43 protein-coding genes and 1 riboswitch are annotated in these 42,110 nt (G+C 76.7%); of the genes, 19 read left to right on the forward strand and 24 right to left on the reverse strand.

Annotated elements, in window-relative coordinates:
• Nucleotides 1–482: hypothetical protein (locus tag ACFU5J_RS19415; protein ID WP_430579812.1), on the reverse strand; the 482-nt coding region annotated here is incomplete at its 3' end.
• Nucleotides 483–541: 59 nt separating this feature from the next.
• Between ACFU5J_RS19415 and ACFU5J_RS19420 the strand changes: the two genes are divergently transcribed.
• The 5 genes from ACFU5J_RS19420 (at nt 542) to ACFU5J_RS19440 (ending at nt 5,232) form a co-directional block, all read left to right on the forward strand.
• Nucleotides 542–2,017, forward strand: coding sequence for an MFS transporter (locus tag ACFU5J_RS19420; protein ID WP_430575617.1), 1,476 nt, complete (start codon nt 542–544; stop codon nt 2,015–2,017).
• Between the two features lie 77 nt (nt 2,018–2,094).
• Nucleotides 2,095–3,837: an FAD-dependent oxidoreductase gene (locus ACFU5J_RS19425; RefSeq protein WP_430579813.1), complete on the forward strand. Its 1,743-nt coding sequence runs from the start codon at nt 2,095–2,097 to the stop codon at nt 3,835–3,837.
• 49 nt (nt 3,838–3,886) lie between these two features.
• Complete coding sequence (locus ACFU5J_RS19430; protein WP_430575619.1) at nt 3,887–4,159, forward strand: metal-sensitive transcriptional regulator; 273 nt, start codon at nt 3,887–3,889, stop codon at nt 4,157–4,159.
• A 46-nt stretch (nt 4,160–4,205) separates the two neighbouring features.
• Entirely contained in the window at nt 4,206–4,385 is a 180-nt protein-coding gene (locus tag ACFU5J_RS19435) for a hypothetical protein (protein WP_430575620.1), read from the forward strand.
• A 118-nt stretch (nt 4,386–4,503) separates the two neighbouring features.
• Nucleotides 4,504–5,232 (forward strand): NIPSNAP family protein, encoded by a 729-nt coding sequence (locus tag ACFU5J_RS19440; RefSeq protein ID WP_430579814.1) that lies wholly within the window; start codon nt 4,504–4,506, stop codon nt 5,230–5,232.
• 3 nt (nt 5,233–5,235) lie between these two features.
• Here the strand turns inward: ACFU5J_RS19440 and ACFU5J_RS19445 are convergent, their stop codons facing one another.
• Complete coding sequence (locus ACFU5J_RS19445) at nt 5,236–6,402, reverse strand: epoxide hydrolase family protein (RefSeq protein WP_430579815.1); 1,167 nt, start codon at nt 6,400–6,402, stop codon at nt 5,236–5,238.
• 138 nt (nt 6,403–6,540) lie between these two features.
• Here ACFU5J_RS19445 and ACFU5J_RS19450 point away from each other — a divergent pair, with 138 nt between their 5' ends.
• Together ACFU5J_RS19450 and ACFU5J_RS19455 are read left to right on the forward strand one after the other, a co-directional pair.
• Entirely contained in the window at nt 6,541–6,954 is a 414-nt protein-coding gene (locus ACFU5J_RS19450; RefSeq protein ID WP_430575623.1) for a YciI family protein, read from the forward strand.
• Nucleotides 6,951–8,129, forward strand: coding sequence for an RNA polymerase sigma factor (locus ACFU5J_RS19455; protein ID WP_430579816.1), 1,179 nt, complete (start codon nt 6,951–6,953; stop codon nt 8,127–8,129). The genes ACFU5J_RS19450 and ACFU5J_RS19455 overlap by 4 nt, the downstream gene beginning before the upstream one ends.
• 3 nt (nt 8,130–8,132) lie before the next feature.
• On the opposite strand, the gene ACFU5J_RS19460 is transcribed toward ACFU5J_RS19455, so the two are convergent.
• The 3 genes from ACFU5J_RS19460 to ACFU5J_RS19470 form a co-directional block, all read right to left on the reverse strand.
• A complete protein-coding gene (locus tag ACFU5J_RS19460; protein ID WP_430575625.1) occupies nt 8,133–8,732 on the reverse strand; it encodes a class I SAM-dependent methyltransferase in 600 nt (199 codons plus the stop codon).
• A gap of 81 nt (nt 8,733–8,813) precedes the next feature.
• On the reverse strand, nt 8,814–9,254 hold the full coding sequence (locus ACFU5J_RS19465) for a hypothetical protein (RefSeq protein WP_430575626.1): 441 nt from the start codon (nt 9,252–9,254) through the stop codon (nt 8,814–8,816).
• A gap of 86 nt (nt 9,255–9,340) precedes the next feature.
• Nucleotides 9,341–10,276 (reverse strand): D-isomer specific 2-hydroxyacid dehydrogenase family protein, encoded by a 936-nt coding sequence (locus ACFU5J_RS19470; protein ID WP_430579817.1) that lies wholly within the window; start codon nt 10,274–10,276, stop codon nt 9,341–9,343.
• A 70-nt stretch (nt 10,277–10,346) separates the two neighbouring features.
• Here ACFU5J_RS19470 and ACFU5J_RS19475 point away from each other — a divergent pair, with 70 nt between their 5' ends.
• Complete coding sequence (locus ACFU5J_RS19475; protein ID WP_430579818.1) at nt 10,347–12,134, forward strand: ABC transporter ATP-binding protein; 1,788 nt, start codon at nt 10,347–10,349, stop codon at nt 12,132–12,134.
• Nucleotides 12,135–12,184: 50 nt separating this feature from the next.
• Here ACFU5J_RS19475 and ACFU5J_RS19480 read toward each other — a convergent pair whose 3' ends face one another.
• The gene (locus ACFU5J_RS19480; RefSeq protein ID WP_430579819.1) at nt 12,185–13,045 is read right to left on the reverse strand and encodes an LLM class F420-dependent oxidoreductase; all 861 of its coding nucleotides are present in this window, start codon (nt 13,043–13,045) and stop codon (nt 12,185–12,187) included.
• Between the two features lie 26 nt (nt 13,046–13,071).
• Between ACFU5J_RS19480 and ACFU5J_RS19485 the strand changes: the two genes are divergently transcribed.
• Nucleotides 13,072–14,064, forward strand: coding sequence for a LacI family DNA-binding transcriptional regulator (locus ACFU5J_RS19485; protein ID WP_430579820.1), 993 nt, complete (start codon nt 13,072–13,074; stop codon nt 14,062–14,064).
• A gap of 23 nt (nt 14,065–14,087) precedes the next feature.
• Here ACFU5J_RS19485 and ACFU5J_RS19490 read toward each other — a convergent pair whose 3' ends face one another.
• Both ACFU5J_RS19490 and ACFU5J_RS19495 read right to left on the reverse strand, forming a co-directional pair.
• Nucleotides 14,088–14,249 carry a hypothetical protein gene (locus ACFU5J_RS19490; protein WP_430575631.1) on the reverse strand — a complete coding sequence of 54 codons (162 nt, stop codon included), beginning with the start codon at nt 14,247–14,249 and terminating at the stop codon, nt 14,088–14,090.
• Between the two features lie 13 nt (nt 14,250–14,262).
• Nucleotides 14,263–15,003: a class E sortase gene (locus ACFU5J_RS19495; protein WP_430579821.1), complete on the reverse strand. Its 741-nt coding sequence runs from the start codon at nt 15,001–15,003 to the stop codon at nt 14,263–14,265.
• 143 nt (nt 15,004–15,146) lie between these two features.
• Between ACFU5J_RS19495 and ACFU5J_RS19500 the strand changes: the two genes are divergently transcribed.
• Complete coding sequence (locus ACFU5J_RS19500; protein WP_430575633.1) at nt 15,147–15,827, forward strand: class I SAM-dependent methyltransferase; 681 nt, start codon at nt 15,147–15,149, stop codon at nt 15,825–15,827.
• Here the strand turns inward: ACFU5J_RS19500 and ACFU5J_RS19505 are convergent.
• The 5 genes from ACFU5J_RS19505 to ACFU5J_RS19525 all read right to left on the reverse strand — a co-directional run bounded on the left by ACFU5J_RS19505 (nt 15,817) and on the right by ACFU5J_RS19525 (nt 19,803).
• A complete protein-coding gene (locus tag ACFU5J_RS19505) occupies nt 15,817–16,095 on the reverse strand; it encodes an acylphosphatase (RefSeq protein WP_430575634.1) in 279 nt (92 codons plus the stop codon). The two genes, ACFU5J_RS19500 and ACFU5J_RS19505, sit on opposite strands and share 11 nt — an antisense overlap.
• A gap of 15 nt (nt 16,096–16,110) precedes the next feature.
• The gene (locus ACFU5J_RS19510; RefSeq protein WP_430579822.1) at nt 16,111–17,553 is read right to left on the reverse strand and encodes a hypothetical protein; all 1,443 of its coding nucleotides are present in this window, start codon (nt 17,551–17,553) and stop codon (nt 16,111–16,113) included.
• Between the two features lie 129 nt (nt 17,554–17,682).
• The gene (locus ACFU5J_RS19515) at nt 17,683–18,309 is read right to left on the reverse strand and encodes a copper resistance protein CopC (RefSeq protein ID WP_430579823.1); all 627 of its coding nucleotides are present in this window, start codon (nt 18,307–18,309) and stop codon (nt 17,683–17,685) included.
• Nucleotides 18,306–19,082 (reverse strand): YcnI family protein, encoded by a 777-nt coding sequence (locus tag ACFU5J_RS19520; RefSeq protein ID WP_430579824.1) that lies wholly within the window; start codon nt 19,080–19,082, stop codon nt 18,306–18,308. Before ACFU5J_RS19520 ends, ACFU5J_RS19515 begins: the two co-directional genes overlap by 4 nt.
• 76 nt (nt 19,083–19,158) lie before the next feature.
• The gene (locus ACFU5J_RS19525) at nt 19,159–19,803 is read right to left on the reverse strand and encodes a hypothetical protein (protein ID WP_430575638.1); all 645 of its coding nucleotides are present in this window, start codon (nt 19,801–19,803) and stop codon (nt 19,159–19,161) included.
• 78 nt (nt 19,804–19,881) lie between these two features.
• Nucleotides 19,882–19,997, forward strand: a riboswitch (TPP riboswitch).
• Here ACFU5J_RS19525 and ACFU5J_RS19530 point away from each other — a divergent pair.
• The 3 genes from ACFU5J_RS19530 (at nt 19,988) to ACFU5J_RS19540 (ending at nt 25,720) form a co-directional block, all read left to right on the forward strand.
• Entirely contained in the window at nt 19,988–21,640 is a 1,653-nt protein-coding gene (locus ACFU5J_RS19530; protein WP_430579825.1) for a bifunctional hydroxymethylpyrimidine kinase/phosphomethylpyrimidine kinase, read from the forward strand. (Overlaps the previous riboswitch by 10 nt.)
• Nucleotides 21,641–22,001: 361 nt before the next feature.
• Nucleotides 22,002–23,867: an ABC transporter ATP-binding protein gene (locus tag ACFU5J_RS19535; protein WP_430579826.1), complete on the forward strand. Its 1,866-nt coding sequence runs from the start codon at nt 22,002–22,004 to the stop codon at nt 23,865–23,867.
• Nucleotides 23,864–25,720 carry an ABC transporter ATP-binding protein gene (locus tag ACFU5J_RS19540; RefSeq protein WP_430579827.1) on the forward strand — a complete coding sequence of 619 codons (1,857 nt, stop codon included), beginning with the start codon at nt 23,864–23,866 and terminating at the stop codon, nt 25,718–25,720. The genes ACFU5J_RS19535 and ACFU5J_RS19540 overlap by 4 nt, the downstream gene beginning before the upstream one ends.
• Before the next feature lie 106 nt (nt 25,721–25,826).
• On the opposite strand, the gene ACFU5J_RS19545 is transcribed toward ACFU5J_RS19540, so the two are convergent.
• Nucleotides 25,827–27,314, reverse strand: coding sequence for a lipase maturation factor family protein (locus ACFU5J_RS19545; protein ID WP_430579842.1), 1,488 nt, complete (start codon nt 27,312–27,314; stop codon nt 25,827–25,829).
• Between the two features lie 57 nt (nt 27,315–27,371).
• Nucleotides 27,372–28,316, reverse strand: a complete 945-nt coding sequence (locus ACFU5J_RS19550) for a LysR family transcriptional regulator (RefSeq protein ID WP_430579828.1) — start codon at nt 28,314–28,316, stop codon at nt 27,372–27,374.
• A gap of 95 nt (nt 28,317–28,411) precedes the next feature.
• On the opposite strand from ACFU5J_RS19550, the gene ACFU5J_RS19555 reads away from it, so the two are divergent.
• The 3 genes from ACFU5J_RS19555 (at nt 28,412) to ACFU5J_RS19565 (ending at nt 31,618) form a co-directional block, all read left to right on the forward strand.
• Nucleotides 28,412–29,428 carry a threonine/serine dehydratase gene (locus tag ACFU5J_RS19555; protein ID WP_430579829.1) on the forward strand — a complete coding sequence of 339 codons (1,017 nt, stop codon included), beginning with the start codon at nt 28,412–28,414 and terminating at the stop codon, nt 29,426–29,428.
• A gap of 95 nt (nt 29,429–29,523) precedes the next feature.
• Complete coding sequence (locus tag ACFU5J_RS19560; RefSeq protein ID WP_430579830.1) at nt 29,524–30,144, forward strand: L-threonylcarbamoyladenylate synthase; 621 nt, start codon at nt 29,524–29,526, stop codon at nt 30,142–30,144.
• Nucleotides 30,145–30,202: 58 nt separating this feature from the next.
• The gene (locus ACFU5J_RS19565) at nt 30,203–31,618 is read left to right on the forward strand and encodes a UTP--glucose-1-phosphate uridylyltransferase (RefSeq protein ID WP_430579831.1); all 1,416 of its coding nucleotides are present in this window, start codon (nt 30,203–30,205) and stop codon (nt 31,616–31,618) included.
• A gap of 15 nt (nt 31,619–31,633) precedes the next feature.
• Here the strand turns inward: ACFU5J_RS19565 and ACFU5J_RS19570 are convergent, their stop codons facing one another.
• On the reverse strand, nt 31,634–32,314 hold the full coding sequence (locus ACFU5J_RS19570; protein ID WP_430579832.1) for an IMPACT family protein: 681 nt from the start codon (nt 32,312–32,314) through the stop codon (nt 31,634–31,636).
• Nucleotides 32,315–32,390: 76 nt separating this feature from the next.
• Here ACFU5J_RS19570 and ACFU5J_RS19575 point away from each other — a divergent pair, with 76 nt between their 5' ends.
• The gene (locus tag ACFU5J_RS19575; protein ID WP_430579833.1) at nt 32,391–33,119 is read left to right on the forward strand and encodes a hypothetical protein; all 729 of its coding nucleotides are present in this window, start codon (nt 32,391–32,393) and stop codon (nt 33,117–33,119) included.
• A 92-nt stretch (nt 33,120–33,211) separates the two neighbouring features.
• Here ACFU5J_RS19575 and ACFU5J_RS19580 read toward each other — a convergent pair whose 3' ends face one another.
• The 8 genes from ACFU5J_RS19580 to ACFU5J_RS19615 form a co-directional block, all read right to left on the reverse strand.
• Nucleotides 33,212–33,910: a GNAT family N-acetyltransferase gene (locus ACFU5J_RS19580; protein ID WP_430579834.1), complete on the reverse strand. Its 699-nt coding sequence runs from the start codon at nt 33,908–33,910 to the stop codon at nt 33,212–33,214.
• 120 nt (nt 33,911–34,030) lie between these two features.
• A complete protein-coding gene (locus ACFU5J_RS19585) occupies nt 34,031–34,540 on the reverse strand; it encodes a Dps family protein (protein WP_430575649.1) in 510 nt (169 codons plus the stop codon).
• Nucleotides 34,541–34,580: 40 nt separating this feature from the next.
• Nucleotides 34,581–35,165, reverse strand: a complete 585-nt coding sequence (locus ACFU5J_RS19590) for a hypothetical protein (RefSeq protein WP_430579835.1) — start codon at nt 35,163–35,165, stop codon at nt 34,581–34,583.
• Nucleotides 35,162–36,481, reverse strand: coding sequence for a DUF58 domain-containing protein (locus ACFU5J_RS19595; protein ID WP_430579836.1), 1,320 nt, complete (start codon nt 36,479–36,481; stop codon nt 35,162–35,164). The genes ACFU5J_RS19590 and ACFU5J_RS19595 overlap by 4 nt, the downstream gene beginning before the upstream one ends.
• The gene (locus tag ACFU5J_RS19600) at nt 36,478–37,479 is read right to left on the reverse strand and encodes an AAA family ATPase (RefSeq protein WP_430575652.1); all 1,002 of its coding nucleotides are present in this window, start codon (nt 37,477–37,479) and stop codon (nt 36,478–36,480) included. Before ACFU5J_RS19600 ends, ACFU5J_RS19595 begins: the two co-directional genes overlap by 4 nt.
• The gene (locus ACFU5J_RS19605; protein ID WP_430579837.1) at nt 37,476–38,024 is read right to left on the reverse strand and encodes a hypothetical protein; all 549 of its coding nucleotides are present in this window, start codon (nt 38,022–38,024) and stop codon (nt 37,476–37,478) included. Before ACFU5J_RS19605 ends, ACFU5J_RS19600 begins: the two co-directional genes overlap by 4 nt.
• On the reverse strand, nt 38,021–38,779 hold the full coding sequence (locus tag ACFU5J_RS19610) for a DUF4129 domain-containing protein (RefSeq protein ID WP_430579838.1): 759 nt from the start codon (nt 38,777–38,779) through the stop codon (nt 38,021–38,023). The genes ACFU5J_RS19605 and ACFU5J_RS19610 overlap by 4 nt, the downstream gene beginning before the upstream one ends.
• A gap of 108 nt (nt 38,780–38,887) precedes the next feature.
• Nucleotides 38,888–40,126, reverse strand: a complete 1,239-nt coding sequence (locus tag ACFU5J_RS19615) for a DUF3866 family protein (RefSeq protein ID WP_430579839.1) — start codon at nt 40,124–40,126, stop codon at nt 38,888–38,890.
• 34 nt (nt 40,127–40,160) lie between these two features.
• Here ACFU5J_RS19615 and ACFU5J_RS19620 point away from each other — a divergent pair, with 34 nt between their 5' ends.
• Nucleotides 40,161–41,291, forward strand: a complete 1,131-nt coding sequence (locus tag ACFU5J_RS19620) for a helix-turn-helix transcriptional regulator (RefSeq protein WP_430579840.1) — start codon at nt 40,161–40,163, stop codon at nt 41,289–41,291.
• Nucleotides 41,284–42,110, forward strand: an 827-nt coding sequence (locus ACFU5J_RS19625) for a helix-turn-helix transcriptional regulator (protein WP_430579841.1), incomplete at its 3' end; no start/stop codon positions are given. The genes ACFU5J_RS19620 and ACFU5J_RS19625, both read left to right, overlap by 8 nt.

Consider the following 42,110-nt stretch of genomic DNA (forward strand, 5'->3'; position numbering starts at 1 on the left):
TCGCGGGCCAGGCCGAGCGATCCGTCGTCCTCCGGGCTCGGCGCGACCTCCTCGGGCTCGACCGCCTCGGTGCTCAGCCCGCCGTCGACCCGCACCTCCCAGCCGGCGACGGACCGTGCGGCGGCTCTCCCGGGGAGGCGCTGCGCGGTCGCGCCGCCGTCGCCGACGGTGTCGCCGGCGTCCTCCTCCTGCACCCGGGTGGCGTCGTCGGCCCGGAGGGAGGAGGTCCGTCCGCCCTCCGACGCCTCGTACTGGAGCCGGTGGCGCATCGCGTCGCCGTCGACGCCGCCGGCGGGGTCGGAGGTCCCTTCGGCGGCGACGGCGGCCGGGGGAGCGAGCCCGGAGGCGGGGCGTGCCTCCGTCCCGTCGGCGGCCGCGGCGGTCAGCGCGAGGGGCGCGGCCAGGGCCGCGGCGCTCGCGGTGCGGAGCGCACGGCGGCGCCGGGCGCGGGGATCCTGTGGACCGTTCGGGTGAGCAACCATGTGAACGAACGTACAAGCCGCCGCCGTGCGTGCATCTCGGGGCGGGCGTACCACGGAGGATGCCTTCGACGGAGAGCGGCACGACGACGCTGCGGACGATCACCACGGACGTGCCGGCCCGCCTGGACCGGCTGCCGTGGGCGCGGTGGCACTGGATGATCGTGATCGGGCTGGGGACGGTGTGGATCCTCGACGGGCTCGAGGTGACGATCGTCGGCAACCTGTCCGACGCGCTCAAGGGGGACACCGGCCTCGGTCTGACCAGCGCGGACATCGGTCTCGCGGGCGCGGTGTACGTCACGGGCTCGTGCCTGGGCGCGCTGGTCTTCGGCCAGCTCACCGACCGGTTCGGGCGCAAGCGGCTCTTCATCCTCACGCTGCTCGTGTACCTCGTGGGCACCGTGCTGACGGCGTTCTCGATGAACCCGCTGTACTACTTCGCGATGCGGTTCGTCACCGGCCTGGGCATCGGGGGCGAGTACGCGGCGGTGAACTCGGCCGTCGACGAGCTGATCCCCGCGACGTTCCGCGGCCGGATCGACATCGCCATCAACGGCTCGTACTGGGTGGGAGCGGCGGGTGGCGCGCTGCTCACCATCCCGCTGCTGAACCCCGAGCTGGTCCCGGCGTGGCTGGGCTGGCGGCTGTGCTTCGCGCTGGGCGCGGTGCTCGGCCTGTGCGTGCTGTTCGTGCGGCGCAACGTCCCCGAGAGCCCGCGGTGGCTGTTCATCCACGGCCGGGAGAAGGACAGCGAGCGGATCGTCGCGGACATCGAGGCGCGCGTGCGTGAGCAGGACGGCGTCGACCTCCCGGAGCCCGAGGGCACCCTGACCGTGCGCCAGCGGCACACCGTTGGCCTCGGGCGCATCGCGCGGACGGTGTTCGCCGACTACCCGCGGCGCACGGTGCTGTGCCTCGCGCTGTTCGTCGGGCAGGCGTTCCTGTACAACGCGTTCTTCTTCACCTTCGGCGACACGCTCCAGACGTTCCTGGGCGTCGGGCAGACCGGCGCCTACATCGCCCTGTTCGCCGTGAGCAACTTCCTCGGGGCGCTCATGCTCGGCCCGCTGTTCGACAAGGTCGGCCGGGTGCGGATGATCTCCGCGACGTACATCGTCTCCGGGGTGCTGCTGGCGGTCGCCGGGCTCATGCTCGGCGGGCTGACGGCCTGGACCCTGACCCTCTTCGGGATGGGGATCTTCTTCGTGGCGTCGGCGGGGGCGAGCTCGGCCTACCTCACCGCGAGCGAGGTCTTCCCGATGGAGACCAGGGCACTGTGCATCGCGTTCTTCTACGCGGTCGGCACCGCCGTCGGCGGGATCACCGGGCCGCTGCTGTTCGGGCGGTTGATCGAGTCGGCGGGCGAGGCCCAGGACATCTCCGGGATCGCCGTCGGGTACTACATCGGCGCGGCCCTCATGGTCGCCGGCGGGGTCGTGGCGATGTTCCTGGGGGTCGGCGCCGAGCAGAAGTCCCTCGAGGACGTGGCGACGCCGCTGTCGGCGCAGGACGCGGAGCGCGACGGGGAGGGCTGAGCAGGCCGGCGCGCGCGGCCGCGCCTCGCTGACCAGCGGATTGGGAGAGCAAATACCCCCCGGGGTATCGTCGAGCCATGATCGACAGCAGCGCACCCGCCCCCTCGACCTCGCCCACCCGCGCGCGGCGCATCGTCGTCGTCGGGGGAGTGGCGGGCGGCATGAGCTGTGCCGCCCGCGCGCGACGCCTCGACGAACAGGCCGAGATCGTCGTGCTGGAGCGCGGCGCGCACGTCTCGTTCGCCAACTGCGGCCTGCCCTACCACGTGGGCGGCGAGATCCCCGACGCCGACGAGCTCCTGGTGCAGACGCCCGCGTCCCTGCGCGCGTCGCTCGACCTGGACGTGCGCACCGGGCACGACGTCACCGCCGTGGACACCGGCCGCCGCGTCGTGGTGGCGCGCACCGCCGAGGGCGACGTCGAGCTGTCCTACGACGCGCTCGTGCTCTCCCCGGGCGCGCGGGCCGTCCGCCCGCCGGTCGAGGGCCTCGGCTCGCCGCGGGTGCGGACGCTGCGCACCGTGGACGACGCGCGCGCCCTGCGCGCCCAGGTGGAGGCCGGGGCCGGCCGTGCCGTCGTGCTCGGCGCCGGGTTCATCGGCGTGGAGGCGGCCGAGGCCCTGGCGCTCGCGGGCCTGGACGTCACCCTCGTGGAGCTCGGCGCGCACGTGCTGCCGCCGCTCGAGGACGAGGTGGCCCAGCCGGTGACCGCGGAGCTGCGCCGCCTCGGCGTGACCGTCCGCGCGGGCGTCGGCGCCCGCGCCCTCCGCGCGGCCGAGGACGGCACGCACGACCTCGTCGTCCTGGACGACGGGACGTCGGTCCCCGCGGACCTGGTGGTCCTGTCGGTGGGCGTGCGCCCCGACACCGAGGTCTTCGAGGCCGCGGGGATCGAGTGCGAGCGCGGCGCGATCGTGGTCGACGCCCACGGCCGCACGTCCGCCCCGGGAGTGTGGGCGGTCGGCGACGCCGTCGTCCAGGCCGACGCCGTCACGGGTGCCCGCCGCCCGGTCGCGCTGGCCGGCCCGGCCAACCGCGCCGGCCGCCTCGTGGCCGACGACATCGTGCGCCCCGGGAGCGCGCGCCCGCTGCCCGCGCCGCTCGGCACCGCCGTCGTGCGCGTCGGCGAGCTGACCGCGGCCACCACGGGCGCGAACCGCGCCGCGCTCGACGCCGCCGGGGTCGCCCACCGCACCCTGCACCTGCACCCGAACCAGCACGCCGGCTACTTCCCCGGCGCGCGCCAGCTGCACCTCGTGCTGCACGTGCGCGCCGACGACGGGCTGCTGCTCGGCGCCCAGGCCGTCGGTCACGACGGCGTCGACAAGCGGATCGACGTGCTCGCGACGGCGCTGCGCGCCGGCCTGACCGTGCCCGACCTGATCGACCTCGACCTCGCCTACGCGCCGCCCTACGGCCAGGCGAAGGACGCGGTGAACCTCGCGGGGATGGTCGGCGCCAACGTGCTCGACGGCACCCTGCGGCTCTGGTACGCCCAGGACGTCGACGACGTCCTCGACACCGCGCTCGTGCTCGACGTCCGCAGCGCGGGCGAGATCGCCTCCGGCCTGCTGCCGGGCGCGCTCCACGTGCCGCACACCGAGCTGCGCGACCGCCTCGACGAGGTGCGGGAGGCCGCCGCGGGCCGCCCCGTGCGCGTCATGTGCGCCTCCGGGGTGCGCTCGGCGATCGCCCACCGCGTCCTGACCCAGGACGGGTTCGACTCCGCGTCGCTGTCGGGCGGGACGATCACGCTGCGCGCCGTCCTCGGCGACCGGGCGGGCGACCTGCTCGTCACGCCCGAGCCCGTCCCCGCGTGACACCCACCCGACCCCGCCCGACACCACCGGCCCGACGAGAGGGACCCCGATGCTCACCACCGACAGCGACGCCCAGCGCCGCATCCTCAACCGCCTGCGCCGTGCGCGCGGTCAGCTCAACGCCGTCATCGACGCCGTCGAGGAGGGCCGCTCCTGCCGCGACGTCGTCACGCAGCTCGCGGCCGTCTCGGCGGCGCTCGACCGCGCCGGCTTCGCCGTGATCTCCACGGCGATGAAGGAGTGCCTCGCCGACCCGGACACCCCCGGCGAGGACGGCCTCACCACCGAGGAGCTGGAGAAGCTCTTCCTCACGCTCGCCTGAGCCAGAACCGACCCACGACCCACACCGTCGATCAGGAGAACCCCCCGTGTGCTACCCCGTGACCTGCAAGCAGTGCGGCAAGACGACCTGGAAGGGCTGCGGCCAGCACGTCGACGACGTGCGTCGCGCCGTCCCCGCCGGGCAGTGGTGCCCCGGGCACGACGACGAGCCGGCCTCCGGGGGCAGCTCCGGCGGCGGCTTCCTGGCGCGCCTCTTCGGGCGCTGAGCCGCGCGGTCGACGGCGGGGCGCGGGGTCCCTTGACCCCGGGACGGGGCGCCGGGAAGACTGCCGGGCAGCCGACCGCGCCGCCGGTCACCCCTGCGAGACGCGAGGAGCCTGCCCGGTGACCGACCTCCGCTGCCCCGTCGTCGAGCTTCGGCAGTACACGCTGCGCCCCGGGCGGCGCGACGAGCTCGTGGAGCTGTTCGAGCGCGAGCTCGTCGAGCCCCAGGAGGCGGCGGGCATGACCCTCCTGGGCCAGTTCCTGGACCTCGACGACCCGGACCGGTTCGTCTGGCTGCGGGGCTTCGACGACATGGACCGTCGGGCCGAGGCCCTGGCGGCCTTCTACGGCGGGCCGGTCTGGCGGGCGCACCGCGACCGCGCCAACGCCACCATGGTCGACTCCGACGACGTCCTCCTGCTGCGCCCGGTCTCGCCCGCCGGCGGGTTCCCGGCGCCGGCCCCGCGTCCCGCGCCGGGCGCGCCCTCCGGGACGCGCTCGACCGTGGTGGCGACCGTGTTCTGCGGCAGCACGCCGTTCGACGGCGCCGTGGCGGGGCGCGTGCAGCAGGCCGTGCCGCGGCTCCTCGCCGAGTCCGGCGTCGAGCCGCTGGCCCTGCTGTGCTCGGAGCACGCCGTCAACACGTTCCCCGCCCTGCCGGTGCGCACGGGCGAGGAGGTGCTCGTGTGGCTGGCGCGCCTGGACGCGGACGGGGGCGCGGACCGGCTCTCGGCCGTGGAGGAGTCCGCGCGCTGGCGCGAGGAGGTGCTGGCTCCCCTCGAGGCGCTCGGCGGTCCGCCGCCGCAGCGGTTGCGGCTGGTGCCGACCCCGAGGTCGTCCCTGCGATAGGGCTCACACCGCCTGCCGGTACGGCCGGAAGAACTCGCGGAGCTCCGCCGCGTACAGCTCCGGCTCCTCGAACGCGGCGAAGTGCCCGCCCCGCGGCGGCTCGCTGACGCGGACGAGGTTCGTGGTCCGCTCGAGCCAGGCGCGGGGCGGTCGCAGCAGGTCGCCGGGGAACAGCGCGAACCCCGACGGCACCTCGACCCGGCGGGCGAGCTGCGCCGGGTCGATCGACCCGTTGGCGTGGTACATCCGCATCGACGAGCCGATCGTGCCGGTGACCCAGTACTCCGTGACCAGCGCAAGGATCTCGTCCCGGGTGTACGACCGCTCGACGTCGCCGCCGCAGTCGCTCCACGCCCGCAGCTTCTCGACGATCCACGCGGCCAGGCCGACGGGGGAGTCCGCGAGCCCGAACGCGGCCGTCTGCGGGCGGGTGCGGTGCATCGCCCCGTACGCGCCCTCCGTCGCGCCCCACGCCGCGGCCTCGGCGAACCATGCGCGCTCCTCGGGGGTGAGCTCGGCCAGGTCCCCGGACCACACCGGGACGCCGCCGTCGGTGCGGTGCACGGCGGCCACGCGGTCGGGGAAGTCGAGGGCGAGGTAGCGGCTCACGTGGCTGCCGATGTCGCCGCCGGCCGTGGCGAACCGGTCGTATCCCAGGGCGCCCATGAGCTCGGCCCACAGCGCGGCGACGTCGACCGAGCTGAGGAGGCGGTCGAGCGGCGCGGGCGACCACCCGAAGCCGGGCATGTCGGGGACGACGACGTCGAACGCGTCCGCCGGGTCGCCGCCGTGCGCACCCGGGTCGGTCAGCAGGGGCACCACCTTGCGGTAGCGCCAGGAGGAGTCGGGCCAGCCGTGCGCCAGCAGCAGCGGCAGCGCCCCGCGGGAGCCCCCCGCCGCCCGCACGTGCACGAAGCGCACGTCCCGGCCGCCGACGCGCGCCGTGAAGCGCGGCAGGCGCGCCTGCTCCGCGAGGTCGGCCGCCCAGTCGAACTCCTCCGCCCAGTACCGCACGAGCCCGCGCAGGTAGTCCGCGTCCGTCCCGAGCGACCAGCCCGCGCCGTCGGGGGCGTCGGGCCACCGCGTCGCGCGCAGGCGGGCGCGCAGGTCGGCGAGCTGCCCGGGGTCGGCGGGAGGGGCGAACGGTTCGATCCTCGGCGCGGTCGTCACGACCGTCACGCTACGACCGCCCGCCGCCGCTCGTCGGGCGGACCGCCTGGTCGCCGCCCGATGTCGAGAACGTCGTGCCGGCTCCGTCCCTGGGGTGTCGGCGGTGACAGGCACCGCCCACGACGACAGGATGGAACCATGGCCAAGTACCTGCTGCTCAAGCACTACCGCGGGATCCCGGAGCCGGTGCCCGGCACGGACGTGCCGATGGACCGGTGGACGCCCGACGAGGTCACCGCCCACATGGAGTTCATGGGCCGGATGATCGAGGACCTCAAGGAGCGCGGCGAGTTCGTGGACGCCCAGGCGCTCTCCCCGCGCGGGGACTTCGTGCGGTACGACGGCGAGGGGCGGCCGCCGGTCACGGACGGGCCGTTCGCGGAGACCAAGGACCTCATCGCCGGGTGGATGGCGATCGACGTCGAGTCCCAGGACCGGGCGTACGAGGCCGCGGCGTACCTGTCCTCGGCCCCTGGCCCCGGGGGTCGTCCGCTGCACGAGTGGATCGAGGTGCGGCCGTTCCTCACCGACAACGCCGAGGTCACCGGATGACGCCGACCGACCGGGACGAGGCGCTGAGAGACCTGGGACCCCAGGTCCTCGGCGTGCTCGTCCGGCGGGGCGCCGACTTCGCGACCGCCGAGGACGCCGTCCAGGAGGCGCTGCTGGAGGCGGTGCGCCGCTGGGACGCCCCGGACGGCGCGCCGTCGGACCCCAAGGGCTGGCTCGTCACCGTCGCCTGGCGCAAGTTCGTCGACGCGCGCCGGTCGGCGTCCGCCCGCGCCCAGCGGGAGATCCGTGTGACCCTCGAGCCGCCCGCCGGACCCACCGAGCAGGCCGACGACACGCTGCTGCTGCTCAGCCGGTGCTGCCACCCGGTGCTCACGCCCGCGTCGTCGGTCGCCCTCACGCTGCGGGCCGTGGGCGGGCTGACGACGGCGCAGATCGCCCGGGCGTTCCTCGTGCCGGAGGCCACGATGGCGCAGCGCATCTCGCGCGCGAAGAAGACGGTGACGGGCGAGCGGTTCTCCGAGCCCGGCGACGTGCGAGCCGTGCTGCGCGTGCTCTACCTGATCTTCAACGAGGGCTTCACGGGCAGCCCGGCCGAGGGCGTCGACCTCGCCGCCGAGGCGATCCGCCTGACCCGCCAGCTGGTGGCCGCCGTGCCCGACGACGCGGAGGCCGCGGGGCTGCTCGCGCTCCTGCTGCTGCACCACGCGCGCCGCGCCGCCCGCACCTCGGCCGCGGGGGAGCTGGTGCCTCTCGACCGGCAGGACCGTTCCCGGTGGGACACCGCGACGATCGCCGAGGGCGTGGCCCTCCTGCAGGGCGCGCTCGCGCGCGACCGGCTCGGGCCCTACCAGGTGCAGGCGGCGGTCGCGGCCCAGCACGACGACGCCGCGACCGCCGACGAGACGGACTGGACGCAGATCCTCGAGTGGTACGACGAGCTGGTCCGTCTCGAGCCCCGCAACCCGGTGGTGGCGCTCAACCGCGCCGTCGCCGTCGGGCACGTCGACGGGCCGCTCGCCGGCCTCCGGCTCGTGGAGGGCCTGCCGGACGACCTGCCGCGCCGCGACGCCGCCGCCGCGTACCTGCACGAGCAGGCGGGGAACCACGACGACGCTGCCCGCCTGTACGCGGCCGCCGCCGACGCTGCGACCAGCACCGCCGAGCGGGCCCACCTCACCCGGCAGGCGGCGCGGGTGCGGCAGGAGGCCGGCTGAGCCCTACGCGGCGGGCCGCAGGCCGAGGCGGTACCAGCGCGGCCTCGTCCGGTTCATCGGGAACCCGAGCCCCGCGGTGTCGGCGTCACGGACGTCGAGCAGGTCCCAGGCGTCGAACGCGCCGGTGATCTCCGCCTCGGAGACGCCCTCGGTCAGGCGCTGCCACCGCGACGGGCCGAACTGGAGCATGAGCACCGTCGCACCGGGGCGCGCCAGGGAGGTCACGCCGCGCGCCTCGGCAGCTCGCCGCGCGGGGTCGAGGCCCTGGAAGCACCCGACGTCGAGGAAGAGGTCGAACGTGCCGAGCCCGGCCGACGGCAGGTCGGTGACGTCGCCGACGACGTAGGTGCCGCCCGGGTCCCGGCGCCGGGCCTCCTCGACGGCCCGCGGCACGAGGTCGATGCCGACGGCCTCCCAGCCGCGCCGCGCGAGCTCGGGGGTGTACTGCCCGCGCCCGCAGCCGAGGTCGAGCGCGCGGCCCAGGGGAGGGGTCCGGGACGACTCCTCGCGGTCGAGCACGGCGGCGACGGTCGGCGCCGCTGCCTCGGCGTAGCCCTCCCAGGGCGTCATGCCGAGGCGGTACATGCGGGCGTACTTGGTCACGCGACCAGTCCAGCACGAGTCCAGCACGGCGGCACCGCGCACGCGCCCCTGGGGGAGCGGGTCAGCAGGCGAGGGTGGTGCTCAGCCGCACTCGTCGCAGATGCCGGTGGCGGGCAGCGCGGTGAAGCAGGTGGGGCAGATCGCGAGCTCCGGCTCCGGCACCACGGGCTTGCGCGGGGCGGCCGGGGCCTTGCGGCGCGGCGCGGCGGCCTTGCGGGCGGGAGCCGCGGCAGCGGCCGCCGACGCGGGGGCGGAGGCCACGAAGCCGTGCTTGCGGAGGATGGTCGCGTCGTCGCACTTGGCGTCGACGAGGTCCTCGGCGCGGGCGGGGACGCCGGTCGCGTACTTGTGCGCGACGCCGAGCACGGCCTTGGAGTCGTAGGTGCGCTCGTCGTGCACGAAGGTGTGGCTCGGCGTGGGCGTGAACCCGTAGACGCCGACGAAGGCGTCGCGGCCGCGGTCGTCGTACTCCTCGATCGCCCGGAGGATGTGCTGGCGCGTCACGCTCGAGAAGGTAGCCACGGCATCAGGTTAGTCGCGTCCCGGGGCCGATCGGACCGTCCGGGGGCGACTGTGGCGAGCACCGCACCGCCGGCGGGTCGTCGGTGTCAGTACCCCGCCGCGGTGTCGACGACGCCCACCAGCTCCCGGCCGGAGACGAAGCGTCGCAGGTTCTCCTCGACGCGCCCGCGCAGGAGCGGCGCGATCATCTCGGCCGTGTCGGCCGTGTGGGGGGTGATCAGCACCCGCGGGGCGTCCCACAGCGGGTGGCCGTCGGGCAGCGGTTCCGGGTCGGTCACGTCGAGGGCGGCGGCGCCCAGGTGGCCGGACGCCAGCGCGTCCAGGAGGGCGTCGGTGTCGACCAGCCCGCCGCGCGCGATGTTGACGAGGACGGCGCCGGGCTTCATCGCGGCCAGCTCGGCGGCGCCGAGGATCGCGCGGGTCTCGGCGGTGAGCGCCGCGGCGACCATGACGACGTCCGCCTCGGCGAGCTCGGCGAGCAGGTGGTCGGAGGTCACCGTGCGCGCGGCGCCCGGGACCGGCTCGGGGCGGCGGCGGACCACGACGTCGTGGGTCCCGAACGGGGCGAGCAGGTCGAGGTAGGTCCGCGCGATGCCCCCGGCCCCGAGGACGAGCACGCGGGCTCCGAAGAGGGTGGCGCCGGCGGGCCGGCCCCACGAGCGGGCGCGCGCCCGCTCGGGCAGGTGTCGCAGCGACGCGAGGGTGAGGGCGAGCGCGTGCTCGGCCACGGGGCGCGCGAACGCCCCCTTGGCGGACGTCCAGGTGACCGTCTCGCGGAGCAGCCCGGCCGAGGCGAAGCCGTCGACGCCCGACGACGGCAGCTGGCCCCAGCGGACCCCCGGCGCGGAAGCCAGGGCCCCGTCGAGCCCCGAGTCCTGGAGGCCCGCGGCGTCGTACCCGCCGAACCAGAGCGGGCCTTCCGTCTCGGCCCCGAGCGGGACCAGCCGCGCGCCCGCCGCCTCGACGGCGTCGGGGACCCACGCGGGAGCCTGCGGTGCTGCGGTGATGCCGGGTGCGTCCATCCCGCGATTCAAGCACCCGCGACCCACGCCCGGGACGGCCGTCCACCGTCCCTCTGTCTAGAATCGATTCGTGCGCCGGAAAGCCCTTGCCAGCTCGTCCGACCAACCCCTCCTCGACGGCCAGCGGCCAATACGGTCGCTGCTGCGCCTGCTCGGCACGCAGCCGCGCCGGATGGCCGTCGCCCTGGCGGCCTTCGCGGTCAAGGAGACGCCGCTGTGGTTCCTGCCGGTGATCACCGGCGCCATCATCGACATCGTCGCGGGCGACGGGTCCGTACGGTCCGTGCTGCTGTGGTTCGCGCTCGCGGTGGTGCTCCTCGCGCAGAACTACCCGAACCACATCGTCTACACCCGCAACTTCATGACCGTCGTGCGCGGCACGGGCGCCGCGCTGCGCAACGCCCTCGTGGAGCGGCTGCAGGCGCTGTCGATCGGCTACTACTCCCGGGCCAGCTCCGCGGTCGTGCAGAGCAAGGTGGTCCGGGACGTCGAGAACGTCGAGCTCATGCTGCAGCAGGTCACCCACCCGCTGCTCTCGGCGACGATGGTGATGATCGGCGCGGTCACGATGACCGCGATCAAGGTGCCCGAGTTCCTGCCCGTGTACGCCCTCGCCATCCCGACGGCGCTGGTCATCCGCCGCACGATGTCGCGGCGGTCGCAGGTCCGCAACGAGGAGTTCCGCCGCGAGATCGAGGGCTTCTCCGCCCAGGTGGGCGAGATGGCGTCCCTCATCCCGGTGACGCGCGCGCACGGCCTGGAGCGCACCGCCGTGTCCCGCGTGGCCGACGGCGCCGACGAGGTGCGCCGCGCGGCGCTGCGCCTCGACCTGCTCAACGGGCGGGTGGCGTCCGTGTCGTGGGTCGCGATGCAGCTGCTCGGCGTCGGCTGCCTGGTGCTCGCGGCGGTCGTGGCGCTCACGGGCTTCATCGCCGTGACGCCCGGCGAGGTGGTGCTGCTGTCCACGTACTTCGGCCTCCTCACGCAGGGGCTGACGCAGGTACTCAACCTCGTGCCGGTCACCGCGCGGGGCGTGGAGTCGGTGCGCTCGATCGCGGAGGTCCTCGCGGAGCCCGACCTGGAGCAGAACGAGGGGCGCCGGCACGTGGACGCGGTGCGCGGGCGCCTGCGACTCGAGCACGTCTCGCACCGCTACGCCGACGCGTCCGACGACGCCCTGCACGACGTCGACCTCGAGGTCCGCGAGGGCGAGACCGTGGCGTTCGTCGGGCCGTCGGGGTCGGGCAAGTCGACGCTGCTCAACCTCGTCCTCGGCTTCGTGCGCCCCACCTCGGGGCGGCTGCTGCTCGACGGCGCGGACATGGCGGGCCTCGACCTGCGCACGGTGCGGCGCTCGGTCTCGGTGGTGCCGCAGGAGTCGGTGCTCTTCGAGGGCACGATCCGCGAGAACGTCGCCTACGGGCTGGACGAGGAGGCCGCGACCGACGAGCGGGTCCGCGCCGCCCTGCGCGACGCCAACGCGCTCGAGTTCGTCGACGCGCTCCCCGACGGCTGGGGCACCGTCGTCGGGCAGCGGGGCGCGCGGCTCTCCGGCGGCCAGCGGCAGCGCCTCGCGATCGCGCGGGCCCTGGTGCGCGACCCCCGCATCCTGTTCCTCGACGAGGCGACCAGCGCGCTCGACCCGGAGGCCGAGGCCACGGTGCGCGACGCCCTCGACCGCCTGATGCGGGACCGCACCACCCTCGTGGTCGCGCACCGGCTGTCCACGGTGCGCGCGGCCGACCGCATCGTCGTGCTGGAGCGCGGCCGGGTCGTGGAGGTCGGCAGCCACGACGAGCTGATGCGCCGCGGCGCCCGGTACGCCGCCCTGCACGCCGCGCAGGCGGGGGCGGCGTGAGGCTCGGGGCGGTGTCGCGCGGGCCGGGCGCCGGCGGAGGCGCGGAGGGCTCAGGCGGCCGCACGCAGGGCGGGGAGCGCGGCGGCGACGTCGTCGAGCTCGCGCAGCGCGCTCTCGCCGGAGGACAGCACCACCACGAACTCCGAGACCCCCGCCGCGGCGTACCGCCCGACCAGGCCGGGGAGGTCCGCGAGGCCGTGCTCGCGCAGCCGCAGCTGCACGGTGCGGCGGATCTGCGCGGGGTCGCGACCGACGTCGGCGCAGTGCCGCTCGAGCACCTCGCCGAGCGCCGCCACCTGCTCCGGCGTGCTGGACGTGTCGTTCCACGCGTCGGCGTACCGCGCCACGAGCCGCAGCGTGCGCCGCGGCCCGGAGCCGCCCACCCAGATGGGCGGGTGCGGGCGCTGCACGGGCTTGGGCTCCGCGACCGCGTCCGCGAGCCGGTAGTGCGCGCCGTTGAACGTGGTGCGCGGCCGCGTCCAGAGCGACGTGAGGATCTGCAGCGACTCCTCGAGCCGGTCCATCCGCTCGCGCACGGTGCCGAGATCCAGCCCGTACATGGTGTGCTCGTGCTCGTTCCAGCCGGCGCCGACGCCCAGCTCCAGGCGCCCGCCGGAGAGGTGGTCGACCGTGGTGGCGAGCTTGGCCAGCATCACCGGGTGCCGGTAGGAGTTGCCGGACACAATGCAGCCGATCCGCACGTGCGAGGTGGCCACGGCCATCGCCGCCTGCATGGCCCACGCGTCGAAGATGGGGCGGTCGTCGTCCGCGCCGAGCGAGGCCAGGTGGTCCATCACCCACACGTGGTCGAAGCCCGCCTCGTCGGCGGTGCGCCAGACCTGCCGGAAGGTGGCCACCGGCGCGTCCTGCGTGAGCTTGATCCCGAAGCGGATCGGCTGTCCCGACGTCATGGGCCCATCCTGGCGCGGGGGCGCGCATGGTGACCATCCACGACGTCGCCCGGCACGTGGGCGTGTCCGCGGCGACCGTCTCCAACTACCTCAACCGGCCCGAGAAGGTGGCGCCCGCGACGACGGCCCGCATCCGCGCCGCGGTCGAGCAGCTCGGCTTCGTGCCGAGCCTGTCGGCCCGCCAGCTGCGCTGGCAGCGCTCCGGCATCGTCGGGGTGTCCGTGATCAACGCGTCCAACCCGTTCTTCGCCGACGTCGTCACCGCGGTGGAGCGGGTGGTGGCGCGGGCCGGCCTGACGCTCGTCACGGGCAGCACGCACGAGTCCCCGGACCAGCAGGAGCGGCTCGTGGCGCTGTTCGAGCAGCTGCGGTTCGACGGGACGGTCGTGGCGCCGTCCGACGCGCAGATGGCGGCGCTGGTCGCGCGCAAGGAGCGCGGCCACCCGGTGGTGGTCGTGGACCAGCAGGACCCGGCGCGGCGGCTGTCGACCGTGTCGCTGCGGCACCGCGAGGGCGGGCGGCTCGCGGCCCAGCACCTGGTCGACGGTGGCCGGCGCCGGCTGCTCGTCGCGACCGGCACCGCCCGCGTCCAGCAGACGCGCCGCCGGCTGCAGGGGGTCCGGGACGTGGTCGGGGCGACGCCCGGTGCCACGCTGCGCGTCGACCACGCGGACGACCTCGGGCTCGAGGAGGGTGCCGCGGTGGGTCGCCGCATCGCCGCCGCGGCCCCGGGCGCGCGGCCCGACGGCGTGCTCGCCGGCAACGACACGCACGCGCTGGGGCTCGTGCGCGCGCTGCTCGACGGCGGCGTGCGGGTGCCCGAGGACGTGGCCGTCGTCGGGTACGACGACATCCCGTTCGCCACGACCGGCGCCGTGCCGCTCACCACCGTGCGCCAGCCGGCCCGCGCGATCGGCACCGCCGCCGCGGAGATCCTGCTGCGCGAGATCGACCACGCCGCCGCGCCGCGCGAGGAGGTCCTCCTCGACCCGGAGCTCGTGGTGCGCCAGAGCGCCTGAGCGGCCGGGCGGGTGGGCTCGCGTCAGCCGACGGCCGGGTCGCCCTCGAGCAGCGTCATGTACGGCGCGATCGCCGGGAAGACCCACAGGAACAGGACGGCCACCGCGGCGGCCACGAGCACCAGCGACTGCAGCACCCGCCAGAACACGTTGCCCGGCAGGTGACGGAAGATCCACGCGTACATGTCGTCTCCTGCCTCAGCGGACCTGGTCGGGGGTGCCGTCGGCGCGGTCCATCCAGCCGACGAAGGTCGCGTAGGTGATCCAGCGGTGGTCGTTGCCGTACTCGCCGAGCGTGAGCGAGTGGCAGGTGGTGAGCGTCAGCAGGCGCTCGGTCGGCTTCTGGTCCGGGTGGTGGGGCACCGGTGCCACGACGTCCACCTGGTCGGGGGTGACGATCTCGTGGTCGGTGACCTCGTACACGTACCAGGTCTTCGCCGTCTCGACGATGACCTGGTCGCCCTTCTTCAGCTCGTCGACGTGGCGGAACGAGTTGCCGTGCGTGCGCCGGTGCCCGGCGAGGGCGAAGTTGCCGATGTCGCCCACCTGCTGCGACGCCTCGTAGTGGCCCGCCATCGCCTTGTCCAGCACGTCCATGCCCGTGCCCTCGGCGATCGGCATCGCGTTGTTGGTCAGGCCGTACCAGCGCGGCACGATGAGGGTCCCGATCGTCTCGCCGTACCCGACGGGGTCCGGCACGGGCGGGTCGTCGGTGCGCAGCTCGGCCACCGCCGGGTTGGCCGGCGGCAGGGTGGCGCGGAACTCCTGCACCACCTCCTGCGCCTGCGCGTTCGCCTCCACGGACGTCCACCACAGCTGCCAGACGACGAAGAGCCCGAGGACCACGCCGAGCGTGATGAGCAGCTCGCCGACGCCGCCGACCACGGCGCTGCCGGCGGAGCGGCGGCGGGGAGGTCGGGCGTGGGTGGGACTCGTCACGTGCGCGATCGTACGTGGTCGCGGGGCCTGTCGCGGCGCGGCGGTGACCTGCGGACGGCGGGCGGCCGGGCTCGCCGGGGCGGGGCGCCGGCCCGGCCCGCGGGGGCCTGTCGCGCGTGGTCGGCGCATGGGAGCCTGGACCGGTGACCAGCGACGACGAGACCGCGACGGGACGGCGCGCCGCACGGCTGCGGCGCCGCTGGGACCGCGAGGCGGCGGGCTACGACCGGGCCTTCGCGGCCGCGGAGCGGCGGATGTTCCCCGACGTGCGCGGGCGGCTGTGCGCGCGGGCCCAGGGCCGCACCCTCGAGGTGGCGGCGGGCACGGGGCTCAACCTGGCGCACTACCCCCGGGCCGTGACCGCGGGCGCGTACACGGGGGTCGAGTGGAGCCCCGCGATGCTGGAGCTGGCCCGCCGCCGTGCGGCGGGGCTGGGCCTGGACGACGTCGACCTGCGGCTCGGCGACGCGCAGGCCCTCGACCTGCCCGACGCCGCGTTCGACACCGTCGTGTGCACGTTCTCGCTGTGCGCCATCGGCTCCGACCGGGCGGCCCTCGCGGAGATGACGCGCGTGCTGCGGCCCGGTGGCCTGCTGCTGCTCGCGGACCACGTCGCCTCGAGCGTCTGGCCGCTGCGCGCGCTGCAGGCGGCCGCCGACCTGGTGAGCGTGCCGCTGGCCGGCGAGCACTTCGGCCGCCGCCCCGCGCGGTGGGTCCAGGAGCAGGGGCTCGTCGTGGAGGAGCACGAGCGGACCCGGGCGGGGGTCATCGAGGTCGTGGCCGCGCGCCTCCCGGCGGGGTGGTCGGGACCGGTCAGCCGCTGACGACGAACGCGCCGTCGCCGCGCGGCGGCACGTCCTCGACCTCGACGCGGGTGACGACGGCCGCGGTCGGGCCCTCGCGCAGGAAGGCGAGCATCGCCGCCACGGCGTCGGGGGCGCCCTCGACCTCGGCCTCGACGGTGCCGTCGGGCAGGTTGCGCACGAGGCCGACCACGCCCGCGTCGGCCGCGGCCCGGCGCGTCGCCCAGCGGAACCCGACGCCCTGGACACGGCCGTGCACCCGCACGCGCCGCCGCACCGTGGTGGTCATCCGGCCCTCCGTCCGTCAGTCGAACATGTCGCCGATGTCCCCGATGTCGTCGAGGATCCCGCCCAGCACCATCCCGCCCAGCACGGCGCCGAAGACGTCCGAGCCGCTGCGGCCCGCCGGGCGGCGGCCGCCCTCCCAGCCGCCGTACCCCCGGTCGCCGCCGTTGTAGCCGCCGTCCCACCGCTGGCCGCTGCCGGCGCGGGCGATGTCGCGGTGCGCCAGCGTGGCGGCCTCCGCCGCGAGGGCCGCGCCGCGGCGGGCCGCGGCGAACGCCCGCTCCGGGTCCGCCGCCGTCCGCGCCTGCGCCACCTCGCGCTCCGCCTCCGCGAGCCGCGTCCGCGCGTCCGGCCCGACGGGGGCGCGGTAGTCGTCCACGACGGAGCGCGCGGCCGTGAGCTGCCGCTCGGCGTCGTCGAGCGCGGGCCCGAGGCGCGCCGCGGCCTTCCGGGTGCGCTCGTCGCGCTCCGCCCGCTCGGCCACGGCGTCGTCGAGCGCGGTGTTGGCCTCCCGCACGCGCGTGAGGGCGTCGAGGGGGTCGCCCGGCTCGCCCGGCGCGGGCAGCGACGCCAGCGCGGCCTCGAGGGCGTCGACGGCGCCGTCGATCCGGCCCGCGCGCACGTTGGCCGGCAGGGCGCGGGCCTGGGCGAGCTCGGCGCGCGACTCGGCGACGATCGCGCCGAGCGCGGCCTCGGCGCGCAGGGCCTCCGCCTCGTAGTCGTCGACGGCGCGCAGCAGCCCCTCGGCGCGGCGCACGGCCTCCTCCGCCGCGCGGGCGGCGGCGCCGGCCTCCGCCACCTGCTGCGTCGTCAGACGCTTGCGGGCGGCGGCGGTGCTGCGCCCGGCGAACTCGAGGAGGCGCTCCGCCTGGTCGGGGTTGTCCGCGACGGGCAGCAGGGCGCGCTCGGCGTACTGGCCGCGCAGCCGCTCGAGGTCCGCACGCGCGGCCGGCACGGCCTCGCGCACCCGGGCGAGCTCGCCGTCCACCCGGGCGACGACGTCCGGGGTCGCGCGGACGGTCTGCCGCAACCCGGCGAGGCCGCGGTCGATGTCGTCCAGGGAGCCGCCGGCGGACCGGCACAGGTCGACGATCCGCGCCGACCACTCGCGCCGCTCGGCGTCCGTGTCCGGCACCTCGTCGTGCAGCCGCTGGTTGAGGTGGAACGCCTCGGCCAGGCGCTCGCGCGCGCGCCGCAGCGTGGGCGCGAGCTCGCGGGTCTCCCGCTCGCCGAGCTCGGCCACCGCGAAGGCGAGCTCGTCCTCCGCGAGGCGGGCCCGCTCGTCCGTGCGCACCAGCGCGGAGCCGGCCTCGACGCCGAGCCGCTGCAGCTCCGCCTCGAGCTCGGCCGCCCGCGCCCGGGCGGCGTTCCTGCGCCGCGCCGCCCAGACGGCCACCGCCGTGACCAGCACGACCACCACGACCAGGCCCGTCACGATCCCGACGATCTGCCCCGCATCCATGGTCGGCATCGTAGGCGGCGCGCGGCAGGTGCGGGGACGCCCGGCCGCGGCGCCTCCCCGAGACCGGTCAGGGCCAGGGCCACGCACGCGTGGTCCTGGCCCTGACCGGTCGTGGGCGGGTGTCGTGCCTCAGTCGCGGCGCCGCGCGACGCGGAGCGCCACGAGGACGGCCGCGCCCGCGAGCACGACGACGCCCCCCGCGATGCCCAGCACGACGACCAGCTCGGAGGAGCCGCCGGTGCCCGTGGTGCCGGTGCCGCTCGCGGGCCGGGCCTCGTCGGCGCCGGCGGCGGGGGAGCCGCACGGCGTGGCGGCGGCGTCCGGGGTGGCCGCGGTGGTCCCGGCGGGCGGGTCGTAGGTGAACGAGAACTGCCCGCTGGTCGGGTGCCCGTCGGCGGACACGATGCGCCAGTCCACGGTGTACTCGCCCGCCGGGCCGAGCGTCACCGGCACGGACGCCGTGCGGTCCTGGGTGGTGGGGCACCCGGTCGCGTGCTCGGCGCCGTCCGCGTCGGTCACGGAGATCACGGTGCTCGACCCGTCCGCGGCGAGGTTGAGGACCGCCTCGTCGAAGGTCACCTCGACGGACTCGGGCGCCTCGGTCACGGTCGAGCCCGTGGCCGGCGTCGTCCCGACGACGACGTTGTGCGCGCTCGCCGGCCCGGCCAGCCCGACCGCGCCCGCGAGGGCGAGCCCGACGGCGCCCGCGCCGGCCAGGAGCGCGCGGCGGGCCGTGCCGCGCCGGCGGCGGGTCACTGCTGCCCCGTCCGGGCGCGCGTGCGGGCGAGGGCGGCGACGCCCGTCACCGCGCCCACGAGGCCCAGCCCGAGGCCGGCCGCGCCGAGCGCGAGGGGCAGGGTGTCGTCGGAGCCGCCGTCGGCGCCCGCCCCGTCCGACGCCTGCGCCGCCGTGTCGGACGCGGCGCCGTGCGCGTCGCCCCCGGTCGCGGGGACGACCTGCAGCACGGGGGCGGGGTGCTCGGGCTCGTCGTCGCCCGTCGCGGGCTGGTCCCACTCGACGACCTCGCCGTCGGAGTACGTCTGCGTGGTCGGAAGCGTGATCGTGTCGACGCCGTCGGGCACGGCGCCGGCCGAGACCGAGAAGCGGAGGAACTCTCCGGGCGCGATGCCGGCGTCCGGGTCGTCGGCGGTCCACTCGACGCTCGCGGGCGCCTCGGTGAGGGTGGTGCCCTGGACGTCGACGGGCTCGGGCAGCGCGGCCCGGGTCACCTTCGCGCTCCACCCGGGGACGGGCTCGACGGACACGCTGGTGAACGGCGTGTCGGTCGGCAGGGCGACCTTCACGGCGGTCGTCGAGGCCTCGGGGGACTCGTTGGGGACCTTGAAGGTCAGGGTGGCGTAGGCGCCGGACTCGGCCGAGTCCGGCGTCACCGTCACGTGCGCGGACGCGGCGGCGGCGCCGAGCACGAGGGCCGGGACGGCGAGGGCGGCCGCGCCGGCGAGCCGGCGGGTGCGCACGGCGACGGCGGCGCGGCGGGGGCTGGTGCGGGCAAGGGTGGTCGAGGACATGGCTGTCTGCTCCGGTGGTTCGAGGGGGTCGTGGGACGGCGGGGCCCGCCCCGTCCGACCTCGGACCGGGGCAGGCTCAGGCGGCGCGCACGAGGGCGCCGCGCCACGACGGCGGTCCGCGCGGCGCGGGGCGGCGGCGGGCGTCCCAGGGCAGCGGGCGCCAGGCGGGCCCGGCGACGACCGGGCCGCGCCGCACCACGGGCAGCGCCGGGGGGCCCTGCACCAGCAGGGCGACGTGCGCCAGGTGCGAGGCGACGTTCGCCGCGGCCCGGTCGCCGGCGGCCAGCAGCAGCGCCGTCAGGACGACCGCGACGGCGTGCGCGGCGAGCATCCACGTGGTGGTGCCGCCGTCCGCGGCGTGCTCCAGGTGCGTGGCGACGCCGGCCGCGGGAGGCAGGGAGCCGGGCCCGAGGTCGTGGCCGGCGTGCCCGGCGAGGGCGGTGGCCGTCGTCCCGGCGTCACCGGCGGGGGCGGCGCCGAGCACCGACAGGGCGGAGTGCTGCACGAGCTGCAGCGCGACCATGGCGGGCAGCAGGCGACGGAGCGTCAGCCGGCGTCGCGCCGTCCAGACGGCGACGGGCGCCGAGAGCGCCAGCACGACCAGCCACGCGAGGGGTGCACCGGGCAGCGAGCCGCCGGCCAGGAGGTGGGCGGCGGCCGCGATGCTGAGCGTCGTGCCGGCGACGAGGAGCTCGCGCACACGACGGACGACCACGGACACCCCCGCACCCTATCCCGGCGGGCGACGCGCCTGGTGGGACGCGCGGACGCCCCTCGCGGGCGGTGGGCTACGGTGGCGCCGAACGACACGGGGTGCCTCCCGCCGTCGGCCCCGGCCGGCGCCTGGACGCTGAGATCACACCCGTCGAACCTGATCTAGCTCGTACTAGCGAAGGGATGTCGGCATGAGCGTGCGCGCACGTTACGACAGCTCCGCCCACCAGGGCACCACCGACCGTGGCACCACGGGCCAGGGCACCACCGAGCACGGCACCACCGACCGCGCGGCCCCGCCCAGCCGGCCCCGCGTCCTCGCGATCGCGGGCTCCGACCCCTCGGGCGGCGCCGGGGTCCAGGCGGACCTCAAGGCGGTCGCGGCCGCGGGCGGGTACGGGATGGCGGCGCTGACCGCCCTGACGGCGCAGAACACCCGCGGCGTGCGGGGGGTGCACGTGCCGCCCGCGGAGTTCCTCACGGCCCAGCTCGACGCGCTCGCGGACGACGTCGCGATCGACGCGGTGAAGATCGGGATGCTCGCGGCCGCGCCCGTCGCGCGGGCCGTCGGGGCGTGGCTGGACGGGCTGCCGGGCGGGGCGACGTCGCCCCGCCCGGCCGTCGTGCTCGACCCGGTGATGGTGGCCACCAGCGGCGACCGCCTGCTCGACCCGACGGCCGAGCGCGCCGTGCGGGACCTGCTCGCGAGGGTCGACGTGGTCACGCCCAACCTGCCGGAGCTCGCGGTGCTCGTCGAGGAGCCGCCGGCCGCCTCCTGGGCCGCGGCGCTCGACCAGGCGCGCCGGCTCGCCGCGCGCCACGACGTGCTCGTGGTGGCCAAGGGCGGTCACCTGACCGGCGACGACGGCGCCGGCGCCCCGGACGCCCTCGTCGGTGCCGACGGCGTGCTGCTGGAGCTGGCCGGCGAGCGGGTGCGTACGACGGCGACGCACGGCACCGGCTGCTCCCTGTCGAGCGGGCTGGCGGCCCGGTACGCCCGCACCGGCGACTGGGCCGAGGCGCTGCGCGCCACGAAGGCGTGGCTCGCGGCCGCGATCCGGGCGGGGGAGGCGCTGCGCGTCGGCGGCGGGCACGGGCCCGTCGACCATCTCGCGGAGAGCACCCCGTCGGGCGCGGTGGAGCGGGAGCGGCCGGGTGCGCAGGACGGTGCCGCCGCCGCGGCCGGCCGGGCCGCCGTCGACCGGTGGTGGGACGCCGCCGCCCCGGTGCGCGCCGCGATCGACGGGCTGCCGTTCGTGCGCGCGCTCGGCGACGGGTCGCTCGCCGCCGACCGGTTCCGCACCTACCTCGAGCAGGACGCGATCTACCTGCGCGAGTACTCCCGCTGCCTGGCCCGCGCGAGCCAGCTCGCCCCCACGCGCGCCGAGCAGACCTTCTGGGCCGGCGGGGCGCACGGCGCGCTGGTCACGGAGCTCGACCTGCACACGAGCTGGCTCGGCGGCGAGCCGACCGACGTGCCGGCCAGCCGGACGACGGCGGCGTACCTCGAGCACCTGCGCGGCGCGGGCGACGACTACGCGACGCTCGTCGCCGCCGTCCTGCCCTGCTACTGGATCTACCAGGACGTGGGGGAGCGGCTGGCCGCGCTGAACCGCCCCGGCCACCCGTACTCCGCCTGGCTGGGCACCTACGCCGACGAGGAGTTCGCCGCCTCGACCCGCCGGGCGGTCGCCGTCCTGCGCCGCGCCGCCGGGGACGCCGGGCCCGCCACGCGGGCGCGGATGGCGGCGGCCTTCCAGCGGGCGTGCGAGCACGAGCTCGCGTTCTTCGACCAGGCCGCCGAGCCCCGTGCGGTCGCGCTCGCCGGGGCCGCGGCGGGGTGAGGTCCGCCGCGCCGGGGCGCCTCGGGTCACCCGCCGGGTCAGCCCGGCGCCATGCCTTCGCCGCGCCTTCACCGCGTGCCGGGCAAACGCTTGCCAAGGAGGGGTGACCGGGGCAAGCGTGTCGGTGGCGGGTGTCAGAATGGTGGTGATGCCCGACACAACGCGCGCACCGCGCAGCAGCAGCAGAGGCGCCGCAGGCGCCGATCCCTCCGACAGTCCGAGGAGGAGCTCCGCCTCCTCCGCCGCGCGCCGACCCGCCGCGCCCGGCACCCCGCCCGGCCGGTCGTCGGGGCCGCCCGGTCCCGCCGGCCCGCAGGCCACGGCCGCCCCCGCGGGCTCCGAGCTCTCCACGATCGCGTCGGTGCGGCGGCTGTACCCGTACGTGCGCCCGGCCGTGCCCCGCCTCATCGGCGGCCTGTTCTCCGCGCTGGGCGCCAGCCTCGCCGCCCTCGCGATCCCGCGCGTGCTGCAGACCCTGGTCGAGGGCCCGCTCGCCGAGGGGGCGGCCGCCCACGACCTGGGCGCGCTCGTCGTGCCGGTCGTCCTGGTCCTCGTGCTCGGCGTCGCCGAGGCCGGCTTCGTCCTGCTGCGGCGCAACCTCGTGATGTACCCCGGCACGCGGATCGAGGCGGAGATGCGCATGTCGCTGTTCCGCCACCTGCAGGACCTCCCGGTCGCCTTCCACGACCGGTGGCCCGGCGGCCAGCTGCTCAGCCGCATCATGGGCGACCTCGGCCTGCTCCGCCGGTGGCTGATCTTCGGCCTCCTGCAGCTCGTGGTCAGCGCCGTGACGATCGTCGTCGGCGTCGGGATCCTCCTGGCCACCGCCGGCTGGCTCGGCCTCGTCTACCTCGCGGGCGCGATCCCCGTGACGGTCATCGCGTTCCGCTTCTCGCGGCGCTACCGCGTCATCGCGCGCCTCTCGCAGGACCAGTCGGGCGACCTCGCCACCACCGTCGAGGAGTCCGTGCACGGCATCCGCGTGCTCAAGGCCTTCGGCCGCGGCCGCGACGCCCTCGACTCGTTCACCGACCAGGCCGAGGAGCTGCGCCAGACGGAGATCCGCAAGGCCGGCAACCAGGCCACCGTCACCACCGCGCTGCAGCTCATCCCCGAGGTCACCCTCGCGGTGTGCCTCGTGCTCGGCACGGTCCTGGCCGCCCAGGGGCAGATCACCGTCGGCAGCCTCGTCGCGTTCTTCCTCACGGCCGCCGTGATCAACGGCCCCGTGGTCGACCTCGGCATGACGCTCTCGATGACGCTCAACGCCCGCACCGCCGTCGACCGCTTCTTCGAGGTCATGGAGACCCCGAACCCGCTCGCCGACCCGGCGGACCCGGTCGAGGTGGGAGCCTCCCGCGGGCAGCTCGAGCTGCGCGACGTGACCTTCCGGTACGAGGACTCCGCGCGCCCCGTGCTCGAGCACGTCGACCTCGAGCTGCCGGTCGGCACCACCACGGCGCTCGTGGGCCTCACCGGGTCCGGCAAGTCCACCCTCGCCATGGTCGTCCCGCGCATCTTCGACGTCACGGGCGGCGAGGTGCTGCTCGACGGCGTGGACGTGCGCCGCATGCGGCGCCACGACGTGCGGCGCGCCGTGGCGGTCGCCTTCGAGGACCCCACGCTGTTCTCCGCGTCCGTGCGCGACAACGTGCTGCTCGGCGTCCCGGAGGCCGGCCCCGACGCCGTCCCCGAGGCCGAGCGGGAGCGCCGGCTGCACGAGGCGATCGAGGTGGCCCAGGCCGGCTTCGTCGCCGACCTGCCCCAGGGCGTCGAGACGCGGATCGGGGAGGAGGGGCTGTCCCTGTCCGGCGGGCAGCGCCAGCGCCTCGCCCTCGCCCGCGCCATCGCCGCCCGGCCGGCGGTGCTCGTCCTCGACGACCCCCTGTCCGCGCTCGACGTCGCGACCGAGGAGGCCGTCACCACCCGCCTGCGGTCCGTGCTCGACGGCACCACCAGCCTCGTCATCGCGCACCGCCCGTCGACCGTGGCGCTCGCGGACCGGGTCGCCGTGCTGCAGGACGGGCGGATCACGGCCGTGGGCACGCACAGCGAGCTGCTCGCCACGGACGCCCACTACCGGCACGTCATCTCCAGCCTCGAGCAGGACTGGGAGGAGAGCGCCGAGCACTCGGGCCGGGAAGAGCCCGACCGCGCCCGGGCCGAGCAGGACCACACCGAGCAGGACCATGCCGAGCAGGCCCAGACCGAGGAGGTCCAGCGGTGAGCCGCCCCAGCACCCCCGCCCCCGCCCCCGCCGGGGACCAGGGGCGACGTCGCCCCACCGACGCGAGCGCGGACGACGCCACCCGTCTCGACAAGGAGACGTCGCGCGCCGTCCGGTCCCGCTCGATGCGCCTGCTGGGCGAGATGCTCCGGCCGCGCCTCGGGGCCCTCGGCCTCGCCGGCGTCCTGGTCGTGCTCTCGACCCTCGGCCAGGTCGCGGGCCCGTGGCTCGTGTCCCTCTCCATCGACTCGGCGGTGCCCGACCTCATGGGCGGGGACGTCAGCACGCTCGTCATCGTGGGCTCGGCCTATCTGGTCGCCGCCGTCGTCGGCGGGCTCTGCGCCGGCGCCTACGTGCGGCAGGCGGCCAGGATCGCCCAGGGGGTGCTGCTGGACCTGCGCCGGCGCGTCTTCCGGCACACCCAGCTGCTGAGCCTGGAGTTCCACGAGTCGTACACGTCGGGCCGGATCATCAGCCGCCAGACGTCCGACCTCGAGGCCCTGCGCGAGCTGCTCGACGGCGGTCTCACCGGCGTCGTGTCCTCGCTCATGCTCATGATCTTCACGGGGCTGGGCCTGTTCCTGCTCGACTGGCGCTCCGGACTCGTGCTCGCCGTCGCCCTCGTCCCCGCCTGGCTGCTGACCCGCTGGTTCCAGAAGCACTCCCAGGTCTTCTACCGCGAGCAGCGCACCGCCTCCGCGCGGCTCATCGTGAAGTTCGTCGAGACGATGACGGGCATGCGGGCCGTGCAGGCGTTCCGCCGGGAGTCCACCACCGAGGCGGAGTACGACCGGATCGGCGAGGAGTACCGCGACGCCAACCTGCGGATCTTCAGCGTCAACGGCCGCTACCAGCCCGGCCTCGTCCTCATCGGCAACGTCGCGGTCGCGGCGGCGCTCGCGGTCGGCGGGTGGCGGGTGGTGCAGGGCTCGCTCGACGTCGGCGTCCTGGTGGCCTCCCTGCTGTACGTGAAGCGGTTCTTCCAGCCGATCCAGCAGCTCGGCATGTTCTACAACTCGTTCCAGTCCGCCACGGCGGCGCTGGAGAAGGTGTCCGGTCTGCTGGCCGAGGAGCCCACCGTCGTGGAGCCGCGGCGGCCCGTGTCGTTGCCGCACGCGCGCGGCGGGCTGCGGCTGCAGGACGTCACGTTCCGCTACGGCGACGGGCCCGTGGTGCTGCCGGACCTCGACCTCGCCATCCCGGCGGGGCAGACGGTCGCGCTCGTCGGCACGACCGGCGCCGGCAAGTCCACCCTGGCGAAGCTCGTCACGCGGTTCTACGACGCCAGCGAGGGCCGCGTGCTGCTGGACGGCGTCGACGTGCGCGACCTGTCGACCACCGACCTGCGGCGCGCCGTCGTCATGGTGACGCAGGAGGCGTACCTGTTCAGCGGGTCCGTGCGGGAGAACATCGCCCTCGGGCGGCCCGGCGCGCCCCAGGCGGACATCGAGGCCGCCGCCCGTGCGGTCGGGGCGCACGAGTTCATCATGGACATGCCCGACGGGTACGACACCGACGTGAACAAGCGCGGCGGGCGCGTGTCCGCGGGGCAGCGACAGCTGCTCTCCTTCGCGCGCGCGTTCCTCGCGGACCCGGCGGTGCTGGTCCTGGACGAGGCCACGTCCTCGCTGGACATCCCCGGCGAGCGTCTGGTGCAGCACGGCCTGCAGACGCTGCTGGCCGACCGGACGGCGATCATCATCGCCCACCGGCTGTCGACCGTCGCGATCGCCGACCGTGTGCTCGTCATGGAGCACGGGCGCGTGATCGAGGACGGGACGCCCGACGAGCTGGCCGCGGGCGACGGGCACTACGCCGCCCTCAACGCGGCCTGGCAGGACTCGCTCGTCTGACGCCTCGCCTCTGACGCCTCGCCTCTGACGCCTCGCCCGGCGGCCCGCCGACGACGCCCCGCCCCCGTCCCCGGGGGCGGGGCGTCGTCGTAGGCAGGGGAGGCGGTCACGTGCCCCGCAGGCTGGACAGCAGGTCCAGGTCCACCGGGTCGACGATCGTCTCGAGCTCGTACCGCACCCACCAGTCGCCCGTGCGCCGGTGCTCGTCGCGCGTCGTGTACCGGTAGCGGAACAGCCGCATCCGCACCCAGCGCGGGCGGTCGCCGGCGAACGGGTCGCGCCGCAGCAGGCGCAGCGTGGCCGGGTCCGCCTCCAGCAGGCGCACGCACAGCCGCCCGATCCAGGGGCCGGAGGCGCCGAGCGGCACGAACCACAGCACCCAGTCCAGCCGCAGGTGGTAGGGCGCGACCTGCGGCGGGCGCCGGTCCACCTCGCCGGGCTTGCCGCGGAAGGCGTACTCGCGCCAGTCGTCCGGGCCGGGGCGCCTCGCGAGGGTGCCCTCGACGACCACCTCGTCGCGCCGCCGCGTCACGCTGCCGAACGCGCCGTAGGCGTTGACGAGGCGCAGCGGCTCGAAGCTCGCGTTCATCTTCTGGTGGCGCGACGCGAGGTTCAGCGCCGGCCGCACCGACAGGACCGCGAGGAGCAGGGCGACGAGGGAGGCCGTGACCAGGTAGCCGAGGGGCACGTCGGCGGCCGTCGTGCCGACCGGGCCGCCGACGTCGCCGGGCAGGGCGCCGAGCAGGGTGCGCCAGACGCCGTCGGACACCATGGCGGCGCCGAGCACGATCGCTGCCCAGTTCAGCCAGGCGAAGTTCCCGGTCAGCACCAGCCAGCCCTGGGTGAGGACGACGACGCCGCCCGCGACGCTCGGCAGCGGCTGCGGCAGCCACAGCAGCCACGGCACCAGGAGCTGCGTCACGTGGTTGCCGACCACCTCCGTGCGGTGCCACCAGCGCGGCAGGTGGTGGGCGTGCCAGCTGAACGGGCCGGGCATCGGCTGGGTCTCGTGGTGGTAGTCCAGGGCCGTGAGGTCACGCCAGGCCGGGTCGCCGCGCCACTTGATGAGCCCGGCCCCGAGCTCGAGCCGGAACAGCAGCCAGCGCGCGGCCAGCACCAGCAGGAACGGGGCGGGCACCGCCGGCGACCCGAACCACGCCGCGAGGAACGCGAGCTCGCACAGGAGCGTCTCCCAGCCGAACGCGTAGAACCGCTGACCCACGGAGACGATCGACAGGTACGCCGCCCAGAGCGCCAGCAGCACGAGCGTCGTGACCCACCACGGGCCGGTCTGCGGCAGCCCGACCACGACCGCGGCGGCGCCGGCCGCGCCGAGCCCCGCGACGACCACCAGCAGCCGGTCGGAGTAGCGCACGTGGAAGAGGGAGGGCGCGGCGCGGAACCGGACGCGCGCGGTGAACGCCCGCACCGGCAGCAGCCCCCGCTCGCCGAGCAGGGGGCGGAACTGCGCGAGCGCCTGGACGAAGGCCAGGCACAGCAGGGCCGCGACGCCCCGCTGGAGGATCTCGCGGGCGACGTCGTAGTCCGTGCCGGCCCACCACCCGTCGAGCCATGTCGCGAGCCCCGGCGGCAGCGCGGCGGGGAGCTCGGCGGGCAGCCCGGCCAGGGGCTGCGCAGGCACGCCTCCACGCTAGTCGCGGGCGGCGTCCCCCGCCTCGACCAGGCGCTCGACGAGCGCGTGCGCCGCCGGTGTCGGGGCACCCACCGTGAGGGCGAGGACCTGCCGGGTGGCGCCGGGCAGGTGCTCCGTGACGACGTCGGGGTTGCGGTGCGCGCGCAGCGCCAGGGAGGGCAGCAGGCTCACGCCCGCGCCGGAGGCGACGAGGGCCTGCACGGCCACGTAGTCGTCGGTCTCGAACGCGATGCGGGGCGCGAACCCGGCCGTTGCGCAGCGGGCCACGAGGTCGGCCCGGCAGCGCTCGCAGCCGGCGATCCACGCGGCGTCGCGCAGCTCGGTGAGCGGGGGCGGGCCGGCGGCGCCGCCCGCCGCGGCGCGGGGGTCGTCCGCACGGCGGACCAGCGCGATGGGCTCCTCGTGCACCACGGTCGCCTCGAACCGCGAGAGGTCCATCACCGGGCGCGCGTGCCCCACGTCCGTGTGCCGGAAGACGAGGGCCACGTCGACGTCCCCGGCCTGCAGCGCGGCCACGGCCTCGGGCGGCTCGGCCTCGACCAGCCCGACGCCGAGCCCCGGGTGCTCCGCGCGGAGCCCGGCCACCGCGGCGGGCACGAGCGTCGCCAGGGCGGAGGGGAAGGCGGCGAGGCGGGCGCGGCCGGCCCGGAGGCCGGCGAGGGCGTCGAGCTCGCGGCGCGCGCCCTCGACGCGGCCCAGGATCTCCTCGGCCCGCGCGGCGAGGAGCCGCCCCGCCTCGGTGAGGCGGACTCCTCGGCCCGCCCGCTGCAGCAGGGGGAGGCCGGCCTCGGCCTCGAGGCGCGCGAGGTGGTGGCTGACGGAGGGCTGCGCGTAGTGCAGCTCGCGGGCCGCGGCGGTCACCGACCCGGTGCGCGCGACGGCGGCGAGCACGCGCAGCCGCGTGAGGTCGAGGTGGGGCGGGGGAGCGGGTTCGACGGACACGGCGGCCAGCCTACGACCATCCATCGACGGGGTCTATGACGTGCAGTCAGAACAGGCATTGGACCTATCAGTCGGCCGCGGGCGATCCTGCTGTGATGACGACCCCGCTCCCGACGCCCGCCCCGTCGGCCGACGTGCCGGCACCCCCGACGATGCGCGACGTGCTGTCCGCCGCCCGCCGGATCGACGGGCTCGTCGTCCGCACGCCCGCGCTGCGTCACCCGGAGCTCGCCCGCGCGGTCGCCGACGCGGGCGCGGCGGGGGCGGACCTCGTCGTCAAGCACGAGAACCTCCAGCACACCGGGGCGTTCAAGGTCCGCGGCGCCCTCAACCTGCTGCTCGGGTTCGACGACGACGCGCGCCGCCGCGGCATCGTCGCCTACTCGACGGGCAACCACGCCCAGGCCCTCGCGTTCGCCGCCCGGCACACCGGGACCGGGTGCACGATCGTCATGCCGCACCACCCGAACCCGCTGAAGGAGCGCGCGGTGCGCGACCTCGGCGCCGACGTCGTGCTGCACGGCGAGACCTTCGACGACGCCCGCGAGGCGGCCGGCCGGATCGCCGCGGCGACCGGCGCGCGGCTCGTCGGCGCCGCCAACGAGCCCGTCCTCGTGGCCGGGGTCGCGACCGCCACCCTGGAGCTGCTGGAGCAGGCGCCGGACCTCGACGTCCTGGTGGTGCCCGTCGGGGGCGGCTCCGGCGCCGCCGCCGCGTGCCTCGTCGCGGGTGCGCTGGCGCCGGGGCTGCGGGTGGTCGCGGTGCAGGCCGCCGCCTCCCCGGCCGCGCACGACTCGTGGCGCGCCGGCGAGCTGCGCACCGCGGCGAACACGACCCGCGCCGAGGGCCTCGCCGTCGGGTGCGGCTTCGCGCTCACCCAGGCCGTGCTGCGCGAGCGGCTCGCCGACTTCCTCCTGGTGGACGACGACGCGATCGCCGCCGCCCAGCGCGCCTACCTCACGGGCGCGCGCACCGTCGCGGAGGGCGCGGGCGCCGCCGCGCTGGCCGCGGTCCTCACGCATCCGGCGCAGTTCGCCGGGCGCCGCGTGGGCGTCGTCTGTTCCGGCGGCAACGCGAGCGAGACCGAGCTCCGCCGGGCCCTGGGCGCCTGAGCGTCCGAGCGGGCGGCGCCGCGGACGCGCGCCGCGCGCGGGCTCGCCGCCCCATCTCGGGTGGGGGAGGGGCGCCCGGGGATACGCTGCCGGGCATGGCCCGCTACTTCGACGTCCACCCGGTCGACCCGCAGCCCCGGGCGATCGGGCAGGTGGTCGCGATGCTGGGCGAGGGGGCGCTCATCGCGTATCCCACGGACTCCGGCTACGCCCTGGGCTGCCGGGTCGGCCAGCACGACGGCACCGAGCGGATCCGCCAGATCCGGCACCTCGACGCGGGCCACCACTTCACGCTCGTGTGCGCCGACTTCGCGCAGCTGGGGCAGCTCGTGCGCCTGGACAACACCGCGTTCCGTGCGATCAAGGCGGCCACGCCCGGGCCCTACACGTTCATCCTGCCGGCCACGGCGGAGGTGCCGCGGCGCCTGGCGCACCCCAAGAAGAAGACCATCGGCGTGCGCATCCCCGGGTCCCGGGTGGTGCAGGCGCTGCTGCGCGAGCTCGGCGAGCCGCTGCTGTCCTCGACGCTGATCCTGCCCGGCCAGGAGCAGCCCCTCACGGACGGCTGGCAGGTCAAGGAGGAGCTCGACCACGTGGTCGACGCCGTCGTCGACGGCGGCGAGGTGGTGGCCGAGCCCACGACCGTCGTCGACTGGTCGGAGGGGTACCCCGAGGTCGTGCGCGTGGGCGCGGGGGACCCGGCGCGCTTCGAGTAGGCAGCCAGGTCGCGGACGCCCGGACGGCGGGGCCGCCGCCCCGGCTAGGGTGCTGCTCATGAGCGACCGCGGACTTGCCCTGGCCCGAGAGAAGATGTCGGCGGAGGGCGTCGCCCCCGCCGCGATCGAGACCTTCACCCGCTTCTACCGCCTCCTCGAGTCCGGCGAGACGGGCCTGGTGCGCGAGGCCGACGTCGACCCCCTGGTCGACCTGCCGCGGCACGCGGACCTCGACGTCCCGGCCGCCGACGCCCAGGCCGCGCTGGCCCGGACCGCGATCATCAAGCTCAACGGCGGGCTCGGCACGTCGATGGGGATGGACAAGGCCAAGTCGCTGCTCACGGTGCGCGACGACGCGCCGGACGCCGACGGGGGCGCCCTCACCTTCCTCGACGTCATCGTCCGCCAGGTGCGCGCGGCCCGGGAGGCCACCGGTGCCCGGCTGCCGCTGGTGCTGATGAACTCCTTCCGCACCCGGGACGACACGCTCGCCGCGCTCGCGCCGTACGCCGACCTCGCCGTCGACGGGCTGCCGCTGGACTTCCTGCAGAACCGCGAGCCCAAGCTGCGCGCGGACGACCTGGAGCCCGTCGACTGGCCGGCCGACCCGACCCTCGAGTGGTGCCCGCCGGGGCACGGCGACCTGTACCCGGCGCTGCACGCGTCGGGCGTCGTGCGGACGCTCCTGGACGCGGGCTTCCGCTACGCGAGCGTCTCCAACTCGGACAACCTCGGCGCGGCCCCCGACGGCGCCATCGCCGCCTGGTTCGCCGCCTCGGGCGCCCCGTATGCCGCCGAGATGTGCCTGAAGTCGCCGGCGGACGTCAAGGGCGGGCAGCTCGTGGTCCGCAAGAGCGACGGGCGCATCGTGCAGCGCGAGACGGCGCAGACCCACCCGGACGACGTCGACGTGTCCCTGGACCCGTCCGTGCACCCGTACTTCCACACGAACAACCTCTGGTTCGACCTCGAGGCGCTGGCCGCCGAGCTCGACCGCACCGGCGGCGTCCTCGAGCTGCCGCTGATCCGGAACGAGAAGACCGTGGACCCCACGGACGCGTCGTCCCCGGCGGTCGTGCAGATCGAGTCCGCGATGGGCGCGGCCGTGGCCGTCTTCGAGGGCGCCACGGCGATCGAGGTGGGCCGGGAGCGGTTCCTGCCGGTGAAGACCACCAGCGACCTCCTGCTGATGCGCTCGGACGTCTACGAGCTCACCGACGGCTACCGGCTCGTCGCCCAGGTCGCCGCGCCGCTGGTGAAGCTGTCCAAGACGTACAAGACGATCTCCCGCTTCGACGAGCGCTTCGCCGCGGGCGCGCCCTCGCTGCGCGCCGCGTCGTCGCTCACCGTCGAGGGCGACTGGACCTTCGGCGCGGGCGTCCGCGTCGAGGGCGACGCCGCCCTGCCCGACGAGGGCCGGCGCGCGACCGTGCCGGACGGCGCCACCGTCACCGCGGACGGCGTCGCCCCCTGACCGTCGCCCGCGACGCTACGCGGGCAGGTCGACGACGCGGTCGGCGCCCGTGACGGGCACGAGGGCGCCGGCGGACGTGGCGGCGAGGTCGTCGCGCAGCCGGGGGAGCGCGGCGGGCGGCACGAGCAGCGCGAGGCGGGCGACGGCGGCGTACGTGGGCTCCTCGAGGACGGCGTCGTGGGTCGCCGCCCAGTCGCGGAGCAGGTGGTCCACCCGGCCGGCGTCGGCGTGCGGCACGTCGACGGTGACCTCGGTGAGCACCTCCCGCCGTCGCAGGAGCCCGTCGGACGCGGCGACGTCGAGGGCCTCGGCGACCGCGCCGGAGTAGGCGCGGACCAGCCCGCCCGCGCCCAGCAGCACCCCGCCGAAGTAGCGGGTCACGACCGCGACGACGTCCGTCACCTGCCGGCGGCGCAGCACCTCGAGCATGGGCACGCCCGCGGTGCCGGACGGCTCGCCGTCGTCGGAGGAGCGCTGCTGGTCGGCCCGGGTGCCGACGACGAGGGCCACGCAGTGGTGCCGCGCGTCCCAGAGCTCCTTGCGCACCCGCGCGACGACGGCATCGGCCTCCTCGACGCTCCGGGCGGGGGCCAGGTGCGCCAGGAAGCGCGACCTCTTGATCACGAGCTCGTGGTCGACGGCGGCGGCGAGGGTCCCGGGGAGCGGCGCGGGGGCGGGGCTGGCGGGGCTGCTCACCCGGACGAGGCTACGTCGTCGGGCGACACGCCGACGGCCTCCCGGTAAAAAGTGTGCCAGGCGCCAGGATGGGCCCATGACGCCGCACCCGGGGGAGCCCCCCGCGCCCGTGCCCACCGACGGTTCCGTCGCCGCAGCCGACCCGGCGGGAGCGGCCGCGCCCGCCGCGGGCCGGTACCCGCGGCCCACCGTCTCGCTGGACGAGGCGGACTGGGTGTGGCGGGAACTGTCGGTGGAGGCGCTGCGTCCCGGGGGGAAGCCGGAGGTCGTGCGCCTGGCGGTGATCGCGGGCCTGACCCGGGCGACCGGTGCGCGGTACGGGGACCTGCTGCGCGTGCGCGCCGAGGATCTCGACCTCGGGCCGGACCCGGCGGCGGCGAGCCGGCGTGGGCGCGTGGGCGGTGCCCGCGAGCCGGGGGAGGGGAGGGTCGTGCTGCGGCACGGCAAGCACCGCACCGTCCGGGAGCATCGCCTGCCGCCGGAGGTGGTGCTGCTGCTGCGGCACTGGATGGTGGTGCGGACGGAGCTCGCCGCCGAGCTGGAGGGGTCCGTGCCGCGGGCGCTGCTGCTCACCGTGCACCACACGCACGACCACGGCACCACGGTCGCGAGCGGGCTGCCGATCACCCGGCAGGGGCTGGTGCTGTCGTGGCGGCGCTTCGTGCACCGGACGAACGCGCGGTACGGGGCGGTGCGGCCTCCGCTGCCCACGCGGTTCGAGCAGGTGCGTCGGGCGTGGGTCGACGCGGGCGTGCCCGACCTCGGTCGGGAGCTCACGCCCTCCGACGAGGACTCCGTGGGATAAAATAGTGTGCCAAGCACCCTGAAACACCACGGCGGCCCAGGCGGCCACCTGACCACCCGGCACGGAAGACCCGACCGCCTCGGGCCGTGGCGTCAGGCGGTGGCGATGCCGAGCAGCGGGGCGTCGGGGGAGTGCGACGGCAGCTCGTGGAAGCCGTAGCGGTCGTAGAAGGCCCGGGCGCGGGTGTTGGCGGGGTCCATGCCGAGGTGGACGCCGGGCACCCCGCGCGCGGCCAGCGCCGAGCGCAGCGTGTCCAGCAGCGTGCGGCCCAGGCCCTGCCCCTGGTTCTCGGGCAGCAGGTCGATGTGCAGGTGCGCCGGGTACCCGTCGAGCTCGCCGGCGGTGAGGCCCCGCACCATGCGGCCGCCGTCCCTCCCGGCGTCGAGGAGCGCGGCCTCGGGGAAGCCCGGCTCGCGGCCCGTGGGCGACGCGCCCGGCTCCGGGTGCCGCGCGGCGAACCCGGGTCCCCAGGCCTGCCCCCACCAGGAGGCGAACTCGCGCGTGTCGGCGACGCCGATGACGTAGCCCGTCAGACGGCCGTCCTCGACGCGCAGCACGTCGTCGGCCGGGTCGGCGGGGCTCTCGCCGTGGAGGTCGCGGCCGAGCTCGTCCTCGGGGCGGACGACGACGAACGCGAGGTCGGGCGAGTGGTCGACGTAGGGCAGGGCGAAGACCTCGGGCATGAGGAGGTCGTCGGAGTACAGGCCGCGGGCGTCGCCGCCGCCCGCGGCGGTACGGACGCAGACCTCGGCGACGGCGGCCCGGTCGGTGGGGCGGTAGCGGCGGATCACGGGCACATCATGCCGCGACCGGGGGCGGTGCGGCACGGGGTTCCTCGAGGGCACGCTGCGGGCGGGCCGTCGGCCGGTGCCGACGACCCGCCCGCGGTGCCTGCTCGACCTACCGCGCGGTCAGCCCTCGGAGACGGCGCCGCCGGCGCTCTCCAGGTGGGCCCGCACGAACCAGTGGAACAGCTCCAGGTCGTGCAGGTGCCCGATGAGCAGGTCGTTCGTGACGTCGTCGAGCCCGGCCGTCTCGGTGGCCGCCTTGCGGTGCGAGGAGATCACGCCCTGGTAGACGTGGTCCAGCGCGTGCAGGTGCTCGGTGGTCGTGGCCCGGCCGAGCGCGTAGTCGTCCCACGTGCGCGCGGCGACGATCGCGCCGGGGGTCCCGACGGGCGCGACGCCGAGGGTGGCGATCCGCTCCGCGATCGCGTCGGTCATCGCGCGCACGGCGTCGACCTGGGGATCGATCATCTCGTGGACGGCGATGAAGTGCGGCCCCACCACGTTCCAGTGCACGTGCTTCAGCGTGAGGTGCAGGTCGGTGAGGGCGACGAGCCGCTCCTGCAGGATCGCGGCGACGCGGGCGCCCTCCTCCGGCGTGAGCGAGGGGACGGTGTAGCGGGGGAGCTCGGGCATCGGGGACCTCCGGTGTCGGTGCGTCGGCGCGCGGGTGCGGTCAGCGCGCCCCGCCATCCTCGGCCCGGACGACGGTCCACGCGAGCGCTGCCAGGGCCACCACGCCGAGGGCCACGAGCCAGGCGACCGGGTGGCCGGCGAGCGCCCAGGCGGCGGCGCCGAGGACGAGCGCGGCTCCCACCAGCAGGCCGTCGCGCGCGAGGGTGCGACGCAGGGCGGCGAGCTCCACGTGGTCGACCGCGGACAGGTGGTGCGCCCACCAGCCGAGCCGGGTCACGACGTACCCGAGAGGTGCGAGCCACAGCGTCGCGGGGTCGAAGGGTGCCTCGACGGACCCGAGGAGCAGGAGCGCGGCGGCGACGAGGGCGACGTGAGCGGGCGCGGGGCCGGGGCGGACGGCGGCCCAGACGGCCAGCACGACGGCGAGGACGGCGTAGAGCTCGGTGAGGACGGTGGTGCGGGCACCGGCGACGGCGACGAGCACGAGGACGGCGACGGGGAACGCGGCGCGCAGCGTCCAGCCCGGGAGGCGGCGGCCGGTCTCGACGCCCACCGCGGGCAGCGGGCGGCCCGTGGCGCGGCGGGACCGCCACCAGGCGCGGACGCGGGCGCGCAGGCCGGTCATCGGGCGCCCGCCCCCGCGTGGTGGCGCTCGGCGGCGCGGACCAGGGCCTCGAGCCGGAGCGGTGCGTCGTGGCGTGCCTCGCCGGCCCAGCGGACGACGGGGACGCCCTCGGCGGCGGCGCGGCGCAGGCGGTCGTCGCGCTCGGCGCGGGTCACGCGCCAGGCGAGGCGCATGTGCTCCTCCCGGGCGCCACGGACGTCGGGCAGGGTGTCGACGAGGACGACGGGATGCCCGACGGCGCGCCAGGCGCGCAGCAGCTCGACCGGCTCGTCGTCGAGGACGGTGCTGAACAGGTAGACGATCGCGTCGGCGGGGACCTGCGGGGCGCGCAGCCGGCGTTCGGGGGTGCCGCTGGGGCTGCTGAGCGCGAGGGCGTGCAGCACCCGGCGCAGGTGTCGCCGGCCGGCGGCGGGCGGCAGGGGGCGCCGGTGGCGGCCCAGGTCGTCGACACCGACGCGGTCGCCGGCGGTGACGAGGGCGGCGGCCACGGACGCTGCGGCGTGCCGGGCGAGGTCGAGGGACGTGGGCTCGTCGACGCGCTGGGGGCCGGTGCCGCGCCAGGTGCGCAGGTCGGGGCCGACGTCGTCGCGGGAGTCGACGACGAGGACGGCCGTCGCCTCGGCGGCGGCGTACGTGCGCCGCACGTAGAGGGTCTCCAGGTCCGGGGACCGTCGGGCGGTGGTGCGCCAGTCGATCCGCCGCAGCCGGTCGCCGGGCGTGAACGGGTGCACGTCGCGCAGCTCGTTCCCGTTGCCGAGGCGGCGGGAGGTGTGCGGGCCGGTGAGGCCGCGCAGCCGGCGGGGGACGGGGACCCGGCCGAGGGGCATGGCCGTGGGCAGCACGAGGCGGTCGGGCGCGGTGGCGCCCACGGGGTCCTCGGCGGCGGTCCCGCCCGCGCCGTGGCCGCGCGCGTCGACCTGGAACGTGCGCTGGGGCCCGGTCCGGACGGTGCTGAGGGTGAGGGGGAGCTCGCGCGCGTCCGCGGCGACCACCACGCCGGTGGTGCGGTGCCCGGGCGCGAAGACGCGCGCGTGCACGAGCTCGGCGCCGTCGGGCGGGTCGATCCGGAGGGTCGCGCGCAGCTCGCCCGGGGCGGCGGGGCCGCCGTCCGGCTCGATCGTCAGGGCGGTGCCGCGCCGGGGGGTGGTGGCGCGCCAGGCGCCGGGCCGCCCCGCCCAGAGCGCGCCGAGCAGCGGGGCGACGCCCAGGAGGGCCACGTCGGCGCGACCGGCGAGCAGGCCCAGCCCGAGGACGAGCACCCCGGCACCGACCCCGGCCGCCGCCTGCGGGCTGCGCCTCCACACGGCGGGTGTCACCGCTCCCGGCCGACGGTGGCGGGGCCCGGCACCGACGCCAGCATCTCGGCGACGACGTCCTCGGCGCGCACCGCGGACGCCCACGCGGTGGGCGTGAGGGTGAGGCGGTGGGCCAGCACGGGGACAGCGACGCGCTTGACGTCCTCGGGCAGCACGAAGTCGCGGCCGTCGAGGACGGCGACCGCTCGGGCGAGCAGGAGCAGGTTCTGGGACCCGCGCGGGGACGCCCCCACCTCGAGCGCGCCGTGCCGGCGGGTGGCCGCCGCGAGGTCGACGCAGTAGCCGGCGACGTCGGCGTCGACCTCGGTGGTCTCGACCCCGGCCTGCATGGCGAGGACCGTGGCGGCGTCGACGACCGGGCGCACGGTCGCGGCCTCCTGGCGGCGGGCCACGCGGCGCAGCAGCACGTCCTGCTCCTGGTCGCGGTCGGGGTAGCCGACCGCGAGGCGGACCATGAACCGGTCGAGCTGCGCCTCGGGGAGCGGGTAGGTGCCCTCGTACTCGACGGGGTTGGACGTGGCCATGACGTGGAACGGCTGCGGGAGGGGCCGGCTCGCGCCGTCGACGGAGACCTGTCGCTCGGCCATCGCCTCGAGGAGCGCCGACTGCGTCTTGGGCGGGGTGCGGTTGATCTCGTCGGCGAGGAACAGGCCGGTGAACACGGGGCCGGGGCGGAAGACGAACTCCCGCGAGGACGGGTCGAACACCGACGACCCGGTGATGTCGCTGGGCAGCAGGTCGGGGGTGCACTGCAGGCGGGCGAAGTCGAGGCCGAGGGCCGTGGCCAGCGATCGGGCGGCGAGGGTCTTGCCGAGCCCGGGCACGTCCTCGAAGAGCACGTGCCCGCCGGCGAGCACGGTCGCGAGGGCGAGCTCGAGCGTGTCCCGCATCCCGACGACGGCGGTGCCGACCTCGTCGAGGACGCGGCGCCCGAGGGCGGCCACCTCGGCGACGGGCAGGGGGTGGGCGGCGGGGGTGACGGGCGGCTCGACGGTCATGGGCGGGGCCTTCCTGCGGGGCTGACGGACGGTGCTGGGGTGGTGGCCGGGCGAGGCGCGGCGGGCCCGGACGCGGGCGCGTCCAGCGCCTCGATCGCGTCCAGCCAGCGGTGCACCTCGACCCGCGCGACCTGGCGGCGGGCGGTGAGCCCGGCGACGACGTCGGCCCCGAGCAGGCGCTCGGCGGCGTCGCGGCCGGAGGGGGTGGCGAGGTCGACGCCGTCGGCGGCCAGCCGCGCCGCCGCGAGCCCCCGGACTCGGCGCAGCACGCGGTCCCCGACGGCGCCGCTGCGGGTGAACGTGGCCCAGCCGAGCTCGCTCACGTCGTTCCGGGCGCCCTCGCGCCGGTCCACGGGCGGGTCGGGCCACGGCACCTCGTCGCCGTCGTCGAGCCGCCGCCACAGCACCACGGCCGTGGCCGCGACCACGACGAGCAGCGCCGCGTGGAGCAGGTCGAGCGCCCCCGTGAGGGCGAGGACCGCGACGGCCGCGAGCGCCGGCAGGGCGACGGTGAGCAGGGCGCGGGGGAGCCGGGGGCGGGTCATGCGTCGGGCTCGGTGCCGCGGGTGGGGCCGAGGGCTCGCGCGATGTGGGACAGGGCGCTGCGGGCGTCTCGCACGGCGTCGGCGCCGACGGGCCGGTCGGTGAAGCGGGCGCGCTGGTAGAGGCGGCGGAGGGTGTCGACGTCCGCGGTGGGGACGGTGCGGCCGTCATGGCGCTGGGCGGTGAGGAGGAGCGCGGTGAACTCGGTGGCGGTCTGGGCGGGTGCGCGGGTGGTGCCGTGCTCGGCGGCGGCGTCCTCGAGGGCGACCCAGGCCGCGACGACGGCGTCGTGGGGGGTGGCTGCGGCGTCGACGCGGGCGAGGGCGGTGTCGACGGCGTCCTGGAGCTGGGGCAGGGCGAGCGCGGCGGGGGTGCCGGTGGTGGCGGCGCCGGGGGCGAGGGGGTCGGGTTCGTCGTCGTCCTCGGCGGTGGCGAGGGCGCGCAGGACCCGGCGGGCGAGGAGCACGACGACGTAGAGGAGGAAGAGGGCGCCGGCGATGCTGAGGGCGACGACGATCCAGGTGATCAGGTCGAAGGAGGTCTCGGGCCGGTCGGTGGGGACGAGGTCGCCGGGCCGTCGGTCGCTGACGGGGTCGCTGGCGGTGGGCGCGGGCAGGACGAGGTCGGGCACGCGGACGCGCCAGGGGGTGGCGGTGGCGGCGCCGAGGACGACGAGGGTGGCGAGGAGCGCGGCCGCGAGCGGCGCGACGGCCGCGCGTGCGGGTCGGCGGGGTGGCCTCGTCGGCGGGGCTGCCATGCGACGACCGTAGCGGGTGCCGTGGAGCGGGTGCAGGGGTGTCTCCCCGGTGGGTGGTTCGGCCGTGGGGTCCGGTGCAGGCTCGGGTGGGGGCCGCCGGCGGGGCCGTCAGGGTGCGGCGGGGTCGCCCTGGGCGAGGTGGGCGGCGTGGACCCCGGCGACCGCGGCGGTGACGAAGGCGGCGGGGTCGCCGTCGAGGGTGCGGCCCATGGTGGACAGGCGGGCGGGGGAGCCGCGGAGCGCCTCGAGGAGGGCGGCGTCGGCGGGGACGTCGACGAGGTGGTGGCGGGGCGCGAGGGCGGCGGCCTGCTCGCGCACCTCCCCGGTGAGCTCGGCGCCCCAGGCGGGCAGGGCCTCGAGGTCGTCGGTGGGGGTCGGCACGGGGACGTCGGCGGCCGCGAGCGCCACGCGGCCGTAGGCGGTGAGGCTGTGGTGGGAGATGCCGCGGTGCCGGTCGCGGGGGTCGGCGCCGGAGACGCGCAGGGAGGCGACGGGGCGGCCGGCGAGGGTGGCGGCCGCGTTGACGGCTTCGCCGGCGGCGACGCCGGAGAAGCCCCACCGGGTGCCGGTGCCGAGGTTGCCGGGTCCTTGGGCGACGACGACGAGGTCGGCGCCGGCGACGTGGCGGGCGGCGAGGAGGCCGGTGTGCACGGTGACGGCCTCGAGGTCGCCGCCGAAGGCCTGGCCGACGGTGACGGTGGCGGCGAGCCACCCGGTGTCGCGGAGGGTGGCGACGGTGCGGGAGAAGGCGGCGGGCAGGGCGCCGCCGTCGGTCATGACGTAGGCGACGCGCGGGTGGGGGCGCCCGGCGAGCTCTGCGGCGTGGCGGGCGCCGGCGACGACGGCGGGCAGGGCGGAGTGGAGGTCGGCGACGACGACGGGGAGGCCGGCGAGGTCGTCGGCGTCGCGGAGGGTGTCGTGGTGGTCGGACTCCTGCTCGTCGACGCCGAGCACCATGGCCTGCAGGGGGGTGTAGCGGGCCTTGACGAGGTGGCCGGGGCCGGGCGGGGGGTCGGCGGGCAGGGCTGCGGGGGTGCTGCCGGCGGGGCCGACGACGAGGGCGTACCCGCCGGTGCCGAGGCCGCGGGCGAGGGCGGAGACGTTGAGCAGGAGCCGGTCGCCGACGTCGGGGTCGCCGACGAGGGTGGTGTACGCGAGGCCGCGGACCTCGCCGGGCGCGGTGGTGAGGTCGCGGGCGGGCAGGGGGGCGTCGAGGCGGACGGTGACCTCGCGGGCCCCGGTCCAGGCGTTGCCGCGGGCGGTGACGGTGCCGGTGCGCCACGTGACGTGCCCGGCGGGCGTGTCGCGGGGGGCGGCGGGCTGGGGCTGGTTCGGCGCTGTCGTCACCCGTGGAAGGCTACCGGCGACTAGGTTGGTCCCGATGCCTGCGAACCCCGTGGACCCGGCTCCTGCCGCGCCTTCCGCCCCTGTGTCGTCGTCGCGGGGCACGCCGCCCGCCGAGCGCCTCCTGAACCTCGTCATCGCCCTCGTGAACACGAGCGCGTCGATGACGAAGCAGCAGGTGCGCGCGGGGGTGGCGGGGTACGGCGACGCGCCGTCGACGGAGGCGTTCGAGCGGATGTTCGAGCGGGACAAGGACACGCTGCGGGCGCTGGGCATCCCGATCGTCACGGTGGACGCGGGCGGGCACAGCGACGAGGTCGGCTACCGGATCGACAACGACGCGTACGCGCTGGGCGCGGTGGACCTCACGCCGGCGGAGCTGGGCGTGGTCGCGCTGGCCGCGCAGCTGTGGTCGGACAAGACCCTGCGCACGGACATGTCGCGCGCGATGACGAAGCTGCGCGCGGCGGGCGCGGGGGAGGTCGCCGCGGACGCGGTGGCGGGCTTGGCGCCGCGTGTGCGGGCGGCGGGCGACGCGTACGTGCCGCTGCTGGAGGCGGTCTCGGAGCGGCGCGACGTGTCGTTCCGGTACCGGGCGGCGAGCACCGGGCAGGAGCTGACGCGGCACGTCGAGCCGTGGCGGATCGCGGCGCGGGGCAGCGGCTGGTACCTGGTGGGCTTCGACCGGGCGCGGGCCGCGGCCCGGGTGTTCCGGCTGTCGCGGATCGCGGGTCGGGTGCGCGTCGGGTCGCAGGCGGACGCGTTCGACGTGCCCGACGAGGTCGACGTGGACGCGATGCTGGGGGAGCGGGTCGGGGTGCTGCAGCGCGCGCTGCTGGCGGTCGTGCCGGAGCGGGCGCAGGCGCTGCGGGCCCGCGCGCTGCCGGCCCCCACGGAAGGCGGCGCCGGTGGTGGCGCGGGTGGTGGCGCCCGGGCCGACGGGCGGGACGTCGTCGAGGTGGAGTTCCGGAGCCTGTCGGCGCTGGCGGACGAGGTGGCCGGGTACGGGCCCGCGGTCGTGGTGCTGGAGCCGGCGCAGCTGCGGGCGGACGTGCTGCGGCGGCTGACGGCGGCGGCGACGCTCGACGACCCGCCGGGTGCCGCGAGCGCGGCGGGGACGACATCGGGGGCGGGGACGACGGGGACCGAGGAGCGGGCGGATGGCTGAGCGGGCGGACGACCGGCTGGTGCGGCTGCTGGGCCTGGTGGCGTTCCTCGACGGCGCGGGGCCGGTGCGGGTGGAGGAGCTCGCGGACCGGTTCGGCGTGACGCCCCGGCAGGTGCGCGAGGACGTGGACGCCCTGTGGGTGTCGGGCACGCCCGGGTACATGCCGGACGACCTCATCGACTTCGACGCCTACTCCCTGGAGGACGGCGTCGTGTCCCTGACGCAGGCGCGCGGCATGACGCGCCCGCTGCGGCTCGGCACGCGGGAGGCCGTGGCCCTGGTGGCGGCGCTGCGGGCCATGCACGCGTCGCCGGCGGTGCAGGCGGACCGCCGGCGCGCCGCGGTCGTGGCGTCCGCGCTGGACAAGCTGACGGCCGCGACGGGCGAGGCGGCGGGCGCGGTGGACGTGCAGCTCGAGGGCGAGGGCGACCCGCAGGTCGTGGCCGCCGTGACGAGCGCGCTCGCCGAGGGCCGCCGGCTGCACCTGCGGTACGTGAACGCGGCGGACGTGACCACCGAGCGCGACGTCGACCCGCTGCGCCTGCTCACCCAGGACGGCGCGATGTATCTCGTGGGCTGGTGCCTGCGGGCGTCGGGCCGGCGCACGTTCCGCGTGGACCGGATCCTCGCGGCCGACGTGCTCCAGGAGCCGGTCGCGGAGCACGACGTGACGGTCGCGGGCGACCTGGGCGCCGACGTGTGGGCCTCGGTCGCGCACCGCGGCGCAGGAACGGCAGGCGTGGCCCGAACCGGTCGGCGACGCGGCGGCCGAGGGCGTCGTGGGGCTCGGCGCCGACCAGGTCGTCGAGGCGCCGCCCT

The organism is Isoptericola sp. NPDC057559, from assembly GCF_042801555.1.
In the GTDB taxonomy this organism is placed as follows: Bacteria; Actinomycetota; Actinomycetes; order Actinomycetales; family Cellulomonadaceae; genus Isoptericola.

Bases quoted from the DNA above. Each gene is read 5' to 3' on its own strand.
- ACFU5J_RS19430 (WP_430575619.1), top strand. From the start codon at position 3,887: ATGCTCACCACCGACAGCGACGCCCAGCGCCGCATCCTCAACCGCCTG.
- ACFU5J_RS19590 (WP_430579835.1), bottom strand. From the start codon at position 35,165: ATGACCGGCCTGCGCGCCCGCGTCCGCGCCTGGTGGCGGTCCCGCCGC.
- ACFU5J_RS19605 (WP_430579837.1), bottom strand. From the start codon at position 38,024: ATGACCCGCCCCCGGCTCCCCCGCGCCCTGCTCACCGTCGCCCTGCCG.
- ACFU5J_RS19575 (WP_430579833.1), top strand. From the start codon at position 32,391: ATGACGCCGCACCCGGGGGAGCCCCCCGCGCCCGTGCCCACCGACGGT.
- ACFU5J_RS19585 (WP_430575649.1), bottom strand. From the start codon at position 34,540: ATGCCCGAGCTCCCCCGCTACACCGTCCCCTCGCTCACGCCGGAGGAG.
- ACFU5J_RS19480 (WP_430579819.1), bottom strand. From the start codon at position 13,045: ATGACGTCGGGACAGCCGATCCGCTTCGGGATCAAGCTCACGCAGGAC.
- ACFU5J_RS19450 (WP_430575623.1), top strand. From the start codon at position 6,541: ATGGCCAAGTACCTGCTGCTCAAGCACTACCGCGGGATCCCGGAGCCG.
- ACFU5J_RS19510 (WP_430579822.1), bottom strand. From the start codon at position 17,553: ATGGATGCGGGGCAGATCGTCGGGATCGTGACGGGCCTGGTCGTGGTG.
- ACFU5J_RS19565 (WP_430579831.1), top strand. From the start codon at position 30,203: ATGAGCGACCGCGGACTTGCCCTGGCCCGAGAGAAGATGTCGGCGGAG.
- ACFU5J_RS19505 (WP_430575634.1), bottom strand. From the start codon at position 16,095: ATGACCACCACGGTGCGGCGGCGCGTGCGGGTGCACGGCCGTGTCCAG.
- ACFU5J_RS19530 (WP_430579825.1), top strand. From the start codon at position 19,988: ATGAGCGTGCGCGCACGTTACGACAGCTCCGCCCACCAGGGCACCACC.
- ACFU5J_RS19425 (WP_430579813.1), top strand. From the start codon at position 2,095: ATGATCGACAGCAGCGCACCCGCCCCCTCGACCTCGCCCACCCGCGCG.
- ACFU5J_RS19485 (WP_430579820.1), top strand. From the start codon at position 13,072: ATGGTGACCATCCACGACGTCGCCCGGCACGTGGGCGTGTCCGCGGCG.
- ACFU5J_RS19490 (WP_430575631.1), bottom strand. From the start codon at position 14,249: ATGTACGCGTGGATCTTCCGTCACCTGCCGGGCAACGTGTTCTGGCGG.
- ACFU5J_RS19520 (WP_430579824.1), bottom strand. From the start codon at position 19,082: ATGTCCTCGACCACCCTTGCCCGCACCAGCCCCCGCCGCGCCGCCGTC.
- ACFU5J_RS19455 (WP_430579816.1), top strand. From the start codon at position 6,951: ATGACGCCGACCGACCGGGACGAGGCGCTGAGAGACCTGGGACCCCAG.
- ACFU5J_RS19420 (WP_430575617.1), top strand. From the start codon at position 542: ATGCCTTCGACGGAGAGCGGCACGACGACGCTGCGGACGATCACCACG.
- ACFU5J_RS19555 (WP_430579829.1), top strand. From the start codon at position 28,412: ATGACGACCCCGCTCCCGACGCCCGCCCCGTCGGCCGACGTGCCGGCA.
- ACFU5J_RS19610 (WP_430579838.1), bottom strand. From the start codon at position 38,779: ATGGCAGCCCCGCCGACGAGGCCACCCCGCCGACCCGCACGCGCGGCC.
- ACFU5J_RS19600 (WP_430575652.1), bottom strand. From the start codon at position 37,479: ATGACCGTCGAGCCGCCCGTCACCCCCGCCGCCCACCCCCTGCCCGTC.
- ACFU5J_RS19620 (WP_430579840.1), top strand. From the start codon at position 40,161: ATGCCTGCGAACCCCGTGGACCCGGCTCCTGCCGCGCCTTCCGCCCCT.
- ACFU5J_RS19470 (WP_430579817.1), bottom strand. From the start codon at position 10,276: ATGGACGCACCCGGCATCACCGCAGCACCGCAGGCTCCCGCGTGGGTC.
- ACFU5J_RS19560 (WP_430579830.1), top strand. From the start codon at position 29,524: ATGGCCCGCTACTTCGACGTCCACCCGGTCGACCCGCAGCCCCGGGCG.